Consider the following 57,671-nt stretch of genomic DNA (forward strand, 5'->3'; position numbering starts at 1 on the left):
TGATCCCCCTCCAACTGGCCGGGAGCCTGCCGTTCCTGGCCGTGGCGCTCTTTGTCGCGGGCCTCGCCATCGCACCGACGATGGTCACCACGATGGCCCTCGTCGAACAGCACGTACCGCGCACGCAGCTGACCGAGGGCATGACCTGGACCAGTACCGGACTCGCGGTCGGAGTGGCGCTCGGCTCCTCCGCCGCGGGCTGGGTGGTCGACGCCTCGGGGGCCGAGGCGGGGTACGCGGTGCCCGCCGTGGCGGGAGCGCTCGCGGCCGCGGTGGCGTTCCTGGGGTATCGCCGGCTCGCCGAGCCGGCTCCTAGGGGAGGGCGCGGGGAAGATGACCGACACCTACGCACGGACGACGAGCACGTGGCGTAACTGGGCCGGCAACGTCAGCGCCCGGCCCGCGCGCGTGGCGTCCCCGGCCTCCGTCGCCGAGCTCGCGGACGTGCTCCGCAGGGCGTCCGAGGACGGTCTGACCGTCAAGCCCGTCGGCACCGGCCACTCGTTCACGGCGACGGCCGCAACGTCCGGGGTCCTCGTGCGCCCGGACCTGCTCACCGGTATCCGGGACATCGACCGTACGGCGATGACCGTCACGGTCGAGGCGGGCACCCCGCTGCACCGGCTCAACGCCGCGCTCGCCCGCGAGGGACTCTCCCTCACCAACATGGGCGACATCATGGAGCAGACGGTGGCCGGGGCCACCTCCACGGGCACCCACGGCACCGGCCGGGACTCCGCGTCGATATCCGCCCAGATCCGTGCCATGGAGCTCGTCACGGCCGACGGCACGGTGCTGCACTGCTCGCCCACCGAGCACCCTGACGTCTTCGCCGCCGCCCGCACGGGGCTCGGGGCGCTCGGCGTGGTCACCGCGCTCACCTTCGCGGTGGAACCGGTCTTCCTCCTGACGGCCCGCGAGGAACCGATGACCTTCGACCGGGTCACCTCGGACTTCGATCAGCTGGTCGCCGAGAACGAGCACTTCGAGTTCTACTGGTTCCCGCACACCGGGAACTGCAACACCAAGCGCAACAACCGCAGCGCGGGTCCCGCGGCCCCTCCGGGACGGATCAGCGGCTGGATCGAGGACGAGCTGCTCTCCAACGGGATCTTCCAGGTCGCCTGTTCGGTGGGCCGGGCGGTCCCCGCGGCCATCCCCTCCATAGCCGCGCTCTCCAGCCGCGCGCTGTCGGCGCGCACCTACACCGACATCCCGTACAAGGTGTTCACCAGTCCCCGGCGGGTGCGCTTCGTCGAGATGGAGTACGCCGTGCCGCGCGAGGCCGCGGTCGAGGCGCTGCGCGAGCTCAAGGGCATGGTCGAGCGCTCGCCGCTGCGGATCAGCTTCCCCGTGGAGGTGCGCACGGCCCCGGCGGACGACATCACGCTCTCCACGGCCTCGGGCCGGGACAGCGCGTACATCGCGGTGCACATGTACCGGGGAACGCCCTACCAGGCGTACTTCACCGCCGTGGAGCGCATCATGACGGGCTACGACGGCCGGCCGCACTGGGGCAAGATCCACACCCGGGACGCCGCAGCGCTGGCCGGGAGCTACCCGCGCTTCGGCGAGTTCACCGCCCTGCGCGACCGGCTCGACCCGGGCCGGCTGTTCGCCAACGACTACCTGCGCCGGGTGCTCGGGGACTGACGGGCGGACGGCCGCGCCCGGCCCGGGCGGTCACCCCTCCGGTTCCGCCCCTGCCGCGCCGTCCTCCTGGGCCGGTGCCCCGTCGGTCGCCGTCGGGTCCGGCGCGCCCGAGGTGGCGCCGTCGCCCGGTGTCGTCGGGGCGGGCGGTTCCGGGGTCGTGCCGCCGGACACGGAGGGGGTGGGCGTGGGGTCCGCCGTCGAGCCGTCGTCACCGGTGGTGCCGGGCCGGGTGCTCCTGCCCTCCCCCGAGTCCGTACCGGGCGTGGTCGTCTCCTGCGCCGGCCGACTGTCCTCGCCGTCGCTCTTCTCGCCGGTGCCGCCCGTGCCCGCCGGGGGTTCGGGCGAGGTCGCCCCCGCGCCGCTGTCGCCGCGCACGACGGAGCCGACGGTCGTCCCGCCGTTGCCCCCGAGATCATGGCCCGAGGCCAGCTCGTACACGGTGATCCCCGCCATGGACAGGACGAACACACCGGTGGCGGCGAGCGCCGAGCGCTTCCAGCCCCGGACGCGGGTGCCGTGCGTACGGGCGTCGGAGTAGGCGTCCTGCGGCGGCTCGCCGCCGGGACCCCCACCCCCGGGGCGCGCGCCGGCGGGATCCGCGTCCTGGGGAAGCCTCCTCAGCATCGTCGTACGGTCCAGGTCGCCCGGCCGGGAGCGGCCCAGCACCGTGGTGGGGTGCTCGCCGGGCTCGACCCCGCGCAGGACGGTGGTCGGATGCTCGCCGGGCTCCAGGCCCCGCAGGACCGTGGTGGGGTCCACGCTGTGCAGGCCCGTCGTCGCGTCGTCCCCGGGCCGCCGCCTGCCGGACGTCGTCTCCCGCGTGCGCACCGTGACCTGACGGCCCGCCGGATGCTTCACCTGCACGGTGACTTCCCGGATCTGCTCCCCCGTACGACGGAAGAAGTGCTGGAAGACGGATCCCCCGCAGGTGGCCACCACGCTCATCACGCCCGCGCCGGCGATCGTCCCGTACACACCGAGCTGTGAGGCCATCACCGCGGCCGCGACCGCGGCGACGGCACTGCCCGCCACCTGCGGCAGGCTCAGATCTATGCGCCTTTCCTTGCGTTCCGCATCACTCTGCGGCTTCTGAACCATGATCAGCCCCTGCTCGACAACTACCCCACCTTGCACCAGAGAGGGACATTTGAGCGAATCAGATAGTTCCATTTCTGGAGATTTTGTGAAGCAGCCCACGCAGCACGGGCAACTCCCGGGTGCCTGGGTATCCAACTCCCGTACCCGGCGAGAACTTGGACGGCGCGCCGTCCACCCCGGTGGCCCGAATGGAGTACTGTGACGAGCCCTGGGGCCGGACTCCTACACGGGTATCCGGAAACTACGGGAGGGGGCCGAAAGGCACCCGAACCGGCGGCGCCGCGGCATCGCACGGGCGCCTGCTACATGGAGCGACCATCCGGTCGCTCCGCGTCGCGAACAGGTAACCGTGCCATCGCGGCGGTCCAGGGCCAAGGCCCGACACGCCGGGTAACTTGGCAAGGTTGTGGCAGGCTGAACCCGGGCAGGTCACACTCGACTAGCGGAAGCAGCGACGCAGGTGACGTCGGCAGGCACCACCCGGGAGGTTCCCATGCCCGAACTGCGTGTCGTGGCCGTCTCGAACGACGGCACACGACTGGTGCTCAAGGCTGCGGACAGCACGGAGTACACGCTTCCGATCGATGAGCGGCTGCGTGCCGCCGTGCGCAACGACCGCGCCCGGCTCGGCCAGATCGAGATCGAGGTGGAGAGCCATCTCCGCCCGCGCGACATCCAGGCGCGTATACGCGCCGGTGCCTCCGCCGAGGAGGTCGCCCAGTTCGCCGGTATCCCGGTCGACCGGGTGCGCCGCTTCGAGGGCCCCGTGCTCGCGGAGCGTGCCTTCATGGCCGAGCGAGCCCGCAAGACCCCGGTGCGGCGCCCGGGCGAGAACACCGGCCCCCAGCTCGGCGAGGCGGTGCAGGAGCGTCTCCTGCTGCGCGGGGCCGACCGGGAAACCGTCCAGTGGGACTCGTGGCGCCGTGACGACGGCACCTGGGAGGTCCTCCTGGTCTACCGCGTCGCGGGCGAGCCCCACTCCGCGAGCTGGACGTACGACCCGCCGCGGCGCCTGGTCCAGGCCGTGGACGAGGAGGCGCGTTCGCTGATCGGCGAGACCGACGACGTCGCCGCTCCGGAGCCGAGCTTCCCGTTCGTGCCCCGGATCGCCCGGCTGCCGCGCGACCGGCCGCTGGACCGCGCCCTGGACCGCCAGATCGAGCGCCCCTCCCCCTCCGCCGTGGAGCCGGAGGAGCGCGTCAGCGGTGTGTCGGCCGGCGAGCGTGACTCGCTGACCAGCCTGCTGGAGGCGGTACCGAGCTTCCGGGGGGACATGGTCGTGCCGGAACGGCCCTCGCAGCCGGAGCCGCCCGCGCTCGAGCCCGCCTCCCAGGAGGAGCCCGAGGCGGACGAGCCCCCGGCCGCGGCGGCCTCCGCCGGTGCCGGCTCCGCGTACGCCGACGTACTGATGCCGCGCGCCGTGGCCGGTCACCGCGACCGGCTGACCGGGACGACGGACCGGCAGGCCGAGGCGGACGGGGTGCGCCCGGGGCGCCGTGCGGCGGTGCCGAGCTGGGACGAGATCGTCTTCGGCACCCGCCGGAAGAAGCAGGACTGAGGGTCCGGTCAGGATCCGCGCGACCTGGGCGAGGGTCCGCACGCGTCGGCGTGCGGGCCCTCGCCTCTTTCTCAGGGGCTTGGCCCGGCAGCCCCCCGTGAGGCGCCGTCCTCCAGGCGCCCGGGGCGGGGCCTGGAGGACGGCGCCTCACACGGTCAGCTCGGGGCCGGGCCGGTGGCGACAGGGCGGGACTCGTCCGCGGACCACTCCGACCAGGACCCGGCGTACAGCGCGGCACGCTGTCCGGCGATCTCCAGGGCCAGGACTTCGTGGGCGCCCGAGACACCGGAGCCGCAGTAGACGCCGACCTCGGCCGTGCCGTCCGCGCCGAGAGCCGAGAAGCGGGAGGCCAGCCTTCCGGCCGGCAGGAAGCGGCCGTCGCTGTCGACGTTCTCGCTGGTCGGGGCGGACACCGCGCCCGGGATGTGCCCGCCGACGCGGTCGATCGGCTCCACGTCTCCCCGGTAGCGCTCCGCGGCACGCGCGTCGAGCAGCACGCCGGAGCGAGCCAGCGCCGCGGCGCCGTCCGCGTCCAGCAGCCCGAGCGCCCCCGGCTCGGGCCGGAAGTCCCCCTCGGCGGGGGCCGGAATCACCGTGGTGAGCTCGCCGGTCCACGCGGCGAGACCGCCGTCCAGCACGCGGACGTCGTCGTGGCCCGTCCACCGCAACAGCCACCACGCGCGGGCCGCGGCCCAGCCCTGGCCACCGTCGTAGACCACCACCGGACCGTCCCCGCGCACCCCCGCCCGCCGCATGACGGCCCCGAAGGCCTCAGGATCCGGCAGGGGGTGGCGGCCTCCGCTCCCGGGCGGCCCGGCGAGCTCCGCGTCGAGATCGACGAACACCGCCCCCGGGAGGTGTCCGGCTTCGTAGTCCGCACGGCCGTGCGGACCGCCGAGCTGCCAGCGGACGTCCAGGAGCACCGGCGGGCGCGGCCCGGCCGACTCGCTCAGGTATTCGGATGCGGTGATGATGGGGTTCATGGGTGCCATCTTCGCGCAGCGGCCCCTCGGTCCCCCGCCCCGTCGCCGAAATGCATGTACCGCATCAAAACGGACTTCGGGGCGATCGGAAGCTTCGAAACGCGGCGCGGCCGGGGTGCCTCGGGGCCCGAGGGGTGCGAGCATCTGCACGGAGCGTGTGCACCCGTATCCGTACCCCTGGACGCCGTGCAGAGCCCGTCCCCCGTACGGCCACCCCGATGGTACGAGGAGAGAGAAGAAGATGACCGAGGCTGCCACCCGGCGCCCGCCCGGAGCACCGTGCTGGGTGAGTCTGATCGTGCACGGCCTGACCGCGACGCAGGAGTTCTACAGCACGCTGTTCGGCTGGGAGTTCCGGCCCGGTCCCAAACAGCTGGGGCCCTACGTCCGGGCGCTGTTGAGCGGCAAGGAGGTCGCTGGCATCGGGCAGTTGCCGCCGGACCGGCACCTGCCCATCGCCTGGACGACGTACCTCGCCACGGACGACGCGGACGCCACGGCCGAGGCGATCCGTTCCTGCGGCGGCACGGTGGCCGTGGGTCCGCTCGACGCCGGTGACGCGGGCCGCCTGGCGATCGCCTCGGACCCGGGCGGAGCGGTGTTCGGCATCTGGCAGGCCGCCGAGCACCTCGGTACGGCCCTCGCGGGCACACCCGGCACCCCGGCGTGGAACGAACTGGTGACCCGGGAGACCTCGTCGGTCGCCAAGTTCTACCAGGCCGTCTTCGGGTTCGAGATCGAGGCGGTCGTCTCGGCCGACTTCGACTACCAGACACTGCATCTCCAGGGGCGCCCCGTGGCCGGCCTGCACGGCGTGGGGCACGCCCTGCCGCGCGACCGGGGCCCGCACTGGATGACGTACTTCCAGGTGGCCGACACCGACGCGACCGCGGCGCGCGTGGTGGAGCTCGGCGGGCGCGTCCTGCAGCCACCACGTGAGGGCGCGACCGGGAAGCTTGCCACGGTGGCGGACCCGGAGGGCGCCGTGTTCACGATCGTCCGGCCGCCGGGCCACTGAACCCGGCGGCCACCACGACCGCCTCCCGCGTCGACGGGCGGCAGCCGCGGGCCGGGACGCCCGCCGCGTCAGGGCACGGCCGGCCGCGGGGTTCCGGGAGGTGTCCGTGTCACCTCGGCCGAGCGGGCTGGAGTCCCGCGTACACACCGCCGGTACCCAGCAGTTCCTCGTGCGTCCCCACCTCGGCGATGCGGCCTCCCTCCATGGCTACGATGCGGTCCGCCCCCTGGATCGTGGAGAGCCGGTGGGCGACGACGAAGACGGTCCTGCCGTGCACGAGACGGCTCAGGGCCTCCTGGACGAGCGCCTCGGAACGGTTGTCGAGCGCTGAGGTGGCTTCGTCGAGCACCAGCACCCGCGGATCGCGGATCAGCGCCCGGGCGATGGCCAGACGCTGCTTCTGGCCACCCGACAACTGCGCGCCGCGCTCCCCGATGACGGTTTCCAGGCCCTGCGGCAGTCCTTGCACGAACTCCAGGGCGTTGGCGTCCCGCAGGGCACGCATCAGCGTCTCCTCGTCGGTGTCCCCCATGCCGTACGTGACGTTGTCGCGGATGCTGCCCTCGAACAGGATCGACTCCTGTGGCACCACCGACAGGAACCGCCGGTAGGTACGCAGGTCCAGACCGGCCATGTCGACACCGTCGAGCAGGATGCGGCCGGAGGTCGGGCGGATGAAGCCGATGAGCAGGTTGAGGACCGTCGACTTGCCCGCTCCGGAGGCTCCGACCAGCGCGATGGTCTCGCCGGGCCGCGCGGTCAGGGTGAATCCGTCGACGGCGGGCTCCCCGTCGTAGGCGAAACCGGCGTCCTCGAAGTCGATCCGGCCTGTGACGCTCTCCACCCGCGTCTTTCCGGCGTTGTTCTCCAGATCGGGCGCCTGGAGCACCTCCCCCGCCGAACGCACCGATTCCAGGCCCTTGGTGAGGATGGGGGCCAGGCCCAGGAGCGTCGTCACCGACCCCGTCAGCACGGTGAAGAAGGCGCTGAGCATCACGACGTCACCGGCGGTGATCGCCATCCAGCCGTGGTACGAGACCAGGGCGGAGCCGGTGAGGCACAGGACGCCGAGTGTGTTGAGGATGACCCAGGCCAGCGAGCCGAAGCGGCCGTTGATCATGTCCAGGCGCAGACCTGCGGCGAACACCTGGCGCAGGGAGCCGTCGACCCTGCCGAGCGCGGTCCGTTCGAGGCCGTGGGCGCGGGTGATGGGGATGAGCGTGGTCATCTCCCCGACCCGCGAGGAGAGTTGCTCCACCTCACGCCGGAAGGACTCGTTGTGGCTGCGCAGCCGCCCGCGCAGCTTCATCACCAGGAAGCCCGCGGCGGGCACCACGACGAGGAAGACGGGCAGGAATTCGGGCACCCGTACGCCGATGACGACGAGCCCGCCGATCAGCGTGACCACGGCGCCGAGGCCCATGTCTGAGCTCTGCTGCACCATCTGCTCGACGGCCTCGACGTCACGCACCACCTTGGCCTGGAGCACGCTCGAACTGACCCGCGCGTGGTAGCCGATGGAGAGCTGCTGCATCCGCCGGCACAGCGCGGAGCGCAGGGTGATGCCCATGCGGCGGATGCTTCCGCCGAGGAAGCGCACATACCACTGGTGGAGCGGATAGTTGATCACGAGGATGAACAGCAGGACGCCGGCCGCCTTCCAGATCCCCGACTCGGGACCGTGCTGGACGACCACGTCGAGGACGGTCGCGGTGATCAGCGGCAGCAGCCAGATGGGGCTGTGCTTCACGACGAAGAGGGCGACGGCGAGGGCGAGGCGGCCACGGTCGGGCCGGAGCAGATGACCGAGGGTGCGGACGGGGTTCTCGCCGCGGTAGCGGTGATCGAGGTGGTCGAAGGGTGCCAGGGGTTCGGCGGAGAGCGGTGAAAGCGCTTTCTTCATGGAGATCATCCCACCCGCTCGCCCCGCCGCCGACAACCCCCGTTCCACGCAAAGAGACAGCCGAGGGGTGAAACGGGCACCCGGCCGCGCCTCAGACACCACCGCGGCACGGCTGCGGCCCGTACACACCTCCGTGGGGTGTACGGGCCGCTGCCGTGCACGTGGGCGCGTCGCGCCGCGGGACGGGCCGGGGTCACAGCCCCCGGGGGCCGTCGCCCGCAGCCGTCGACTCGGCCAGCTTCTGGAACTCGCCCAGGTCGTAGTTGGCCAGGACCGAATCGAGGTTCGTCAGCGCTCCCAGGTGCTCCACGAAGCCGTTGGGGTCGTACTCGATCTGCAGCGCGACCCGGCTGGAGGTGTCGTCCAGCCGGTGGAACGTGACGACACCGGCGTGGTGCACACCCTCGATGGTCTTCCAGGCGATGCGGTCCTGCGGGACGACCTCGGTCAGCTCCGCGACGAACCCCTTGTCGGCGCCCGGCAGGGACAGCTGCCAGGAGAACCGGCGCTCGTCCATCGGGTCGACGCGACGGACGTGGCTCAGGAACTTCGGCCACTGCGTCACATCGCTCCACAGCGCGTAGGTGACGGCGACGGGCGCCTTGATGTCGACGGTCTCGACGAGGGAGGAGGACATGGAGATCATCCTTCTTTCTCTCGGTTACGGCTTGCGCTGCCGCCTACCCGGCCCTCGGCGATGCACGCATGGAGCCCCGCCGTGCTCGCGGGTCATCCCTGGTTGACCGGCAGGACGTCCGGGGACAGCACGCCCGCCTGAGCCGCGGCGCTCGTCATGCGGCGCCGGTGGTGACGGCGGCAGAGCACCTCGTAACCGACGTCCCCGGCCGGCCGGTCGACGTCTCCGACGACGACCTGCTCGCCCTCGACGACCATGACCCCGCCCACCGTACGGGCGTTGTGCGTGGCCCGGGCCCCGCACCAGCACATGGCCTCGACCTGCAGCGTCTCTATCCGGTCCGCGAGCTCGATCAAGCGCTGCGAGCCGGGGAAGAGCTTTGTGCGGAAGTCCGTGGTGATGCCGAAGGCGAACACGTCGAGCCCCAGGTCGTCGACGACCCTGGCCAGCTGGTCGATCTGCTCGGGCGCGAGGAACTGTGCCTCGTCCACGATCACGTAGTCGACCCGCTCACCCCTGGACATCTGGCCCACGAGATAGCCGTACACGTCCATGCCCGGCGTCGCCTCGATCGCCTCCGTCACCAGACCGAGCCGCGAGGAGAGCTTCCCCTCTCCCGCCCGGTCGTCCCGGGTGAAGATCACTCCCCGCAGCCCGCGAGCGGACCTGTTGTGGCCGATCTGGAGGGCCAGGGTGCTCTTTCCGCAGTCCATCGTTCCGGAGAAGAACACGAGCTCGGGCATGAGAAGGTGCGCGCCTTTCGGGTGCGAGTGCGGTGTGAGGAGGGCGAAGAAGGGTTACGAGCGTACTTCGAGGAGCGGAACGAGCTGTTCCACGGGGGTCAGCGAGCCGTGCATCCCCACCATCCGGGACTCGTGGGGTTCGTTGACCGACGCGGTGATCACCACGTCGTCGTGGGCCGCGGCCACCACGTCGCCGATCCTGCCGTACACCCGTTCGTCGATCCGCGGGCCGAACCAGCCCGCCGCGATCGCCTCGTCGCGGCTCGCCACCCAGAACTGCTCGCCCAGCACCTCTCGCCAGACGGTGAGGACGTCGGCCTCGGCGCCGGGGACCGCGTACACATGACGGGCCCGGCCCTCGCCGCCCAGCAGGGCCACGCCGGCGCCGAGCTCCCAGTCCTCGTCGAAGTCGATCCGGGACTGCTCGTCGAACGGGATGTCGATCATGCCGTGGTCGGCGGTGATGTACAGAGCCGAGCGGGGCGGGAGCTGCTCGGCGAGACGCCGGGCGAGCCCGTCGACGTACATCAGCTGGCCGCGCCAGGCGTCGGAGTCGGTGCCGAAGCGGTGCCCCTGCCCGTCGACCTCGCTGTAGTACGTGTAGACGAGGGACCGGTCACCGGCGGCCAGCCGCTCGGCGGCGACGTCCATCCGCTCCTCGCCGGAGAGCCGGCCGAGGAAGGAACCGCCGCTGAGTGCGACCTTGGTCAGGGGGGTCTGCTCGAAGTCCGGGGCGGAGACCTGCGCGGTGCGCACGCCGGCCGCGTCGGCGAGGGCGAAGACCGTGGGGTAGGGCTGCCAGACCTTGGGGGCGGTCCACGGCTTCCAGCGGAGCTGGTTCATCAGCGCGCCGGTCTCCGGGTTGCGCACGGTGTAGCCGGGAAGGCCGTGCTCGCCCGGGGCCAGACCCGTCCCCACCGACGCGAGCGAGGTGGCCGTGGTGGACGGGAAGCCCGAGGTGAGCGGCCGTCCCGTGCCGCCACGGGACGTGGGGAGCAGGGAGTGCAGGAAGGGCGCCTCGTCCGGGTGGGCCTTGATCTGTTCCCAGCCGAGCCCGTCGATCAGGAAGACGCAGTTGCGGTCGGCGGGGGTGAGTTCCGCGATCGTCGCCTCGAAGCCCGGGACGCCCTGGCCCGCGGCCAGCGTCGGCAGGAGATCGGCGAGGGAACCGGTGCCGTACTCGGGGACGGGCGCGGTCTCGGGAGCGAGGAGGACGGGGTCCTGCCAGGCCGGCGGCTGGGCCATCAGCGGGTGGCGGCCGCGGTGGCGGCCGTGGCCTCGGAGAGCGCCTGGGCGAAGGCGAGCGTCTGGCGCACGGTGTCCGGGCCGTCCCCCGCCTCGCTGACGCGCAGGCTGAGGTCGTCGGCGGTGGAACTGCCGGTGTAGCCGTGGTCGGCCTCGCAGTTGGGGTCGCCGCAGGCGGCGGGCTCCAGATCGATCCGGGAGACAGCGCCCCAGCCGATCGTCAGGACGACCTCGCGGGGCAGGGTGCCGGGCACGTACTTCTCGGGGTTGGCGACGACACGGCTGACCACCACGGACGAGATCCGGTCGAGCTTGACCGACTCGGTGGACGTCGTGGCGTACGGCGTCGGGGAGCTCGTGTCGGCGGCCTGCTCGTCGGTGTGGCTGACGATGAAACGGGTGTCCGTCAGGACGAGGACCGTGACGTGGCGGCGCACCTCGTTGGAGTCGAAGGTGGTCTCCTGGTGGACCAGGTACGAAGCGACCGGCTCCCCGCCGACGGCGGCCTCCACCGCCTCGGCCACGAGGGCCGGGTAGTAGCCGCTGCGCTCGATCGCCGCGCGCAGCCCCTGGGTCGTCGTACCGGTCTTTGCCATGGGGCCATCCTACGGGGGGCAGGTGGCTGCCGGGGACGCTGTGCGCGGGTCGGCGGGCGGTCAGTAGCTCGGGAGCCGGCGGGGCCCGAGGTCGTTGCGAGCGGGTGGCGGAGCGAGCCGGACGCTCGCCCCGAGGACCGTCAGGCCCTGGGTGGCGACGACGACGGGTTCCAGGGTGACCGAGACCACTTCGGGGTGGTCGTCGACGAGGCGGGACACCCTCAGCAGGAGCTCTTCGAGCGCCGCTGTGTCCGCCGGCGCGGATCCGCGCCAGCCGAACAGCACCGGAGCCGCCCTGATGGAGCGGATCAGCTCGGCGACGTCGCGGTCGGTGGCGGGCACCAGCCGGTGCGCGATGTCGCCCAGCAGCTCGGAGGGCGCGCCGGCCAGCCCGAAGGAGAGGACGGCGCCGGCGGCGGCGTCGATCGACGCCTTGACCACGGTGTCGACGCCCCTGGGTGCCATGGCCTGGACGACGGGGCGGAGTTCGGCCGGGCTGCCGAGCAGTTCGGTGAGTTCGCCGTAGGCCCGCCGCAGGGCGTTCTCGTTGGCGAGGTCGAGCCGGACGCCACCGAGGTCGGCACGGTGGCGGAGATGGGGGGCGGTGGTCTTCAGGGCCACCGGGTAGCCGAGCTTCCCGGCGGCTGCCACGGCTTCCCCGGAGTCCGGGGCGGGGAGGGCCGGCCGGACGGTCACGCCGTAACGGGCGAGCAGTTCGCGTGCCTCGTCCGGGGTGAGCGGGCGGCCTCGCGGGTCGGGGTCAGGACCCAGCAGCGTGTCGATCAGCCCGGCGGCCCCGGGTTCGTCGATGGTGTCGTCCAGGAATTCGGGCACCTTGCCGGGGGCCGCGGCCTGGCGCCGCCACTGGGCGTACTTCACGGCCTCGGCGAGCGCGCGGACGGCTCGCTCGGCCGCGGGATAGGCGGGGATGCGGCGGGCAGAGGAACCGGGCCCGGTGGCGGCGGCCGGCGCCGGAGTGCCGGTGGAGGTGCTTGCCGCAGTGCCGGGGGCTGCTGGGGCCGGGGTGACGGGGGCCGGGGCGCTGTGCGCCGGAGCGTGGTCCGGGGCTGCGGTGCGGGCCGGCGCCCCGGAGGGGGTGGCCGTTTCCCGAGCGGTGTCCTGGGCCGGCGTGGAGGGCTCCTGCCCGGACCGTGACTCCTGCGTCGCGCCGAGGGCCGTCGTCCGGGGCCGGGGGGCCGCCGTGCTCGTGGCGGCGGCGAGCGCCTCCGCCAGGCCGCCCATCTCCACGTGCACCACGGCCACCGGCTTGGCCGGGCCGGTGGCCGCCGCCTCGCGCAGCGCGGCGGCCAGGGTCTCCCCGTCACCGGTCTCCGCCTCGCCGTTCTCCCCCACCCAGGGGATCGCGGTCACGATCACCGCGTCGCAGGTCCGGTCGGCGAGCGCTTCCGCCAGCGCGTCCCGGAAGTCCTGCGGGCCCGCGGCCGTGGTGAGATCGCGCGGCGGGCGGGGACGCAGTCCCTCGGCGAGGCAGGCGTCGTAGGTGAGGAGGCCGAGGGACTCGGAGTTGCCGAGGATCGCCACCCGGGGCCCCTCCGGCAGGGGCTGGCCCGCGAGCAGCAGGCCCACGTCGACCAGCTCGGTCACGGTGTCCACCCGGATCACGCCCGCCTGCCGCATCAGCGCTGAGACCGTCGCGTCCGGGATCCGGCTGACGGGTACGGCATGGCCGGGCGGGGTGGAGCCGCTGTGCCGCGCTCCCTTGACCACGACCACGGGCTTCACCGCGGCTGTCCGGCGGGCGAGCCGGGTGAACTTGCGCGGGTTGCCGAGCGACTCCAGGTACATCAGGGCGACATCGGTCCCCTGGTCCTCGTACCAGTACTGCAGGAAGTCGTTTCCGGAGACGTCGGCCCGGTTGCCCGCGGAGATGAAGGCGGACAGCCCCGCCCCGCGCCGGTGGAGACCGGACAGGACGGCGATCCCGATGGCGCCGGACTGGGTGAAGAGCCCGATGCGCCCGGGGCGCGGGGACTCGGGGGCGAGCGAGGCGTTGAGGCGGACCGATTCGGAGGTGTTGATGATGCCGAAGGCGTTCGGGCCGATGATCCGCATGCCGTACGAGCGTGCCTGCCGGACCAGTTCGCGCTGCCGCTCCCGGCCTTCGGTGCCGCGCTCGGCGTAACCGGCGGAGAGGACGACCAGCCCCTGGACGCCGTGTTCACCGCAGTCCGCGACCACGTGCGGGACGCGGTCGGCGGGCACGGCGACGACCGCGAGATCGACCTGTGCGCCGATCTCGCCCACGGAGCGGTGGGCCGGAACCCCGTCGACGGTCTCCAGGCCGGCGTCGAAGGACGCGTTCACCGCGTACACGCATCCGGTGAAGCCCGAGCCCAGGAGGTTGCGCAGGACCGTGCGGCCCACTCCCCCGGGTGCTCGCCCGGCGCCGACGACCGCGACGGAGCCGGGGGCCAGCAGGCGCTGCACCGACCGGGCTTCGGCCCGCTGCTCACGGGCGCGCTGGACGGCGAGGGACTCCGCCGTGGGCTCGATGTCGAGGGTGAGGTGGACGGAGCCGTCCTCGAAGCTGCGGTGCTGGGTGAACCCGGCGTCCCGGAACACCTTGATCATCTTGTTGTTGGCGGGGAGCACCTCGGCGGCGAAGCGGCGGATGCCGCGCTCCCTGGCCACCGCCGCGATGTGTTCGAGGAGTGCCGAGGCGACGCCGCGGCCCTGGTGGGCGTCCTGGACGAGGAAGGCGACCTCGGCCTCGTCCGAGGGCGCGGACGCCGGCCGGCCCTGCGCGTCGATCCGGTCGTAGCGCACGGTCGCGATGAACTCGCCGCCGACCGTGACGGCCAGTCCCACCCGGTCGACGTAGTCGTGATGGGTGAAGCGGTGCACGTCGCGGGCGGAGAGGCGCGGGTAGGGGGCGAAGAAGCGGTAGTACTTCGACTCGTCGGACACCTGCTCGTAGAAGCTGACCAGCCGCTCGGCGTCGTCCGTGGTGATGGGCCTGATGCGCGCGGTGCCACCGTCGCGGAGCACCACGTCCGCCTCCCAGTGGTCGGGGTACGCGTGGTGCGGACTCTGCTCCTGCGAGGGCGAGGGCTCCATGGGCAAAGCCTACGGCTCGTCGCACCGGTCGCGTCGAGATGCGGGCAGGGGCACGCTGAGGGTGCCGGCGGGCGGTGCGCGGGCCGACGGTGAGCGCAGGCCCAGCAGTGCACACCGCATGAGACACTGGTCTAGACAACCATTGATACGTGAAGGGCAGAACCATGGCTGAGCGCCGCGTCAACGTCGGTTGGGCCGAGGGCCTGCACGCCCGCCCCGCTTCCATCTTCGTCCGTGCCGCCACGGCCTCCGGCGTTCCGGTGACGATCGCCAAGGCGGACGGCAACCCCGTGAACGCCGCGTCCATGCTCGCGGTGCTCGGCCTGGGCGCCCAGGGTGGCGAGGAGATCGTGCTCGCGTCCGAGGCGGACAACGCCGAGGTCGCGCTGGACCGTCTGGCGAAGCTGGTCGCCGAAGGGCTGGAGGAGCTCCCGGAGACCGTGTGAATCCGGCCGCTCCGGAATTTCCCGCGGACAGGCCGCGGCACCCTTCACCGGGAGCCGCGGCCTTTCTGTTGCACAAAGAGTTTTACACATGTCGCGCAGCCCGAATTAGGGCAGGCGAAATAGAGCCCTTCGGCAATTACCTTCTTTGTATACGGCGCAATTGTTAATGACGCGCTCCCGCGATGTTTACGGGGTGTTGCGAAGTCCTCACCCGCACCCCGCCCGCCGCCACGCCGGGCCGACGGCGGAGCCGGTGCGCCCCGGTGGCCCGCTCGGCGTGCTGGGTCGCGAGAGCCCTGGCCCGTTCCGCGTCACCGCGCGCCACGGCGTCCACGAGCGCCCCGTGCTCCGCCCAGGAATCCGCGGGGCGGGCCGGCTGCTCGACGGAGTACATCCAGGCGATCTTGTGCCGGAGCTGGGTGAGCAGCGCGATCAGCGCGGGGCTGCCCGAGGCCTGCGCCAGCGTCTCGTGGAACCAGCCGCCCAGCGAGCGCAGATCCTCCCCCTCGCCGCGGCGGACCCGCTCCTGCCCCAGTCTGACCAGTCCCCGGAGCACCTTGAGGTGCGCGTCGGTACGCCGCTGCGCCGCACGGGCGGCCCCCAGGGGCTCCAGGAGCATCCGGATCTCCAGGAGGTCCGCGGCCTCCTGCTCCGTGGGCTCGGCCACGCAGGCACCGGCGTGCCGGCGCGTGACGACGAACCCCTCGGACTCCAGGGTGCGCAACGCCTCACGCACCGGGACGCGTGAGACGCCGTAGCGCCGCGCGAGCACCTCTTCGGTGAGGCGGCTGCCGCGTTCGAAGACACCGGAGACGATGTCGTCACGGATCGCCGTGCATACCGAATGCGCGGGAATGCGCATGTCCGAACCTCCGCCTTAATCCCCGCGAAACGCGGCCGATCGACGCCTGTTCTGTGACTCTATTGCAATCGACGGGAATTTCCGATGGCGGGGTGGAATCCATGGATTGCTTTTGGCTGCCGGGCGCTTCCGCTCAGGCTCCGCACCCTCCGCGCCGGGACACACCGAAGGCCCCGGCGGGTGAGCCGGGGCCTTCGGCCGGAGCATGCGCCGTGCGGAGTCCGCCGCAGGAGCACCTTCGCGCTGGGGGCGTCGCCGTACGGAGCTCGGTCAGACCTGGACGCCGTGGGCGCGGAGGTAGGCGACGGGGTCCATGTCGGACCCGTACTCGGGGGTGGTCCGGGCCTCGAAGTGCAGGTGCGGGCCGGTGGAGTTGCCGGTCGAGCCGGAGAGGCCTATCTGCTGTCCCGAGGTGACGCTCTGGCCGACCGAGACACCGATCGACGAGAGGTGGCCGTACTGGGTGTAGGTGCCGTCGTTCATCCGGAGCACGATGTTGTTGCCGTAGGCGCCGCCCCAGCCCGCCTCGACGACCGTGCCGGCGCCGACCGCGACCACGGAGGTGCCCGAGGCCGCCTGGAAGTCCACGCCGGAGTGGCTGCCGGAGGACCAGAGCGCGCCACCCGACTTGTAGCCGGTGGTCACGTGGGAGCCCGCGACCGGGAGGTGGAAGGCGTTCAGCCGGGCACGCTCGGCGGCGCGGGCCGCCCGGGCCTCGGCCTCGCGGGCCTCCTTGGCGCGGGCCTCGGCCTTGCGCTTCGCCTCCGCCTTGGCCTCCGCCTTGCGCTTCGCCTCGGCCTTCGCCTCGGCGGCGACCTCGGCCTGGTGCTGCTGCGCCTTCGCCTGGGCGTCGATCTGGGCGGCGAGCGTGGAGTCGAGGGAGACGACGGTCTGGGTCAGACCGGTGCTGCTCGCGGTGACGGACTCGGAATCCGCGGCAAGGGCCGGGGAAGCGGTGGCGCCGATGATACCGGTGGTGGCCAGGGCCGCGATGCCGGCGGCCTTGGCGCTCTTGCGCGTCAGGCGGCTCGGGGCACGGTGCTTCCCGGTGGCACGGATGAACGCCATGGAGGGGCTGATCCTTTCCTTCCTTCTCGCCTACCGGGTTAGCTGACGGGTTCGGAGCAGGAAGGTCTCCTACGGGTCCTGCGCGTCACGTGCGAGGCGCGGAAGCCCGATTCACCCCAGGGACTTCATGGGTCCCCGGCTCCCCAGGCTCGCGCCTGACGGGGACTCGGCGATGGCTGTCCGGCGCCGCGGGCGCGGCATATGTCTGGCGAACAGCCGGGCTGACGGTAGGTCGGGGCGCTCCACGGCGCCAAACAGAAAGGGCCTTTTGTCGCACATCCCACAGAGCAAATGTGCATTTTTAATCTCAAAACGGACAGACGATGAGACCCCGACGAGCGCGCTCGCCGGGGTCCCTTCCGCCAGGTTCTGACGGTGGTGGTCCGTGTCAGCCGGTGACGACCGACACCTCACCGATGCCCAGCGCCCTGACGGGTTCGGCGATCTGCGCGGCGTCGCCCACCAGCACGGTGACCAGCCGGTCCACCGGGAACGCGTTGACCACGGCCGCGGTCGCCTCGACCGTGCCGGTCTCGGCCAGCCGTGCGTACAACTGGGCCTGGTAGTCGTCCGGGAGGTGCTGCTCCACCTGGTCGGCGAGCGTGCCCGCCACCGACGCGGCCGTCTCGTACTTCAGCGGGGCGACACCCACCAGGTTCTGTACGGCGGTCTCGCGCTCGGCGTCGGTGAGCCCTTCGGCCGCGAGCGTGCGCAGGACCTTCCACAGGTCCTCCAGGGCGGGGCCGGTGGACTCGGTGTCCACGGATCCGCTGATCGCGAGCATCGCGGCACCGGTAGCCCCCGAGGAGGAACCGGGGGCCGTGGAGCGCAGCACCTGCCCGAAGGCCCGGACGCCGTAGGTGTAGCCCTTCTCCTCACGCAGCACCCGGTCCAGCCGGGAGGTGAGCGTGCCTCCCAGGCAGTACGTGCCGAGGACCTGCGCGGGCCACACGCTGTCGTGCCGGTCCGCACCGATACGGCCGATCAGGAGCTGCGTCTGGACGGCGCCCGGACGGTCCACGATGACCACGCGGCCGGTGTCGTCCGCCGTGATCGGGGGGACCGGACGGGCCTGGGCGGTGTTGCCCGACCAGTCACCGACGGTCTCGGCGAGCAGGGCGTCGAGGTCCACCCCCGTGAGGTCACCGACGACGACCGCGGTCGCGGTGGACGGACGGACATGGGCGTCGTAGAAGGCGCGCACGGCCGCGGCGTCGATCCGCCGGACCGTCTCCTCGGTGCCCTGGCGCGGACGCGACATCCGCGCCGTCGCGGGGAAGAGCTCCTTGGAGAGCTGCTTGGCGGCCCGGCGGGCCGGGTTGGCCTGCTCGTGCGGGATCTCGTCGAGCCGGTTGCCCACCAGGCGCTCGATCTCGCTCTCCGCGAAGGCGGGGGCCCGCAGCGCCTCGGCGACCAGGCCGAGGGCCTTGGCCAGCCGGGAGACCGGGACCTCCAGGGAGACACGGAGACCCGGGTGGTCCGCGTGGGCGTCCAGGGTGGCGCCGCAGCGCTCCAGCTCGGCCGCGAACTCCTCCGCGGAGCGCTTGTCCGTCCCCTCGGACAGGGCGCGCGCCATGATCGTGGCCACGCCGTCCAGGCCTTCCGGCTCGGCGTCCAGCGGCGCGTCGAGGAAGATCTCCACGGCGACGACCTGCTGGCCGGGGCGGTGGCAGCGCAGCACGGTCAGGCCGTTGGGCAGGGCGCCACGCTCGGGCGCGGGGAAGGCCCACGGCCTTGCCTCGCCTGCGGTCGGCTGCGGGTGGAACTGCATCGCTACTCCAGTCACGGCGGCGTCGGTCACTTGTCGGCCCCCTCGTGCGCGTCGGTGGCGTCCGTCTCGTCGGCCGGCTCGACCGGCTCGTAGACCAGGACCGCGCGGTTGTCGGGACGCAGGTGCGCCCGGGCGGCCTCCTTGACCTCGTCGGCCGTCACGTCGAGCACCCGGCCCACCGCGGTCAGGGCGAGCTGCGGATCACCGAACAGGACGGCGTAGCGGCACAGTTCGTCGGCGCGGCCGGCGACCGTACCGAGGCGGTCCAGCCACTCGCGCTCCAACTGCGCCTGCGCCCGTTCCATTTCCTCGGGCGTGGGGCCCTCCTCGGCGAAGCGCGCCAGCTCCTCGTCGACTGCGGCCTCGATCTGCGGCACCTCGACGCCGCCGGACGTCTTGACGTCCAGCCAGCCCAGCGAGGGCGCGCCGGAGAGCCTGAGCAGGCCGAATCCCGCGGCGACCGCCGTACGGTCACGGCGGACCAGCCGGTTGTGCAGCCTGGAGGACTCGCCGCCGCCGAGCACGGTCAGCGCCAGGTCCGCGGCGTCGCACGCGCGCGTGCCGTCGTGCGGCAGCCGGTAGGCGGCCATCAGCGCCCGCGCGGGGACCTCCTCGTGCACCACTTCGCGCAGCTGTTCACCGATGATGCCGGGCAGCGTGCCGTCCCGCGGCGGCTGCTTGCCGTCGTGGGAGGGGATGGAACCGAAGTACTTCTCGATCCAGGCGAGCGTCTGCTCCGGGTCGATGTCCCCGACGACGGAGAGCACCGCGTTGTTCGGGGCGTAGTACGTGCGGAAGAACGCCTGCGCGTCCTCCAGCGTCGCCGCGTCCAGGTCGGCCATCGAGCCGATCGGCGTGTGGTGGTAGGGGTGGCCCTCCGGGTAGGCGAGCGCGGTGAGCTTCTCGAACGCGGTGCCGTACGGGACGTTGTCGTAGCGCTGGCGGCGCTCGTTCTTGACGACGTCGCGCTGGTTCTCCATGGACTCCTCGTCGAGCGCGGCGAGCAGGGAGCCCATCCGGTCGGCCTCGAGCCACAGGGCGAGCTCCAGCTGGTGCGTGGGCATCGTCTCGAAGTAGTTGGTGCGCTCGAAGCTGGTGGTGCCGTTGAGGGAGCCGCCCGCTCCCTGCACCAGCTCGAAGTGCCCGTTCCCCTTGACCTGGCCCGAGCCCTGGAACATCAGGTGCTCGAAGAGGTGAGCCAGGCCGGTGCGTCCCGCGACCTCGTGGCGGGACCCGACGTCGTACCAGAGGCAGACCGCGGCGACCGGGGTCAGATGGTCCTCGGAGAGCACCACGCGCAGGCCGTTGGCCAGACGGTGCTCGGTCGCCGTCAAGCCGCCGGAACCGGCCTGGGCTGTGGCCGTGTGACCCATGGGCATGTACGTCCCTTCGATCGGTACAGGATTTCCTGCCGGACCTGCCACTCTAAGCAAGCGCACGGGCACCTGGCGAAGTTCCCGTTGGGTGAATGTTGTCGTAGATGCTGCCGTAAACACGGGCCCGGCACAGGCCCTCGGGACCGCTTCGGACGGGTCGAGGTCGGGGTTGTCAGTACGGCGGTCCACAATGGTCGGCGTCAGAACCTGAGGTTGCCCGACAGAATCTGTGAAGGAGTCGCAGCCGCGATGGCCCGCCGCAGCACGAAAACCCCGCCGCCGGACGACTTCGAGGAGAAGATCCTCGACATCGACGTCGTCGACGAAATGCAGGGCTCCTTCCTCGAGTACGCGTACTCGGTGATCTACTCCCGGGCTCTCCCCGACGCCCGCGACGGCATGAAGCCCGTGCACCGCCGCATCGTGTCCCAGATGAACGAGATGGGGCTGCGTCCCGACCGCGGGTACGTGAAGTGTGCCCGTGTCGTGGGCGAGGTGATGGGCAAACTGCACCCGCACGGTGACGCGTCGATCTATGACGCACTGGTGCGCATGGCACAGCCGTTCTCGATGCGTCTGCCTCTCGTCGACGGACACGGAAACTTCGGCTCGCTCGGTAACGACGACCCGCCGGCCGCCATGCGGTACACCGAGTGCCGGATGGCCGACGCCACATCCCTGATGACGGAGTCGATCGACGAGGACACCGTCGATTTCCAGTCGAACTACGACGGACAGGAGCAGGAACCGGTCGTCCTCCCGGCCGCGTATCCGAACCTCCTGGTCAACGGCGCCTCCGGGATCGCGGTCGGCATGGCGACCAACATGCCCCCGCACAACCTCGGCGAGGTCATCGCCGCGGCCCGCCACCTGATCCGGCACCCGGGCGCCGACCTCGAAACCCTGATGCGCTACGTCCCGGGCCCCGACCTGCCGACCGGCGGCAGGATCGTCGGCCTCGGCGGCATCAAGGACGCGTACGCGGCCGGGCGCGGCACGTTCAAGATCCGCGCCACGGTCGCCATAGAGAACGTCACGGCGCGCCGCAAGGGCCTCGTGGTCACCGAACTTCCCTTCACGGTCGGCCCGGAGAAGGTGATCGCGAAGATCAAGGACCTGGTCGGCTCGAAGAAGCTCCAGGGCATCGCGGACGTCAAGGACCTCACCGACAGGGCGCACGGTCTGCGTCTCGTGATCGAGGTCAAGAACGGCTTCGTCCCCGAGGCGGTGCTGGAGCAGCTCTACAAGCTGACGCCGATGGAGGAGTCCTTCGGCATCAACAACGTGGCGCTCGTCGACGGGCAGCCGCTCACCCTGGGGCTCAAGGAGCTCCTGGAGGTCTATCTCGACCACCGCTTCGACGTGGTGCGACGTCGCAGCGAGTTCCGCAGGACCAAGCGCCGCAACCGGCTGCACCTGGTCGAGGGCCTCCTCGTCGCGCTCCTCGACATCGACGAGGTCATCCGCCTCATCCGGGACAGCGACAACTCCGCGCAGGCGAAGGAACGCCTGATGGAGCGCTTCTCGCTCAGCGAGATCCAGACCCAGTACATCCTGGACACCCCGCTGCGCAGGCTGACCCGCTTCGACCGGATCGAGCTGGAGAGCGAGCGCGACACGCTCAACGAGGAGATCGCCCAGCTGACCGCGATCCTGGAGTCGGACGCCGAGCTGCGCAAGCTCGTCTCGTCCGAACTCGCCGCCGTGGCGAAGAAGTTCGGCACCGACCGACGCACCGTGCTGCTGGAGTCGGCGGGTTCGCAGGTCGCGTCCGTCCCTCTGGAGGTCGCGGACGACCCGTGCCAGGTGCTCCTTTCCTCGACCGGTCTGCTGGCCCGCACGGCCAGTGCCGAGCCGGTCGTCCAGTCCGAGGACGCCAAGCGCACCAAGCACGATGTGATCATCTCGGCGGTCGCCGCGACAGCCCGCGGGGACGTGGGCGCGGTGACGTCCACGGGACGGCTGCTGCGCCTGTCGGTGATCGACCTTCCCCAGCTGCCGGACACCCACGCGGCCCCCAGCCTGTCGGGCGGTGCGCAGATCTCGGAGTTCCTCACGCTGGGGGCGGACGAGGAGCTGGTCTGCCTCACCACCCTGGACGAGGACGCGCCGGGCCTGGCCATCGGCACCCTTCAGGGGGTGGTGAAGCGCGTGGTGCCCGACTACCCGGCCAACAAGGACGAGTTGGAGGTCATCTCGCTGAAGGACGGTGACCGTATCGTCGGGGCCACTCAGCTGCGTACGGGCGAGGAGGACCTGGTCTTCATCACGTCCGACGCCCAACTGCTGCGCTACCCCGCCGCGTCGGTGCGTCCGCAGGGCCGCCCGGCGGGCGGCATGGCGGGAGTCAAGCTCACCGCCGGAGCCACGGTGCTGTCGTTCACCGCGGTGGATCCGGCGTCGGACGCCGTGGTCTTCACGGTCGCCGGGTCGCACGGCACGCTGGACGACTCGGAGCAGACCTGGAAGCTCACCCCGTTCGACCAGTATCCCCGCAAGGGCAGGGCCACCGGAGGGGTGCGCTGCCAGCGCTTCCTCAAGGGGGAGGACGTGCTGGTCTTCGCCTGGGCAGGCGGGACCCCGGCACGTGCAGCGCAGAAGAACGGCTCGCCGGCCGAGCTGCCGGCTCCGGATCCGCGCCGCGACGGCTCGGGCACATCGGTGACGAGCCCGGTCGCGGTGGTCGCCGGATCGCTGTAGAAAGCTCCGCCCGGACGGCGACGGGGCCATCGGGCCTTGTCGGCGTCCGGGGGCCCCGTCGGCCTCCGGGGCCTCCTCGGCGTCCGAGGGCCTTGTCACCCTCAGGGGGTCCTGGTGCTCGTCGTGCCGGCGGGGCCTCGGGGACTCGGCGCGCCGGGGGCCTCGGGCCTCGTGGGTGTCCGGGGCCGTCGGGCGCGTCCAGGGCTTCGCCTCGTCAGCGTCCGGAAGGCTCAGGGCCTCCGAGGGGCCCGCCGAAGGCTCAGGCCTCGTCGGCGTCCGGCTCCCGCACGTACCTCAGGACGCCCCACATGCTGCGTTCCAGCTCCTCCGTGACCCCCGGGTGGTGGCTCCGGCAGTTCTCGAGCTCCTTGTGCAACGCCTCGGCGTCGATGCCGGAGCCGATCAGCACGAGCTGGGTCCGCCGCTCCTCGTCGCGGCCCCACGGCTGCGGGACGAATCGCAGGAACCTGCCGACGGCATGCAGGGCGTAACGGTTGTCCCGGTCGCCGGGCCCGAAGTCGGCGAACCCCTTGATCCGGTAGAGGCCCTCGGGCCGTGAGTCGAGGAACGCCATGAAGCGGCGGGGGTCGAGCGGCACTTCCGTGCTGAAGGAGACACTCTCGTACGCCGCGTGCAGGTGGGTGTCGTGCGCACGGTCCGCCTCCGGGAGCAGGTCCTCGAAGCTCAGCTGGCGGTCGAGGTCGCCCTCGTCCGGCCGGAGAACCGGATCGAGGAGCATCTCCGGGTCGATCCGCCCGTAGGCGGCGCTGATGACGGCCCCCCTGCCACCGGCCGTCACGACGGCCTCCCGAACGGCCGCCTGCTCCGCGTCGGACACCCGGTCCGTCTTGTTCAGGACGATCAGGTCGGCGACCGCGAGATGGCGGTCGATCTCGGGGTGCCGCTCCCGGGTGGCCGGGAATTCCGCAGCGTCGACGACCTCGACCAGACCCCCGTATCTGACGTGCGGGTTGTCGCTCGCCAGCAGCATCCGTACGAGCTCCTGGGGTTCGGCCAGTCCGCTCGCCTCGATCACGATCACGTCGAGCCGTGCGGAGGGCCTGGTCAGCGTCTCCAGATACGTGTCGAGTTCGCTCGCGTCCACGGCGCAGCACAGACAGCCATTGCCCAGCGACACCGTGGAGCCGACCTGGCCGGCGACGGTCAGGGCGTCGATCTCGATGGAACCGAAGTCGTTGACGATCACGCCGATGCGGTTCCCCGCCCTGTTCCGGAGCAGATGGTTGAGGAGGGTCGTCTTGCCGGATCCGAGGAATCCCGCCAGGACGACAACCGGGATCTGTGGGGCGTGGGGCGGAGTCAACGGGGCCTTCCTCGGGGTGGTTCAGGGTGCCGGCACGGGCTGCGGGGGCGGCGTACCGACGTAGCGGGCCGCCGGGCGGATGATCTTCGAGTCCTCCGCCTGCTCCAGGATATTGGCGCTCCAGCCGACCGTCCGGGCGGCACAGAAGGTCGGGGTGAACATCTCGCGCGGCAGTCCGCAGAGCTCCATGACGACTCCCGCGTAGAACTCCACGTTGGTGTGCAGCTCACGCCCGGGCTTGAGCTCGGCGAGGATCGCCTCGACCTGCCGTTCCACCTCGACGGCGAAGTCGACGAGGGGGCCTCCGAAACCCTGCGCGATCGAGCGCAGCATGCGTGAGCGGGGGTCCTCGGTCCGGTAGACGGGATGACCGAATCCCATGATCCGGTCCCCCGCGAGCACTCGCTCACGGATCCAGCCGTCGATGCGGTCCGGGCTGCCGATGGCGTCCAGGGTGTCCAGCGCCCGGCTGGGCGCGCCCCCGTGCAGCGGTCCCGAGAGGGCACCCACGGCTCCGCCGAGGCAGGCGGCGACATCCGCACCGGTGGAGGCGATCACCCGCGCGGTGAACGTGGAGGCGTTGAACCCGTGGTCGATCGTGGAGATGAGGTACTGCTCGACGGCGGCCGTCCGCCTGGCGTCCGGCTCCTCGCCGGTGAGCATGTGGAGGTAGTTCGCCGCGAACGGGAGGTCGTCACGGGGCTCGACCGGTTCGAGGCCCTGGCCGAGGCGGTACAGGGAGGTCAGAACGGTGGGGACCGCGGCACAGACGGCGAGTGCGTCCTGGCGGCGGCGGTCGGCGCCGATGTCGTAGACCGGCCGGAATCCGGCCGAGGCCCCGAGCAGCGACAGCGCGGTACGCAGCCCGGCGAGCGGGCCGGACACCACCCCGGCCCGGGCGATGGCGGGGAGGGCCTCCCGCAACTCGTCGGGCAGCCTGCGCAGTCCGGCGGTCCGCGCGGCGAAGGCGGAGCCCGCCTCCGCGCCGGGCAGCTCACCGTGGAACATCAGGTACCAGACGTCCTCGAAGCTGCGGCTGTGTGCCAGGTCGATCGCCGAGTACTGCCGGTAGTGGTAGAAGCCCTCGCGTCCGCGCACGTCGCCCAGGGCGGTCTCGGTGACGATCACTCCGGCAAGGCCCCTGGGCACGTCGAGCGGCGCGGTTTCCGTACGTGAGGCGGGCATGGCAGGTCCCTCTTCCATGAACGAGCTGAACATTGATTCGACTGTCCATGATTGATGAGACAGCTGTCAATATTGATTGAATCAATGTATTTCCGCGATGAGCGTGGTCTCGCATGGACGGAGCATGGATACGGTGGGGGCATGACGCATGAGGCGGTGCACGCAGCCGGCACGGGAGACGAGGACGCGGCGGAGGGGCGACTCCTGCCGGCCACGCGGGATGAGGCGGCCGGGGAACGCCGGATCACCACACGGGAGGCGGCCGAGCTGCTGGGCGTGAAGCCCGAGACGGTGTACGCCTATGTGAGCCGCGGCCAGCTGGCGAGCAGGCGTACCCCGGGCGGACGGGGAAGTACGTTCGACGCGGGCGAGGTGGAGGCGCTGGCCCGCCGCACCGGGCGCAGGGAGCCGTCGTCCCTCACACCGGCGAACGGGCTCGTCTTCCGTACGGGCCTCACGCTCATCGAACCGGACCGCTACTTCTTCCGCGGCGTGGACGCGACAGAACTGGCTCGCCGCCACAGCTTCGAGGAGGTCGCCGAGTGGCTCTGGACCGGCCGGCTCCGGCCGGGCATCCGGTTCGACGCGGCGCCGGAATTCCTCAATGCGGCACGGCGGGCAGCTGCCTCACTGCCGCGCCACAGCAGCTCGACGGACCGTCTCCGGGTCGCCGTCGCCGCCGCCGCGGTCGCCGACCCCTTGCGCTTCGACCTCTCCCCCGAAGGCGTCCTCAACAGCGCGCGCAGCCTGATCCCCACCCTGGTGGGCGCTCTGCCGACGGCCGGGGAGCAGGAGGCGGACGCCGGTTCGCTCGCCGGGCGGCTGTGGCCGGGGCTGTCCCCGCGCCCCTCGGACGCGGCGTCATCGGCCGTGCTGGACACCGCGCTCGCCCTGCTGACCGATCACGACCTGGCCGCTTCGACCCTGGCCGCCCGGGTCGCCGCCTCGACCCATGCCCACCCGTACGCGGTGGTCTCGGCAGGGCTCGGCGTGCTGGAGGGGCCGCTGCACGGCGCCGCCAGCGGGCTGGCACACCGGATGCTGGCCGAGGTCGTCGAGCGGGGCAGCGCCGCCCCGGTCGTCGCCGACCACCTCCGGGCCGGGCGCCGGGTACCAGGGCTCGGGCACCGCCTGTACGCAGGCGAGGACCCACGGGCGACCGTGCTGTTCGGGCTGCTGGAGGAGGTGCCGCAGGCCGCCGAGGCACTGGCGGCTGCTCGCGACGTCATCGCGACCACCGCCCGCCACGCGCCGCTGCACGCCAACGTCGACCTGGCACTGGCCACGCTCTCGGTCTCCGCCGACATGCCGGCGGAGGCGGGCGAGACGATTTTCGCCGTCTCCCGCACGGCGGGCTGGATGGCCCACGCGATGGAGGAGTACGCGGAACGCCCCCTGCGGATGCGGCCCAGCGGACAGTACGAGGGCCCCCGCCCGCCACAGCCGCTGCCCACACCGGAGCCGGCGTAGCCGCCGGCCGGCGTGGACACTGCGGCGCGGGCGTCGGCGCCCAGGCGGTGCGGGGGCGGGCGTCGTCGGGGCGGGTGACTTCCAAGTAGCGCGACGGCGCGGCGCCGAGGGGTGCTCTCAGGCTGCACAGGGGCTACAGCCTGCGGATACCGCACATTGGCTACATCCTGCGGAAAATCTCAGGGCCCCCGCCCCGGCACACGTACAGCGGCCCCGGGGCCGGTGGGGGCAGCGGGTCAGCGGGGAGGGCGTGCGGTCGAACCGCGTACGACCAGTTCGGGTTCGAACAGCAGCTCGTCGGACGGCACCTTGCGCCCGCTGATCTGGACCGAGAGCAGTTCGACCGCGGCCCTGCCCATGGCTTCGATGGGCTGGCGCACCGTGGTGAGCGGCGGCTCGGTGCAGTTCATGAACGCCGAGTCGTCGTAGCCCACGACGGAGACGTCCGCGGGCACCGACAGCCCTCGGCGCCGCGCCGCACGCACCGCGCCCAGGGCCAGCGGGTCGCTGGCGCAGATGATGCCGGTGACTCCTTGGTCGAGCAGACGCGTGGCGGCGGCCTGCCCGCCCTCGAGCGAGAACATCGCCCGGGCCACCCACTCGTCCGGAACCGTGATCGCCGACTGTGCGGCCAGCGCACGCGCGGCGGTGAGCTTGCGCTGCGAGGGCATGTGGTCGGCCGGGCCGAGGACGAACCCGATCTTCTCGTGGCCGAGGGAGACGAGATGGCGCCAGGCCTGCTCGACGGCCACCGAGTCGTCGCACGAGACGCCGGGGAAGCCGAGGTGTGCGATGGCCGCGTTGATCAGGACGACGGGGATCTTGCGGTCGGCGAGCACCTTGTAGTGGTCGTGGGGGGCGTCGGCCTGGGCGTACAGCCCACCCGCGAACACGACCCCGGACACCTGCTGCTGCAGGAGGAGCTCGACGTAGTCGGCCTCGGAGACGCCGCCCTTGGTCTGGGTGCAGAGCACGGGCGTCAGCCCTTGCTGGGCGAGCGCACCCCCGACCACTTCGGCGAAGGCCGGGAAGATCGGGTTCTGCAGCTCCGGCAGAACGAGGCCGACCAGCCGTGCGCGCTCGCCTCGGAGCTGCGTCGGACGCTCGTAACCCAGGACGTCGAGGGCGGAGAGGACGGCTTGCCGTGTGGCGTCGGAGACGCCTGGCTTCCCGTTCAGCACGCGGCTGACCGTGGCCTCGCTGACTCCAACTTTCTGGGCAACCTGAGCAAGTCGTCGCGTCATACACGCAAGATTAGCGCAAGAAACGCAAGTAGATTGCGTGGCTGCGGATACCGACAGAACGCTCACAGACGAAGGTCCGGGAGGCAAGAGCCGGTGCACAGGGCATTCGGGGCCGTGCACCTCGAACCCGGCTGCGACGTGACGGTGCCGCGGCGCGGACCCACACCCGACCGATCTCCTGGTGGATCGGGGGGCGGCGTGATCAGCCCGTCTGCGGATCGAGGAGCCGCTGGATCGGACTCCCGGCGGATCGAGGTGCCGAGGGCCAGGGATCTTCGAATCGGAGTGCGGACCGAGCCGGACGGAGGCCGAGCGAGTCCGACCGGGGCGACCGCGCGCGGACCGAAGCGGCCGGCAGAGGAATCGAGCTGCCGTCCGGGGACTCGCGCCCGGGCCCGACCGCGGACCGGGATGCGGACGGAGATTTCGGTAAGCACCATTCGCCCCTTACCGTTCATACGATGAGCGTCCCACCGACCACCCCCCGGGGACCGCGCAGGTTCGGCTGGCCGAAGCGGGTCTTCTCGCAGGTCCTGCTGATGCAGCTGGCCATCGTCACCGGTGTCACGGTGCTTGTCACCGGTCTGTTTCTCGCACCGCTCAGTGCCCAGCTCGACGATCAGGCGATGCGCCGTGCTCTGGCCATCGCGCAGAGCACGGCGGCGCAACCGCAGATCGCCGCCTCGCTGCTCAGCACCGAACCACGCCCGGACGGCGCGGTTCAGATCGCGGCGGAACGTATCAGGAGGTCGACCGGCGCCGAGTACGTCGTGATCATGGACCGGCGCGGGGTGCGCTGGTCGCACACGGACGTCTCCCGCATCGGTGACGTCGTCTCGACGGACCCCAGCACCGCCCTCTCCGGCAGGTCGGTGATGGAGATCGACAGCGGGACGCTCGGGCGTTCGGCCCGTGGCAAGGTGCCCCTCCTCGACACGAGGGACCGGGTCGTCGGTGCCGTGTCCGTCGGCATCGCCTACGACAGCGTCCGCGCCCGGCTGCTCGCCGCGATCCCCGGGCTGCTCGCGTACGCCGGCGGGGCACTGGCCGTGGGAGCTCTGGCCGCCTACCTGATCTCTCGGCGCCTTCAGCGCCAGACCCACGACCTGGCGTTCTCCGACATCTCGGCGCTTCTGACCGAGCGCGAGGCGATGCTGCACAGCATCCGCGAAGGCGTCGTCGCGCTCGACGGCGCCGGGCGCATCAGGCTCCTGAACGATGAGGCCCAGCGTCTGCTCGGCCTCGGTCCCGACGCCTCGGGCAAGCAGCTCGACGAGGCCCTGGGCGAGGGCAGGACCGCCGACGTACTGGCCGGGCGGGTGAGCGGAGACGACCTGGTGACCGTCCGGGGCAGCCGGCTGCTGCTCGCCAACCGGATGCCGACCGACGACGGCGGGGCGGTGGCCACCCTGCGCGACCGTACGGAGCTGGAGCACCTCGGGCGCGAACTCGACTCCACCCGAGGTCTGATCGACGCCCTCCGCGCCCAGGACCACGAGCACGCGAACCGGCTGCACACCCTGCTGGGCCTGCTGGAGCTGGAGATGTACGAGGACGCCATGGAGTTCGTCACGGAAGTGGTCGGAGTGCACCGCGCAACGGCCGAGCAGGTCACCGAGAAGGTCCACGACCCTCTGCTCGCCTCCCTCCTGGTCGGCAAGGCGACTGTGGCAGCGGAGCGGGGGGTCGCCCTGCGCATGGCCCCGGAGACACTGCTGCCGGATCGCCTGGTGGACCCTCGCGGCCTGGTGACGGTCCTCGGCAATCTGGTCGACAACGCGATGGACGCGGCAGCGGGATCGGACGAGGCCCGGATCGAGGTCGGTCTGCGAGCAGCAGGCCGCACGGTGGTGCTGCGCGTGCGCGACAGCGGTCCCGGCGTACCGGTCGGCGACCACGAGTCCATCTTCACCGAGGGCTGGACCACGAAGGAACTCCCGGCGCACGGCAAGCGCGGACTGGGACTGCCGCTGGTGCGGCGGTTCGCGGAGCGACAGGGTGGCACCGTCTCCGTAGGGGGCACCCCGGAGGGCGGAGCCGTGTTCACCGTCGTCCTCCCCGAGGCCCTGGGCGAACCGCAGGCACCCCTGGGACCCCCGGGGCCGCCCGGACCGGTCTCCCCGCCCCCGCCGCACGCCCTGCCAGGACCTGAGTCCCGCAGCGAGGCGGAATCCGCAGGCGGCCCGAAGCCTCCGCGCGAGCCGAAGTCTCCGCACGCCGGCGGGAAAGCCCCAGGACGGCCCGAAGGCGCGGCCGAACCGCAGATTCCGCCCGGGCCGGGAGCGGCCGTCGTGCCCGCTCCCGGGGGGACTGCGGCCCCCGTTCACCCGTCTACGACAGGAGATACCCCGTGATCGAGGTTCTCGTCGTGGACGACGACGTCCGAGTGGCGCGGATCAACGCGGCCTACGCCGCCAAGGTGCCCGGATTCCGGGTGGCCGCCATGGCGCACTCCGCCGCCGAAGCTCTCAGCGTGGTCGGAGAGCTGCCCATCGACTTGATCCTGCTCGACCACTACCTGCCGGACCGCAACGGACTGGCCGTGGTGCGTGAACTGCGCGGGCTCGGCCACCACGCCGACGTGATCATGGTGACGGCCGCCCGTGACGTCGCCACCGTGCAGGCGGCGATGCGTCACGGCGCGCTCCAGTACCTCGTGAAGCCGTTCGCCTACGCCGGGCTTCGCACCAAGCTGGAGGCGTACGCCGCGCTGCGCCGTACCTTCGAGGGCGGCGGTGAGGCCGAGCAGACCGAGGTGGACCGGCTGTTCGCCGGCCTGTGGGCCACCGGCGGGTCCGACCTCCCCAAGGGGCATTCGCCGACCACCGCGGAACTGGTCCGCCAGGCCCTTCGCGCGGCCGACGGACCGCTCTCCGCGCAGGAGGTCGCGGAGAGCGCCGGAATGAGCCGGCAGACAGCGCAGCGCTATCTGAAGCTGCTGGAGCGCACGGGGCGGGTGCGGCTGTCCCTGAGGTACGGCGACACGGGCCGCCCGGAGCACCGGTACACCTGGACCACGGGCGCCTGACCTACGGCTGCCCCGCCGGGCCCTTGGCAGCCGTGGGCAGATCATGCCGCCCCCGCTCCGGTGAGGGACCGGACCTCCGTCTCCGCGTGCTTCGCCGCATCCGGCGGCACCGGCGAGGTGATGGTGCCGATCCAGCCGGCGACGAAGCCGGCCGGGATCGACACCAGGCCCGGGTTCTCCAACGGGAAGACGGCGAAGTCCACTCCCGGGAAGAGCGACGCAGGGCTTCCCGAGACGACCGGCGAGAGCACGACGAGCAGCACCGCCGGGATCAGTCCGCCGTAGACCGCCCAGACCGCTCCCCGGGTGGTGAAACGGCGCCAGAACAGCGAATAGAGCAACGCCGGGAGATTGGCCGAAGCGGCGACCGCGAAGGCCAGGCCCACGAGGAACGCGACGTTCAGATTCTGGGCGAGCAGGCCGAGGGCGATGGCCACCACACCGACAGCGGCTGCGGCCACCCTGGCCACTCCGACCTCGCTGCGCTGCTTGGCACCCGGCCGCCGGAACGAGGCGTAGAGGTCATGGGCGACCGAAGCGGAGGAGGCGAGGGTGATCCCGGCGACGACCGCGAGGATGGTGGCGAAGGCGATGGCGGCCACCACGGCGAATAGCAGGGTGCCGCCCGTGGAGCCTTCCCCTCCGCCGAGAACCAGCGCCAGGAGCGGCACAGCCGTGTTCCCCGAGGCATTCGAGGCCCGGACCTCCGCCGAGCCGACCAGGGCCGCCGCTCCGAACCCCAGCACGATGGTCATCAGGTAGAAACAGCCGATCAGCCCGATGGACCAGACGACGGAGCGGCGGGCCGCCCGGGCGGTGGGCACCGTGTAGAAGCGCGACAGGATGTGCGGCAGTCCCGCCGTGCCGAGGACGAGTGCAAGGCCGAGGCTGATGAAGTCGAGGCGCGCCGTCCAGCTCCCGCCGTAGCGGAGCCCGGGCGAGAGGAAGTCACGGCCGTGACCGCTGCGTTCGGCCGCGGAGGTGAGCAAGGCGTTGAAGTCGCCGTGGAAACGTACGAGGACGAGCGCGGTGAGCGCGACCGCGCCGGCCATCAGCAACACTGCCTTGACGATCTGGATCCAGGTGGTGGCCCGCATGCCGCCCAGCGACACATAGATCACCATGAGCGCTCCGACCCCGACCACGGTCCAGGAGCGGGCGGTGTCGCTTGTGCCGCCCAGCAGCAGGGCGACGAGGCTTCCCGCACCGACCATCTGGGCCACGAGGTACAGCACCGAGACCGTGACGGACGACGTTCCCACCGCCGTACGCACGGGGCGCTCCGCCATGCGGGCGGCCACCACGTCGGCGAGGGTGAACCGTCCGCAGTTGCGCACGAGTTCGGCGACGAGAAGCAGGACCACCAGCCAGGCCACGAGGAAGCCGACTGAGTAGAGCATGCCGTCGTAGCCGAAGAGGGCGATCAGGCCCGAGATGCCGAGGAAGGACGCCGCCGACATGTAGTCACCGGCGATGGCGAATCCGTTCTCCATGGGCGAGAACAGCCGCCCACCCGCGTAGAACTCCTCCGCGGACCCCTGCCTGTTCCGGCTCACCCACGTGGTGATTCCGAGCGTCACTGCGATGAACACGCTGAACAGCAACAGCGCCAGCGTCTGATGGTCCCCTCTCACCGGTCGGCCCCTCTGGTCATCTCCTGCGTCTCCCAGCGCAGTTCCAGCGCGGCGCGGTCCCGGTGCAGTCGCGCATGACGCACATAGGCCCAGGTGAGCAGGAACGTGGTAAGGAACTGTCCGAGTCCGGCGACCATGGCCACGTTCACCGCTCCGGCCACGGGACGCGCCATCAGGTCGGGCGCGGTGGTGGCCGCGATGACGTAGGCCAGATACCAGAGCAGGAACGCGGTCGTCGCGGGCGCCACGAACCGCCTGTACCGGCGGCGCACTTCCCGGAAGACCGGGCTGCTCTGCACCTCGAGATAGATCTCGGCCGCGCTCTGCCGGGACCGGTCGGCCGACCGGGGTCGCCCGTCGGCCGCGATGCCTCCCGCACCCTCCGGATCGCCCCATCCGGTGACCGTCGTCTCGTCCCACGGGTCGTCGAGCCGCATCACTGCGGCGTCCGGCCCTGCTTCCTTCTCCACCGACAACTCCCTTGTCCACGAGCCTTTTCGGCCGCGTAGTCAAGAATGGGCAGATCGGGAAGATCCCGGGCACATCATTGGCCTGGCTTCACCATTTCAGGTGACGGGACTGCCTGGCGGCTGCGCGAGCCCACGCCCGTACGCGTAGCGCACGGCCCCTGTGCGGTCCCGCGCCCCCGTCTTGGCGAAGAGGTTGTTGATGTGTGTCTTCACCGTGGCCCGGGAGATGTGCAGCGTGCGCGCGATCTCCGTGTTGGACAGTCCTTCCGCGATGAGGACCAGCACCTCGGCCTCCCTGGGTGTGAGCCCGTCAGGCAACTCGGTGGGGGCGGGCGCTCCCCTCTGCGCCGCCTGCGCGGTGACTCGCTCCAGCAGGCGGCGCTGCACCTTCGGCGAGAGCCCCGCCTCTCCCGACACCACGGCTTGAACGGCCTGGGCGATCTCCTCACCTCGGGCGTCCTTGGTGAGATAGCCCCGCGCTCCTGCCTGCAGGGCGGTGAAGAGCGAATCGTCGTCCGCGAAGGTGGTGAGGATCACCACCTGGGTACCGGGGTGGTCCTTCCGGATCCGGCGTGTGGCCTCTACTCCGTCGCAGCGGGGCATCCGCAGGTCCATCAGCACGACATCAGGTGCCATGTCGGCGACAAGTGCGACCGCTTCATCCCCGTCCCTGGCGGCTCCCACCACCTCGATACCGGGCAGGAGGCCCAGCAGCATCACGATGCCCTCACGCACCACCGCCTGGTCGTCCGCGACGACCACTCGCGCGGTCACGCGGGAACCCTCAGATTCACCACGAACCCTTCCTTCTCCGGCCCTGCTTCCAGGGTCCCGCCGAGCAGTTCGGCACGTTCCCGCATCCCCAGAAGACCGTAACCGGAGCCACTGACAGCGAGTTCGCCGCCCGGGAGGCGGCCACCGGAATCCCGCACCTCCAGAGCCACCATGTCCGTCTCGTACCGCAGGCGGACGAAAACCGACGCACCCGGGGCATGCTTCCGCGCATTGGTGAGCGCCTCCTGTGCCACCCTGCGCACCGTCTGCGACGCCTCCGCGCTCAGCGGCCTCCGCTCCCCGGCGACGGACACCTCGGCAGGCTCGTCCGCCACCAACTGCCGCAGGAAGTCCTCCACCGGGGTCATCTCCCCTCGGAGCGCGGACAGTGCCTGCCGCGTCTCGGCGAGGCCTTCCCGGGCCATCGAGCGCGCCGCAACCACTCTCTCCAGCACCTGGTCCCGGAACTCGGTGGAGGGCTCCCGCTCGATCAGCAGCCGGGCGGCCTCCAGATGAACCAGCTGCGCCGAAAGGCTGTGCGCGAGGACGTCGTGGATCTCTCGGGCGATCCTCGACCTCTCGGCCAGGGCGGCGGTCCCGGCCTCCGCCTTCCGTGCGGCCCGCTCCTGGGCGAGGAGCCGCTGGGAGCTACCGCGCGCCTCGGCGTCCAGCCGCAGCACATACCCGCCCAGGCACAGGCTCCCTGTGGTGATCACGGTGGTCAGCCAGCCGTCGCCCTTGACGACGGCGTAGGCGATGAGCGCCACCGCGGTGAGCGGGACCGCCGCGGAGAGCGGGAGCCGCTCCAGTGCCACGACGGCGCACCCGCACCACAGCGTGATCCCGAGTGCCGCCGCGCCGGCCTCCCTGGTCACGAACGCCACGGTCATCAGCAGGACGAGGATCCCCAGGGACGGCCACAGCCTGTGCTCGCGGGTCGCACGGAAGAACGCTCCGCCCCCGAAGCCGCACCCCACCGCCACCGCCAGGCCGATCGCGATCTGCCAGAGAGCGAATCGCCCGTCCGCGAAGGCGTCCCAGAGGAGGCCGACGAGGACAGCGGTCCAGACGAACCGTGCAATCGTGGCCCGGACCCGGTTCTGGGGCGCTCTGGTCAGAGCCTCTCTGGACGGCCAGCTCGTCCACGTACTCCCGTTCACGCGCGGCCCTTCGGCATGGTCTCTTCGGCGCCCCACGGTATGTCGGCCGGAGCTGCGCCGGCAGGCCCTTCGTGCAGCTCGCGTATGTCGCGGGCTCGCATCGCCAGCACACCGCTGCGGGCCAGCAGCATCGCCGCCAGCGACAGAAGCAGGGCCGCAGACCCTTGGTGCACCCCGAGCAGCAGGGCTCCGCCGGCCAGCAGGACCCGCCCGCCGACCCCGCCCGCCCAGACGAAGGCGGTGGCCTTCGTGGCCCGGCTCCACACGGAGCGATCGGGCTGCAACCACAGCCGGGAGGTCCAGCCCCAGCCCGCACCGGTGACCAGTCCCACGACGATCCCGGCCCCGAGCAGCACGACGGACAGTGCCTCATGGCGCGGATCTATGGTTCCGTCGTCACACAGAGCAACGAGGAGCAGGACGGCCGGGAGGACCCACCACCGCTCGTCGTCGCCGACCCGACGTGCCGAGAGCTGACGCGTGACGACGAGCGCGACCACAGCGACGATCACCAGAACGTTGAAAAGCCCTGACACGGCAGCCTCCGGTTGCGTGAAGATTCGATGTCTTCGACGCTACGGAGGCGGGGAGATCCAGGGATCAGCTCATGGGTTGACCGTGGGTGGAGAAAGGCTCTCCACCCACGGGTGGAGAGTGTCAGACGTCGATGCGCGAGCGGTCCAGCGTGGCGGCCGAGCTGGTGATGAACTCCTTGCGCGGGGCGACCTCGTTGCCCATCAGCAGGTCGAAGACCTGCTCGGAGGACTCCAGGTCGCCGATGTTGATGCGCCGCAGGGTGCGGTGGCGCGGGTCCATCGTCGTCTCCGCGAGCTGGTCGGCATCCATCTCACCGAGGCCCTTGTAGCGCTGGATCGAGTCCTTGATCCGGACGTTCTTACGCTGCAGCTCCAGCAGGGTCTGACGGAGCTCGTTGTCGGAGTAGGTGTAGACGTACTTGTCCTGGCCCTTCTTGGGCTGGACGAGCTCGATCCGGTGCAGCGGGGGCACGGCGGCGAAGACCCGCCCCGCCTCGACCATCGGCCGCATGTACCGCTGGAAGAGGGTGAGCAGAAGCGTACGGATGTGTGAACCGTCGACATCGGCGTCCGTCATCATGATGACCTTGCCGTAGCGCGCGGCGTCGATGTCGAAGGTGCGCCCCGAGCCCGCTCCTATGACCTGGATGATGGCGCCGCACTCGGCGTTCTTGAGCATGTCCGAGACGGACGACTTCTGGACGTTGAGGATCTTCCCCCGGATCGGCAGCAACGCCTGGAACTCGCTGTTGCGGGCCAGCTTCGCGGTGCCTAGGGCGGAGTCGCCCTCGACGATGAAGAGCTCACTGCGCTCCACGTCGTCGCTGCGGCAGTCCGCGAGCTTCGCGGGCAGCGACGAGGACTCGAGCGCGGTCTTGCGCCGCTGCGCGTCCTTGTGCTGACGGGCGGCGATACGGGTGCGGGCAGCGGCCACCGCCTTGTCCAGCACCGCCCTGGCCTGAGCCTTGGCATCACGCTTCGTGGAGGTCAGGAACGCCTTCAGTTCCTTGGCGACCACGTTGGCCACGATCCGGTTGGCCGCCGAGGTGCCCAGCACCTCCTTGGTCTGCCCCTCGAACTGCGGCTCCGCGAGCCGCACCGTGACGACCGCGGTCAGGCCCTCCAGTGCGTCGTCCTTGACGATGTCGTCCTCGGCGACGCGCAGCAGTTTGGCGGAGCGCAGGACCTCGTTCACCGTCCTCGTGAGGGAGCGCTCGAAGCCGGTCACGTGGGTGCCGCCCTTGGGGGTGGCGATGATGTTGACGAAGGACTTGACGTTGGTGTCGTAGCCGGTGCCCCAGCGCAGGGCGATGTCGACGCCCAGCTCCCGGGTGACCTCGGTCGCCGTCATGTGGCCACGGTCGTCGAGGACCGGCACGGTCTCCTTGAACGTGCCCGTCCCGGTCAGGCGCTGGACGTCGCAGACCGCCTTGTCCTGAGCGAGGTACTCACAAAATTCGCTGATCCCGCCGTCGAAGCGGAACGTCTCCTCCGTCTTGCCCTCTCCGTCGATGCCTCGCTCGTCCCGTACGACGATGGTGAGACCGGGGACGAGGAAGGCGGTCTGGCGCGCCCGCTGGTACAGCGTCTCCAGGCTGAGTTTGGCGTCCTTGAGGAAGATCTGGCGATCCGCCCAGTACCTCACCCGGGTACCCGTACGCGTCTTCGGGACGCGCTTTCCCTTGCGGAGGCCGTTGGCGGGGTCGAAGGGGCTGTCCGGGCCCTGCTCGGTGAACATGCCCGGGACACCGCGCCGGAAACTGATGGAGTGGGTCGCGCTGTTGCGGTCGACCTCGACGTCCAGCCGGGCCGAGAGGGCGTTCACCACCGAGGCGCCGACGCCGTGCAGACCGCCGGAGGCGGCGTAGGAGCCACCCCCGAACTTTCCGCCGGCGTGCAGCTTGGTCATGACGACCTCGATGCCGGAGAGCCCCGTCTTGGGCTCCACGTCGACGGGGATGCCTCGGCCGTTGTCACGGACCTCCACGGAACCGTCGTCGTGGAGGATGACCTCGATGTTGTCGCAGTAACCGCCGAGGGCCTCGTCGACCGAGTTGTCGATGATCTCCCAGAGGCAGTGCATGAGTCCGCGGCTGTCGGTGGACCCGATGTACATCCCGGGGCGCTTGCGCACCGCTTCGAGCCCTTCGAGGACGAGAAGGTGCCGCGCGGTGTAGTTGGAGCTGTCCCTGTCTGCGCCGCCTGCTCCGGTCAGCAGCGCAGTGGACGGCACGGAATCGGCGGTCACGCGGTTCGCTCCTCGCTGAATTTCATTTGGGGCCCAGTGGGTAACGGGCTCGGCCTCGGTAGCCGCTGAGAGCCTACCGAGGCCTGGTAGAGCGGTTGTAACGCCACCCAGGGGGAATCCTCATGCTAGTGCAGCCTCGCATACGCGTTCGATCATTCGTTGGAGTGACGTGCACATCACGTTCCCTTCGAGGCATGAACCATTTAGGCTCCGGGCACGTCCTCATGAACAACCGGCAAGCCAGCCGGCGGACCGGCCCACACAAGCAACGCGAAACCGTAGCGCTACGCAATACGGCACATTCGCCGCCAACCGGCAACAGACAGCCATCCCGAGAAGAAGTTTCGAAGAAATGCCACGAGCGGGAACGTTTTCGGCCTGGTTGGATGTTGACCCTGGTACGACAGCTCGTCGAGCTAGAGAAGAGGCGACGTGACTACTGTTCTGACCCCCGCGAGCCCGCTGACCGCAGCAGACCGCTGTGACCGTTGCGGCGCCCAGGCCTATCTGCGCGTCGTCCTGATCAGTGGCGGTGAACTGCTCTTCTGTGCCCACCACGGGCGCAAGTTCGAGCCGGAACTCAAGAAGATCGCCGCGGAAATACAGGATGAGACGGATCGGCTCACTGCCGCGCAGGCCAGTGTTGCCGACGAGGAACACTGACACCTCGCATCCACGACGAGCCATGGGTACGGTCCCGGACCGGCCGACGGGCGGCCTCCCCGCAGGGAAGCCGCCCGTTCTCATACCCTCCGGCTCGTACGCGGCTCAGTTCCGGTCGGCCATCCACCGGATCGCCGCGGAGACGCGCGTGTAGACCCCCGGGCTGCCCGGGCTTCCGCATCCGCTGCCCCACGAAACGAGCCCGACAAGGCGCCCACGGGCCACCAGCGGGCCTCCACTGTCCCCCTGGCACGCATCCCGCCCTCCGGCGGGGTCACCGGCGCAGAGCATGGACGACGCGTCGTACGCGCCCTGTGAGCCGCCGGGGTAGGCGTGCGCGCACTCGGTGTCCGGGAGCACGCGCACCGTGGTGGCGCGCAGCCCGGACGCGTAGGCACCGTAGCCCGTCGTGTCGCCCCATCCGTACACCGTGGCAGCCGTCCCCGGCTCGTATGCCGTGCTGCCGGCCCCCGCCATGGGGATGACGCTGTTCGCGGGCAGCGCCCGTGACAGGGTGAGCACCGCGAGGTCGGCGGCGTTCGTGTGCGGGTCGTAGCCCGGATTGACCCATGCCGAGCGCACGGGAATCTCCTGACCGCCCGGGCCACTCAGTTCGTCCCGTCCGGCGATGACGCGCAGATCGCGGACCTCCGAGACGTCGGTCCCCAGTACGTCCTCCCTGAGGCAGTGCGCGGCCGTCAGCACCTTGGTGGGCCCGACGGCCACTCCCCCGCAGAACTGTCCGCCACGGGTTCCTCCGAACCGGTCACGGCTCGACAGCGCCACGGCCCATGGGCTGTCCGCGACGGACACCGGCTTCCCACCGACGATGATGCTGTCCGCGGCAGCGAGCGACGGGGGGCCGACGGGTATCACGGCTGCCGCACCAGCCAGGACGAAGGCTGCGGGAAGGGCGCGGACGGGAAGACGGGGCATGGAGACTCCTGACGCCGAGGTGAACGGTGCCCACTCAGCGTCATCCGGCCCGGTGCGGGCCGCACGCGGACATGGGCGGGGCCCGGAACCTCTTCGGGTTCCGGGCCCCGCCCATGTCGTCCTCGATCTAGTCGAGGTAGTCGCGCAGCACCTGCGAACGCGACGGGTGGCGCAGCTTCGACATCGTCTTCGACTCGATCTGGCGGATGCGCTCGCGCGTCACCCCGTAGACCTTGCCGATCTCGTCGAGCGTCTTCGGCTGTCCGTCGGTGAGGCCGAAGCGCATCGAGACCACACCCGCCTCACGCTCGGAGAGCGTGTCGAGCACGGAGTGCAGCTGCTCCTGGAGCAGCGTGAAACTCACCGCGTCGGCCGGTACGACCGCCTCGGAGTCCTCGATCAGGTCACCGAACTCGCTGTCCCCGTCCTCACCCAGCGGGGTGTGGAGGGAGATCGGCTCGCGACCGTACTTCTGGACCTCGATGACCTTCTCAGGGGTCATGTCGAGCTCCTTGGCCAGCTCCTCCGGGGTGGGCTCACGGCCCAGGTCCTGGAGCATCTGGCGCTGCACGCGCGCGAGCTTGTTGATGACCTCGACCATGTGCACCGGGATACGGATGGTGCGCGCCTGGTCGGCCATGGCGCGGGTGATGGCCTGACGGATCCACCAGGTGGCGTACGTGGAGAACTTGTAGCCCTTGGTGTAGTCGAACTTCTCCACCGCGCGGATCAGACCGAGGTTGCCCTCCTGGATGAGGTCCAGGAAGAGCATGCCGCGGCCGGTGTAGCGCTTGGCCAGCGAGACCACGAGACGGAGGTTGGCCTCCAGCAGGTGGTTCTTGGCCCGGCGGCCGTCCTCGGCGATGATCTCCAGCTCGCGCTTGAGCTTCGGCGCGAGCTTGTCGGCGTTGGCGAGCTTGTCCTCGGCGAAGAGACCGGCCTCGATGCGCTTGGCGAGCTCGACCTCCTGCTCGGCGTTGAGGAGGGGAACCTTGCCGATCTGCTTCAGGTAGTCCTTGACCGGGTCGGCGGTGGCGCCGGCGACGGCGACCTGCTGCGCAGGCGCGTCGTCCTCGTCGTCGTCGGAGAGGACGAAGCCCTTGTTCTCGCCCTCACCCTCCTCTTCCTCGCCCTTGCCGGCCTTGACTTCCTCGACAGCCTCGTCACCGTCGAGCAGCTCGTCGTCCTGCTTGCCGGACTTCTTGGCGGCCGTCTTCTTGGCCGCCGTCTTCTTCACGGCGGCCTTCTTGGCAACCGTCTTCTTGGCTGCCGTCTTCTTCGCAGGAGCGGCGACGGCAGCGTCGTCGGCCGCCACATCCGCGCTCTCTGCCGTCGGGGCGGCCGGGGCCGCGACCGTACGGGTCACGGTCGTCTTGGCCGCGACGGTCTTGGTGGCGGTGCGCTTGACCGGGCTCTTCGCTGCGACGCTCTTGCGGGCGCGCTTAGGCGACTCCGCGGCACTGACCATCAGCGTCACACCCTCTTCCTCGAGGATCTGGTTGAGGCTGCGCAGAACATTCTTCCACTGGGTTGGCGGAATCTGGTCAGCCTCGAAGGCCCGACGCACGTCATCGCCGGCGATCTGCCCATCAGCCTTTCCCCGCTCGATGAGCGCCATCACAGACTCGGACTCGGCGATCTCCGGCGGGAGCGTACGGGATGTGCTGGCCGACACGAACAACCTCTCGGAACGATGGAAACGGCTTCCGGCCCGGCCCTGGAGGGGCTGGAACCGACGACCGGCGGCTGGGGATGTCGCCGACGGCGCGGGCTAGGCCTCAGAACTGCACAGCGCACTGCGTGGCTGCTGTATTCCTTCCGCGGCGGTCACCTCTTAGGTCATCGCACTGTTTCGAGGAGTGTTACGCCCAATTCGCGTGGCCCCAGTCACACCCCATTCGCGACAAACCGAACCAGAGGTCACATATCCGTATAACCATGCCGCCGAACCGGGAGGCCCGGCGGCATACGGTCCGCATACCCGGTTGATGGCGCTTCAGTGCTCGCGGGGTGCGGGAACCACCCGTTCCCCGTCCAGGTGACCGAGGAGCAGCTGCCGCATGGCGGCCTCGGCGCCCGCCGCGTCGCCCGACGCCACGGCCTCGACGATCCGCGCGTGATGGCCGAGCGACGCCTCCGCCGGCCGGTCGCAGGCCGTGACGGGCCCACCGGAGACATGGAGGGCCGCGGAGACGATCCCGGAAAGATGCTCGAGCATGCGGTTACCCGCCGCCTGGATCAGCAACGAGTGGAACTCCGCGTCGGCCCGGGAGAACGTGATGGCGTCCCCCTGCCCCATCGCGTGCCCCATGATCTCGATCATGTCGCCGAGACGCTGCTGAATGTCCTCCCGGCCATGTCCCGCTGCCAGCCGGGCGGCCAGCGGCTCGATGGTCCATCGCAGCTCGTCCAGCTCACGGCGCTGGCCCTCGCGCTGCGGCCCGAATGCCCGCCATTCGATGATGTCGGGGTCCAGAAGGTTCCAGTCGCTCACCGGCCGGACACGCGTGCCCACATTGGGCCGGGCACTGACCAGCCCCTTGGCCTCGAGAACGCGCAAGGACTCCCTCACGACGGTGCGGGAAACCTCGAAACGCTGCCCGATCTCCTCAGGAACGAGCGGCCGGTCTGCGCCGAGGTCACCGGAAACGATCATCTGGCCGAGCTGCTGGACCAGTTGGCCATGCAGTCCACGGCCTCGACTGGCGCCGCGCCGGCTCGCCCGCCCCAAGTCGGATTCGGAGCCGCCCCAGGAGCGCAGAGCGGCTCGCTCGCCGGCCGGCGCCTCCGTGTAGGGGTAGCGGTCGAGTTCGCCCGGCCCGGCGAGGCCGGAGTCGGCGGAGCGGGCGGCGGTCATCATGGTGTGCGCAAGGGTACTCACGCAGTCTTTTTCGGCGCGGCTCAGCCACCCCTTGAGGTCTTTGCTGAAAAGCACACGAAAGGGTGATCGGCACCCGCCCTGCAATTGACGCCCTATGGGCGGAAATCATGCATTTTCTGGGGAGTTACTCATCGGGGTTCACCGGCCCCGTTCACCTGGGTCACCAACGCGCCCTGCCACGCAGGCTGGTGAAGACATACGCGCAGATCAGAGCCCCCAGAGACAGGGACAACGCCAACCCCACGGGCTGGGTCAGGACCCGTACGGCGGCCATCGCCCACCGGTCGGCTTCGTTCGGCCACTGCAGCCAGGCGAGTTCACGCAGCCGCTCCGGCAGTCCGGCGATCGAACGGGCGGACGGAACAGCGAGGAGCTTCTGCACCAGCGGTACGACGAGTACGGGCACCGCGAGCACTGCGGCGACCCCGGCCGTGGCGAGCCGGAAGACGCCGGCCGCCAGGAGCCCCGCCCAGGCGCACCCGACGGACAGGCCCGCCCAACTCACAGCCAGCTGCGGGGCATTCGGAGGAATGGCCACCAAGTCCGCCCCGTACACGAGCCGGAGCACTTCGGCATCCGTCAGTACGCAGAACAGAGCGAGCAGCGACGCGACACCCGCGGACACCGCCAGCTTGGCAAGGAGGAGCCCCAGCCGCCGCGGCACCGTTCCCCGCCCGGCCGCGAGGGCCGGGTAGCGGAACTCGTCACCGAACGAGAGGGCACCCAGCAGTCCGGCGGCGAAGGCGGCGGGCGGGAGGGGCAGCAGATCCGGCCAGGCGACCAGAAGATCGGGAAGCGGCGTCCCGCCCGTGCGGGCAAGCACCACGCAGAGACCTGCCGAGACCAGCACAACGGCCGCCATGATCAGGGCGGTTGTCCGCACCCCGAAGAGACGGCGCAGCTCGTACCGCAGGGGACGCAGCGGCCCGCGGGCCGGACGGACGGGGATGGGAGGGGGCAGCTCGGAGATCGCGACGGCCGACGCGGGCCCGGGCGGCACAATCCTGACGGGACCGCTCGGCCTCACTCCGCCCGGAGGGGCGACCGGGCCCGCGTCGCCGATCTCGTCGGCGAGTTGATGCACCGGGACACCGTGGCGGTAGGCCATGTCCCCGACCTCGGCGCAGCTGCTCCCGTACACCGACAGCCTGCTGCCGTCCTCCGCGACCACTTCGACGGAGCGCCGGGCGGCGCGCGCCTCCCGGTTCATCACGGCGGCCAGGCGCGCGGCGTGCGGCGTACGCACCGCGACCCGGGGCCTCAGACGCGTACGGGAGAAGTCGGCGACGCCCTGATCGGCGACGAGGCGCCCTTCGTCGATGGTGACCACACGGTCGGCCGCGCGGGAGGCCTCCTTCGGGTCGCTGGTCGTGTGCAGCACGGTGCCGCCCTCGGCGGCGTGGGCCCGGAGCAGCCCGTGGAGCCAGCTCCGCTCGCGCGGCGAGAGGCCTTCGGCGGGTTCGTCGAGAATGAGCGTGTGGGGATCACCCAGCAGCGCCGAGGCCAGGCCGAGCCGCCGGTCCATGCCCGCCGAGAGGGTACCGATGCGCTGGTCACCGAGCCCTGCGAGGCCCACGACCTCGAGCAGTTCGTCGGCCCTCGACGCGGGGACCCCCGCCGCGGCGCAGAGCATGCGGAGCTGCCCCCGGGCTGTGCGCGCGGGGTGGCCGGGCACGTCCCCGAGCAGCACGCCGACTTCTCGGGCGGGGTGTCCGATGCGGTGCAGTGGGCGGCCCCTGAAATAGGTGACGCCCCTGCCGGCCTCGAGCTCGAGCATCAGGCGGAGAGCCGTGGTCTTGCCGGAGCCAGGAGCGCCGAGCAGCGCGGTGACGCTGCCGGGCGGAGCCTCGAAAGTCAGGTCGTCCACGGCGGGCGGGCCGTCGCGACGGGGGGCGCTGGTGAGTCCGATGGCCTGGAGCATCGCTTCTCTCGCAGAGGGTGTGACCGCTCGGCGGCAGGGTGGAGTACCCCAGCAAGATAACGCGACATTTCAGACTTTTGGTGTACCGATGCCTCTGAGGCGTTCCGCGGGGTCGGCTTCAGGCGCCTCTAGGCGTGTTCGCTCGGCCGACGCATCGTGTCGGCATTCCGGATGCGGGCGGCCCTCAACCCGGGCCGCCCTCTCGGGGCGGTCCTCGTGCCGGGCTGAACCGTCCCGGCGGGCCCGCCCCCGCCGGGCGTTCCACCTCAGGGGCGGGCCTGCCGCGCCGCTGGGACCCGCGAGGTGCGGGCCGTCACACTTCCGGCCGGAGCATCGGAGGGTTGAGCACGGTGGCGGCACCGGCCCGGAAGAGCTGGGCGGGGCGGCCCCCCTGCCGCGTGGTCGTGCCGCCGGACGGGACGAGGAAGCCTGGAGTACCCGTGACCTTGCGGTGGAAGTTCCTCGGGTCCAGGACCACACCCCATACCGCTTCGTACACCCTCCGCAGCTCACCGACCGTGAACTCCGGCGGACAGAAGGCCGTGGCCAGCGAGGAGTACTCGATCTTCGAGCGGGCTCTCTCCACCCCGTCGTCGAGGATCCGCGCGTGGTCGAAAGCCAGAGGTGCGGACTGCTCGCCGTCGCGCCCGAAGTCGCCTCCAGGGCCGAGCAGGTCCCCTACCGGAGCCCAGCGCGCGCTGTTGGCGTCACCCCCCGCTCGCGGGGCCGGAAGGTCGGGCGCCAGCGCGAGGTGCGCGACACTGACGACCCTCATCCGGGGGTCTCGGCCCGGGTCGCCGTAGGTCGCCAGTTGTTCGAGGTGAGCGCCGTTCCCCACAGCGGGGGCAGCGGGATCGTGGGCGCAGAGCCCGGTCTCCTCGACCAGTTCGCGCGCCGCCGCCGCAGCGAGGTCCTCATCTGTGCGGACGAATCCGCCAGGTAGTGCCCACCTGCCCTGGAACGGTGGTTCACCGCGGCGCACCACCAGCGCACACAGTGCGTGACGGCGGACCGTGAGGACAACCAGGTCGACGGTGACGGCGAAGGGCGGAAAGGTCGACGGGTCGTAGGGCGGCATGCCGAAATCATAGTCGTCTCCCTGACGATAAACAGTCCCTTCGCGATGTTGGTTCGCGGCGCGCGGCACCTTTTCCCGTCGGGCCGGGTGGTGTCCGGGGCGCCGCCCGCCGGGCGCCCGGCGGCCCGACCCCGAGCCCGGTTCACCCGGCGCCCTGGTTCAGTTCACGCATCGACGACGCGCACGTTCACTCGAGGACGGCCGGCCCGTTCACCCACGACGCCCGTTCACGCGGCTGCGACGAGCCCCGGCTTCCACACGGCAGACCTTCCCTCAACTGCGGCTCTCGGCGCTTCGGTCCCCGCTGCGCCGGGTCTCCCGTGCCCGGCGCCTGGCTGCGCCTGCGCCCGGGCGAGATGCCTCGCCGCGGACGGGACGCACCGGCGCCCGCCGTGGCCGCCTCGCGGCCCGAAGGCGCGCCGGCGGCTTGTTGCTCGCAGCCTCCGGACGCCCGGCGGCAGGCTCCTGACGTCCGGCAGCGTGCTCCGGGATACCGGTCCCGTACCCCTCGCCGGCTTCGCGCACGTCCCGCTCCCCGCGCAGGCAGCGGCGCAGCGTCTCCGGGTCGAGGCCCTGGTTGCACGCCTGGTGCAGCAACTGCGCGAAGGTGTAGTGCGGGTCGGCGCGCAGGGCGAGACCAAGCGCCACCCTGGCGGCGGACTCGTCGCCGGTGGACCACGAGACCCACCCCGCCAGCGTGAGTGGCGCCGCGGAGTGTTCCACGTAAGGACCGACGCACCGGCGGGCGAGCACCCGCCACAGCCGCAACGCCGTTTTGGCCTCAGGGCCTTCCATCCATTCGGCGGCCCTGTCCCGGGTCTGCCGGTCCTGGAGGCCGAGGATCACGGCTGCGGCCTCGTCCGGGTTGATCAGGGCGTCGTCGGCCGCGTCCGCGTCGGCCGCACGGACGGCCGGGGCGCTCCCGAGCCGTTCCATGAGGACGCGGGCGAGCGACAGCGTCTCGCTCGACACCTCCCCGCGCCCGTCGACGTCGAGGATGCGGGACACCAGGGCGGCCCCCGCCGAGTCGAGAGCCCGCTCCTGCTCGTTCGCCGCCGCGGGCTCCTCCGGTGCGAGCCGTGCCTCCATGTCCCGGAGCGTCCCGCGGACCTGGATCCCGGCGTACGCGGCCGCCGCAGCCATCACTGTGGTGCCCGGCAGGGCCAGCGGGTTCCCCTCGACCGGGCAGCACCGCGCGTCGGGACAGCAGTAGGACCAGTAGCGGCCGTCGGAGATGCAGAGCGCCTCGAGCACAGGGACGTCGAGCGCGCCGCAGGCGGTGCGCAGGAGCTGCGCGAACGGCCTGAGCCGCTCCATGGTCTGCGAGGCGCTCTCCCCTTCCGCCGGATCCTGGCACAGGAACACGACGACGGCGTCGGGCCGCGACTCACGCTGCTCGCTGCCGGCGATGAGGCACTGCGCGAGTTGGTCGGACACCGGCGCCCACTCCTCCGGCGCACCCGGGATGCCCAGCCTGAGGCGGCCGCCGAAACGGCCTCGCCCGCCGTGCAGGGCCACCATGACCACACTGTCGTTCGGATGGAACCCCATCAGGTACGGAAGGGCGTCGGCGAGCTCGGCGGGACCGCGCAGGGTGATCTGCTGTGTGTCGGGCGAGCCGATGGATTCGTGGTGGTTGTTCATGGCATGACCGTCCCGCGAGACGCCGATTTCCGCGACCCCTGTGGATAACTTTGTCCACAGGCGAAGCGGCGCCGTTCGCAGTTGTCACAGGCATCAGGTTGCATGGGGGCATGACCAACGCAGACCGTGCAGCGCTCAGGGCCTCGGCCGACTCCGTACTCGCCCGCCTGGTGGGGGACGCCACGGGCGCCGCCCGGCTGCGCGAGGACCAGTGGCGGGCCATCGAGGCCCTGGTCGCGGACAAGCGCAGAGCACTGGTCGTCCAGCGGACGGGCTGGGGCAAGTCGGCCGTGTACTTCGTCGCCACCTCCCTTCTGCGTGCGCGGGGAAGCGGTCCTACGGTGATCGTCTCGCCCCTCCTCGCCCTGATGCGCAACCAGGTGGCAGCCGCGGCCAGGGCCGGGATCAGCGCACGCACCATCAACTCCTCCAACACCGAGGAGTGGGAAACCGTCCAGGCGGAAGTGGCGGCGGGGGAGGTGGACGTGCTCCTCGTCAGTCCGGAGCGGCTCAACAACCCGGACTTCCGAGACCAGGTGCTGCCTCAGCTGGCCGCGGCGACCGGCCTGCTCGTGGTCGACGAGGCTCACTGCATCTCCGACTGGGGGCATGATTTCCGGCCGGATTACCGACGGCTGCGGACCATGCTCGCCGATCTGCCCGCCGGCGTGCCGGTGCTCGCCACGACAGCCACCGCCAACGCGCGCGTGACGGCGGACGTTGCCGAGCAGCTCGGCACAGGTGCGGGCACGGACGCGCTGGTGCTGCGAGGCGCGCTGGACCGGGAGAGCCTCAGCCTCAGCGTGCTCCAACTGCCCAATGCGGCGCACCGTCTGGCCTGGCTGGGGGATCATCTCGGGGAGCTGCCCGGCTCCGGCATCATCTACACGCTCACGGTCGCGGCCGCCGAGGAGATCACCGCGTATCTCCGCCAGTGCGGATATCCGGTCGCGTCGTACACGGGCAGGACGGAGAACGCTGACAGACAGCAGGCCGAGGACGATCTGCTGGCCAACAGGGTCAAGGCTCTCGTCGCGACATCGGCGCTCGGCATGGGGTTCGACAAGCCCGATCTCGGCTTCGTCGTCCATCTCGGCTCGCCCTCCTCACCCATCGCCTACTACCAGCAGGTCGGCCGTGCGGGCCGTGGCGTGGACCATGCTGAGGTCCTGCTGCTTCCGGGCAAGGAGGACGAGGCCATCTGGCAGTACTTCGCCTCGGTCGCCTTCCCTCCGGAGGAGCAGGTGCGGCGCACCCTCGACGTCCTGGCGCACGCAGGCAGGCCCCTCTCACTGCCCGCCATGGAACCGCTGGTCGACCTCCGGCGCACCCGCCTCGAGACGATGCTCAAGGTGCTGGACGTGGACGGTGCGGTGAAGCGGGTCAAGGGCGGCTGGATCTCCACGGGTGAGCCATGGGTCTACGACTCCGATCGCTACGCATGGGTCGCCCGGCAGCGCGCCGCCGAACAGCAGGCCATGCGTGACTACGCGTCGGGGACCGGATGCCGCATGGAATTCCTCCGGCGCCAACTGGACGACGAGGAGGCCGCCCCCTGCGGACGCTGTGACAACTGCGCCGGCCCGAGATTCGACGACAAGGTCTCCACCGCTGCCCTCGACGGGGCCCGTGGAGAGCTGGGCAGGCCCGGTGTCGAGGTGGAGCCACGCAAGATGTGGCCCACGGGCCTGTCCGCCGTGGGCGTCGATCTCAAGGGCCGCATCCCGGCAGGCGAGACCGCCCGGCCCGGCCGGGCGCTCGGCCGGCTCTCGGACATCGGCTGGGGCAACAGACTCCGTCCTCTCCTCGCGGCGCAGGCCCCGGACGCCCCCGTTCCCGACGACGTGACGAACGCCGTGGTCACGGTGATAAGCGACTGGGCGAAGGGGCCCGGCGGCTGGGCGTCGGGATCCCCGGAGGCCGCCCCGAGGCCGGTGGGGGTCGTCACGGTCGCCTCGCGCCGCAGGCCGCAGCTGGTGCATTCGCTGGGCAGCCGTATCGCGGAGATCGGCCGGATGCCCTTGCTGGGGACGGTCACCTACGCACCCGGCACCAAGGACCTGCGGATCTCGCAGACCAACAGCGCGCAGAGGGTGAAGGCACTGCACGAGGCGCTGGTCGTCGAGCCCGCGCTGGCTGACGCACTCGCCTCCGCGGGAGGGCCCGTCCTGCTCGTCGACGATCTCTCCGACACCGGGTGGACACTCGCCGTCGCGGCACGTCTGCTGCGCCGTGCCGGAGCTGAGGGGGTGTTTCCGCTGGTCCTTGCCGTCCAGGCATGAAAGGTGGCTTCGTCCGGCGCCGAACGGGCAGGGATATACGTACCATTCCGTCCGATTCCCGTCAGCCGCATCAATTGCTCGTTGCCGCCCGCCGGTACGGCAGGAAGAATTGGAGTCGCTCCCCGCACGGTCTTTTCGCGGGCCCGAAAGGGCTGTGCCGCGGCGCGCCCTCACTCGACCCTGCCCGCACCGTGGGCGCGTAGCGAAGGGAGGACCGTGACCTTCGGATTCGCTCCGTCCGCAGCCACATCTCTGTCGGCAACCGCGGGCTCCGTCAACCACGTAGCCAGGATGCTCGAACCGGCCGAGTGGGCCGCGGCCGGGATACCGCTGCTCCGCAGCCCACGTGAAGTCGTCAGCGGTCTCCACGCCCGGCACCGCCCGACCCCTGCCACCGTGGTCGTGGCCGTCCTCGACCACGAGGAACGCCTGACGGCCAGCGCCTCGTTCGCCCGGCGAACCACCGCGGCCACGGACGGATGGGAGTTCCGCAACGCCCTCCTGGCGCACCTGCGCAGGGTGATCCCCCACGACCTGCGCCGCCGTACCCCGGTGCGTACCGCGGTCCTTCTCTACTGCCGGGAGGGCGACGAGCGCTGGACGGAGGAGGACGGCGCCTGGATGTGGGGACTGCGGGACGCGTGCACGCTTCACGGTCTGCGATGCGGGGCCTACATCACCCTGACGCACGGCGGCTGGCAGGTTCTGGGCGAGGGCCGGGGCGGGCGCAGTCCCACGCTGTCGTCCAGGCCTTCGGCACTGGCCGACACCTCGGCCGACCTTGATCCGGTTCCTCTGCGCACCGGTGGCGGAGCGGCCGACGCCCTGCGGCGGACCGCCGCACGCTGAGGAAAACGGACGTGGGCCCCGAGCGTCCCCATGGACGGCCGGGACCCACGCGAGGTACAGCTCAGACGCCGGCGCCGAGCGCCGAGTTGACCTTCTGCGGGTCGCCGCAGACGATCAGCAGCACGCCGGCGCGCTCGCGGGCGTCGGACAGCGCGCGGGCGGACGCCTCGTCGAGGTCGCCGTTGACCGCGACGATGATCACGGAACGCGAGGCGCAGCGGTCGGCGTTCGCCGCGCGGGCGAAGAAGACGTCGTCACCCGCGTCGTGCTGGGCCCAGTACGCGGCCTCCCCGAAGGAGAGTTCGTGCGCGGCCCAAGGGTGCTGCTCACCGGTGGTGAGGACCAGGATGTCGCCGGGCGCCCGTCCGGAGTCGAGCAGCAGGTCGACGGCCTCGTCGGCAGCGTCGACCGCTCCGCTCGCAGGTGCGGGGATCAGCTGGAACTGCGCCGCGGAGCCGGCGTCCGGCAGCTTCCGTGCGGCAGGCGCCGGGGCAACGGCCGGCGCCGGAGCGGCGGGCATCGGGGGTGCGGGATGCGGGCGCTGCGCCGGGGGCGCGGGCCGCGCGGGGCCTCGGCCCGGGTTTCCGGGACGCGGCGTGGCCGCGGAACGCGGGCCAGGTACGGGACGGGGGGTCGGCGCGGTGCGGCCGGCGGCCGGAGTAACGCGGGGACCCTGGGCGCTCTCGGGAATCTGAGGCTCCTCGGGGATGAGAGGCATGAATGGGTTGTCTGTCACGGCCGGCGCGGAAGGCCGGCGGGTGGATGCGCCTGTGCGATCAGAAGTCGAAGCCGAGTTGGCCCCCGCTTTCCAGTGCGGCCGCCTCGGCGGAGAATCGGACCTTCTTCAGGTGCTGCCACCTGGGCAGCGCGTCGAGGTAGGACCAGCTGAGGCGATGGTGGGGCGTAGGCCCCTGTGCCTCCAGCGCGGCCCGGTGGACCGGTGACGGATAGCCCGCGTTCGCGCCGAAGGCGAAGTCTTCGTACTGCCCCGTGTCGGCGCCCAGTTCGGCCATCATCGTGTCCCTGTGGACCTTGGCTATGACCGAGGCCGCGGCGACAGCGATACAGGACTGGTCGCCCTTGATCACCGTACGGACATTCCAGGGCGCTCCCAGGTAGTCGTGCTTCCCGTCGAGGATCACGGCGTCGGGACGCACCGGCAGTGCCTCCAGCGCCCTGACCGCCGCCAGACGGAGCGCTGCCGTCATGCCGAGGTCGTCGATCTCCAGCGGTGAGGCGTGCCCCAACCCGTAGGCCGTGACCCACTTCTCGAGCAACGGGGCGAGTTCCGCCCGGCGCTTGGGGCTGATCAGTTTGGAGTCGGTGAGGCCCTCGGGGGGTCTGCGGAGACCGGTGACGGCCGCGCACACGGTGACGGGGCCGGCCCACGCTCCGCGTCCGACCTCGTCGACACCGGCGACGGTCCTGGCACCGGAGGTAGCGCGCAGTGAGCGCTCGACGGTGTGCGTGGGTGGTTCGTACGGCATGGCGCCTGCCAGGTTACGCCGATGGGCACGGCAAGAACACCCCGGGGCACCGTCCGGCACTCCGGCCCTCGTCCCGCCGTCCGCCGGGACGCTGCGGGCCCCCGCCCGGGGAGATGGGCCGCCGGCTCAGGAGACCGGGGCAGCGCACCGGGAAGCGGGCCGCCACGGCCGGCCACGCCGCTCTCCCGGCGTTCACTGCCGCACATTTCGAGGCCGCCCCCGTTCCGGCGTGGGCCGGGCCGCGCACCGTCGCACCCGACCGGTCGCCGTCACCACGCCGAGCCCGCCGACGTGGTCTCCACACGTACAGCACCCTGGCCGGCGCCCTCAGGCGCCGACCGGCGGCGGAGCTGGGCAGCCCTCTCACGACCATGCCCGGCGGGCCTCCTGACGCACACGCGTCGCATACGCGAACCCGCGCGCTCATGATCGATCCGCCCCTTCCGGACGTGCCCCGGGTGCCCGGGAGTTACCAGGCCCCCGGCACCAGCCGTCAGCACAGCGGCTCCCGAAACGCGGCATGCGAGCAGGCGTTCGGAGGGTCGGACCACGCACGAGCGGAAGGCAAGTCCTGCAACGGCTACGGAGCCGGGGCCGCCCGTCAGGCGGAACCTGGACAGAGAAAGGTCGGATCAGCGGAGAAGCACGGGGGATCAGTACGGGTCGTAGGAGTCCTCCTCCTCGTAACCGTCGCGCTCGTCGGCCTCCCGGCCGACGCCGTAGCAGTCAGCCCCGACCTCCCGCAGGGGGTGCTTCTCCAGGACGTCCCTGGCTTCCCTCTCACCCCAGCTGGAGGCGTACCAGGGGGTGTCCTCGACGGCGAAATCCCGCTGGAAGTTCCTCAGCGCGCAGGACCGCAGTGGCTCCGGCAGCTCGTCCAGGGCGGGCACGGCATCGGCCGAGAGCCCCTTGAGGTACTGGATGTCGATGGTCCTGTCGCTCTGGTACCGCTGGACGTTCTGCTCGGCGATCAGCCCGTCGGGCGACAGCAGCCCGAAGGCGAGCACACCTGCTGCCGCGCTCACCGCGACGGCGCGCGGCAGCATCCTGGCTCCGAACACACCCGCAGCGAGGATGAGCACCAGGACCACACCGAGCCAGAGCTCCACGGCCGCCACCGAGATCCGCAGCCGGGTCAGCCCGAAGGCGTCCACGTACAGGTCCATCCGGCGCAGCGCGGAGGCCACGACCACCAGGGTGAGTACGCACAGGACGCCGAGCACGCCCCGGACCAGCGTGCGGTCACGAGGACCGCCGCGCGGTGCCCAGCGCAGGGCGAGGGCGATGACGAGCAGGGTCAGCACAGTGGCCCAGAGGAGCTGCCAGAAGCCCTGGCGGGCGTACTCGGAGGGCGTCAGTCCGGTCTCCTCCAGCACCTTGTCGTACCCGCCGAGGAGCACGGCCAGCTGGAGGGCGATGAAGGCCGCGAAGAGCAGGTTGAGCACGATCAGCGGCAGGGCCCATTCCGCCCGGCTCCTGGCTTTGCCCGGCCGTACGGTGATGCGGTCCCACCGCACCGGTGCGGCGGCGCTGTGGGCGGCGGCGAGCGCTCCGGCCAGACCGAGCACGAAGAGGAAGACACGCCACGGGCTGTCGCCGACCGACACGTCGGGGGTCAGGCTGCCCAGCAGATCGGCGAAGGCGGCGTCGGCACTGGCGAAGAGCGTGCCGAAGACCACGAGCAGGACGACGGCGACCACCGAGGTGCGCACCGCGGTGCGCACCCGGCCCCTGGAGTCGTCGGCACGGGCGCGCACCCCGTGCCACCCCCAGCGCACCCCGGCCGCGATCGACGGGACCAGCCCCACCGATCCCAGCAGTACCCCTGGCCAGCTGCGGCTGCCGTGCAGCGCGAGCGAGCCGAGGGCCAGAGCGGAGACGACGGCGAGGAAGACCGGCCAGCCCGCGTCGCGCAGTGCGGGGACCGCCAGGAGGGCGAGGCCGCCCACCGCCCACACCGCGGTCCAGGGCCGCAGCCTGCGCCGCGCCCCGCGTGCGGCGAAGTACGCCGCCAGAGCGGCCGGCACGGCCACGACGAGGATGTTGATCCCCAGGCCGTCGCCGAGCAGGAGGGCGCTGAGGAGTGCCGTGGCGAGCACCGACCAGAGGGTCGCCGCATCGATCGCGGGCGGGGCCGGGGGCCGCAGCCGGGAGAGCAGGCCGGACGGTTGGTGCTGCGCCCGTCGCTGCCAGACGTCCGGCGGGGGCGGCGCCTGGAGGTAGGCGGGCACCTTCGGAACCTCCGGCCCGGCGCTCTGCGGCGGCACGGTGGGAGCGGGCGTCCGTGCGGACGCGCTTCCCGCCTTCGCGCGGCCGGGGGCCGCCTCTCCCGCCGAGACGGGAGCCCGAGGGGCCACCTCGGGCCCGGCAACCCCGGTTTCGGAGACCTCGTCGCCGGAAACCTCGGCACCGGACACCTCGGGCTTCGACACGGCGGGCTTCGGCACGTCAGGCGTCGGCCCCTCGGGCTTCGGCCCCCCGGGCTTCGGCGGCTCTGGCTGCTGGCCGGACTGCTGGTCGGACATGGGACCCCTCCCCCACCGGGCTCCGCTCGCACGGCCACATCGCGGCGCAACGGCCCCGGAGTCACTAGGCGCACGCCCACCAAGATCACTGAGAGCTGCGTGGCCGAAAGCGTAAGTCCCGTCCAGGCTCTCCGGCCGGTCGGGCAGCCCCCTGTGGCAGGACCGTGACAGTAGGCATGACAAGGCCGGGCACAGGTCACCCTCGGTGAGGGAGCGACGGCGAACGGCGAGACGGCGGATGGTGAAGGAGCAACCTCGTCAAAGCTCCGGCCGGCCACCTCCGGGTTTCAGGGGCTGCACCGCTTCGGCGGCGGCGTGCTCGCGCCGAGGCCCCGAGGCCCTGACCACACCGACAGCGCCGCCCCTGCGAGGTCGACACACTCGACTCCACGCCCGCCGAACAGCGCCCCCGGCGCACGAACGGAACAGCCTCCATCGGGCCGGCGGACGTCACCCGCGAGCAGCCGGCACCCGGTCAACGGCCGTCCCCGACGAACGGCCGGACCCGTCGTGCGTCAGCGGCTCACCCGAGCGAGCGGGACCCAGCCGGGCAGTGCCTCGGTACGGTCCAGCCAGTGCGCGGGAGGGGCGCCCTCCGCAGCGGAGGCGACGACTCCGCCGACGATGGCGCAGGTGGTGTCCACATCGCCGCCCGCCTGGGCCGTCACCCAGAAGGCCTCCTCGAAGTCACCGAGACTCCGGGCGGCCGACCAGAGGGCGAACGGCACGGTGTCGTGCGCACTCGTGCGACGGCCGTTTCCGAGCACCGCCGCGACCGTCCCCGCGTCCCGGTAGTCCAGCATGTCGCGCGCACGGCGCAGACCGGCCCCGACCGCGCTGCGCGGGATGAGCGCGACGACCCCGTCGAGCAGGGCCTCCGGCGTGGGCGGCCCATCCGGCGCGGCGACGAGGGCGGCGGCTGCCGCGACGGCCATGGCCCCCACGACGGCTTCGCGGTGCTGATGGGTGGTGTACGAGGAGATCTCGGCCTGGTGTGTGGCCTGTTCCGGATCGTGGGCGTACCAGGCGCCCAGCGGGGCGATGCGCATCGCCGAGCCGTTCCCCCAGGAACCCTGTCCCTGGAAGAGCGCGGACGCCAGCTCGCGCCAGTCGCCGCCTTCCCTCACCAGCCTGAGCAGTCGGTTCACCGCGGGCCCGTAGCCCCGGTCGAAGTCGTGGTGCACGGCGAAGGACTCGGCGAGGGCATCCTGGTCGACGCGTTCGTGCGTGGCCAGCACGGCGAGCACGGAGCAGGCCATCTCGGTGTCGTCGGTCCACTGCCAGTCGCCGGGCGGCAGGGCCCGGTCCTGGAGCAGGGGGTAATTCGCCGGTACGAAGAACTGGGAGCCCAGGGCATCGCCCACGGACAGGCCACGCAGGCTGGCCAGAGCGCGTTCGAAGCGCCGGTCGGAAGCGGAGTCAGCGGTCATCGCCCTGCCACTCTAGCCGGTGATGCCGTACGGCTCGGGGGTCCGCCACCGCTCGAAGGGCCGGTCGAGCGTGTAGCGGCCGTTCTCGCCGAGCAGCAGGGTCCGCGATTCGCCGTTCCCGGGGTTGGACAGCGACTCGAATTCCGCCACCGACCAGTGGAACCACCGCATGCAGAAGAGCCTCATCGTGAGGCCATGGGTGACCAGCAGGACGTTCTCCGGGTGGTCGGCCTCCTCGAAGCTGCGGTGCAGACTCTCCAGGAACGCGTCGACCCTGTCGTACACGTCCGCTCCGGACTCGCCCTGGGCGAAGCGGTAGAAGAAGTGGCCGTAGGCGTCCCGGTACGCCTTCTGCAGCCTGACGTCGTCCCGGTCCTGCCAGTTGCCCCAGTCCTGCTCCCGCAGCCGGGGCTCCTCCCTGACCCGCACGCGCGCGAGATCGAGGCCGAAGGCCCGGAAGGTCTCGTGGGTGCGCCGGTAGGGCGAGATGTACACGCTGACCCGCTCGTCCCCGAACTGCTCGCGCAGCAGGGCGCCGGTCTCCGACGCCTGGCTCAGGCCCTTCGCCGTGAGCCTCAGCGCGTGGTCGGGCTCGCGTTCGTAGACCGTGTCGTCGACATTGCCCTCGGACTCACCGTGCCGGACGAGAACGATGCGTTGCGGTCGTGCCATGTACCGACCCTAGATGCCGTACGGCCCGATCGAGCAACGGTGCGGACTCCATCGGGTGTATGTGACCAAGGAGACGTGCCCCGCGCGGCGGCGGGCACGCACGGGGCGGTGGCAGGCAGGCGCGTCAGACCGTCCAGGACGGTTCCAGCTGGACCACGTCTCCCGTGAGCGCCTCGACGTCCCTCTCGGTCTCCGCGCGCGCCGAGAGCCGGGCGATGCTCTCGGGCCGGTACTTGCCGCGTTCCGCGCTCGACTGCCACATCGACAGGACCAGGAACTCGTGCCCCGGCGCCTCCCCGAAGACGCCGCGCAGCATTCCCGGGGAACCCGCCATGGCCGGGTTCCACACCCTCTGCTGCATGAGGGCGAAGTGGTCCACCCGGTCCTCGCGCACGCGGCTGTGCGCCACCCTCACCACGTCCGCGTCGGTGAAGTGGGGCTCGAACCCGGTCTTCACGTCGAAGCGGTACTCGAAGAGCTTGACCTGCATGTCCTTGTGCATGCCGGACTGCGCGGCGGCCAGCCGGTCGTGTCCGCTGGCCATGAAGGAGTCGTAGAACACCCGGTTCTCCCAGAAGGCGAACACGTGGGCGACTTCGGGCTGCCCTCGGCTCCACCCGCCGCTCTGCCCCCGGAATCCCGGCTCATCGAGCAGCCCCGCCCACTTCCGCTGCCCCCGCTCGAAACCGCGGCGGTCCACCACGGTGCAGCGAATCCACTTGACCAGCACTGCGCCATCGTACGGCGCCCGGCGTGGCGCGGGTCACGCCCGGGGCGCCCCGGCGTAGTACAAGCGCTCAACCCGGCCATGCCGTGGCCCGAATGAGACGCCCGGGACCAACGCGGTTGGATCCACGGACAGTTACGGACATGATCTGAGGGTGGAAGCGGCCAGTCGGCCCGGCAGCGAGGAGGCACGTGCGGTGAGCACTCCCAACAAGGACATCGAGAAGGTGGAAGTGCGGGTCAAATGGGACCCGAGCTCCTTCGGCGAGCCCGCCAACGACCTCGACATCATCGCGGCCACCTACCGGGCGGACGCACCGTACGGAAGCCCGGCCTACCTCGTCCACTTCGACAGCAGGTCCCCGGACGGAACGATCACGCTGAACCGGGACAGCCGGACGGGGCAGGGTTTCGGCTTCGACGAGGTCATGACGCTCGAACTGGACCGGCTGTCGGATGCCTACGCCAGGGTCGTGGTCGGCGTCGCCATCCAGCAGCGCGACGGTCACAAGACCTTCGGCGAGATAGAACACACGGTCGTACAGATCCGGGAGGGCTACACCAGCCTGGCGGAGGACGACTTCTCGGCAGTGGCCACCGCGACAGCCGCGGTGGTCGCCGAGTTCGTACGGGACGTCTCGGGGTCCTGGGGCTTTCGCCCCGCCGTGCGGGGTTTCGACGGCGACCCCGGCTCGTTCGCCGCGACGATGGGGAGCCGCTCCAGCTGACGGGACGGCCGAGGGGAACACGGCGGCCGCCAGGGGAATGG

46 protein-coding genes and 1 riboswitch (1 of these 47 only partly in view) are annotated in these 57,671 nt (G+C 71.3%); of the genes, 13 read left to right on the forward strand and 33 right to left on the reverse strand.

Annotation, left to right across the window (positions count from 1 at the left end; genetic code table 11):
* Both ACFY8O_RS29400 and ACFY8O_RS29405 read left to right on the forward strand, forming a co-directional pair.
* Nucleotides 1–374: the 3' portion of an MFS transporter gene (locus ACFY8O_RS29400; protein WP_387907632.1), read on the forward strand. The gene continues 871 nt to the left of window position 1, outside the view; only the last 374 of its 1,245 coding nucleotides appear in the window; the start codon falls outside the window, past its left edge; it ends in the stop codon at nt 372–374.
* Nucleotides 334–1,653, forward strand: coding sequence for a D-arabinono-1,4-lactone oxidase (locus ACFY8O_RS29405; RefSeq protein WP_387907635.1), 1,320 nt, complete (start codon nt 334–336; stop codon nt 1,651–1,653). The genes ACFY8O_RS29400 and ACFY8O_RS29405 overlap by 41 nt, the downstream gene beginning before the upstream one ends.
* A 30-nt stretch (nt 1,654–1,683) precedes the next feature.
* Here ACFY8O_RS29405 and ACFY8O_RS29410 read toward each other — a convergent pair whose 3' ends face one another.
* The gene (locus ACFY8O_RS29410) at nt 1,684–2,751 is read right to left on the reverse strand and encodes a hypothetical protein (protein WP_387907636.1); all 1,068 of its coding nucleotides are present in this window, start codon (nt 2,749–2,751) and stop codon (nt 1,684–1,686) included.
* 493 nt (nt 2,752–3,244) lie between these two features.
* Between ACFY8O_RS29410 and sepH the strand changes: the two genes are divergently transcribed.
* Nucleotides 3,245–4,309, forward strand: a complete 1,065-nt coding sequence (sepH, locus tag ACFY8O_RS29415; protein WP_145808658.1) for a septation protein SepH — start codon at nt 3,245–3,247, stop codon at nt 4,307–4,309.
* Nucleotides 4,310–4,464: 155 nt separating this feature from the next.
* On the opposite strand, the gene ACFY8O_RS29420 is transcribed toward sepH, so the two are convergent.
* Nucleotides 4,465–5,292 (reverse strand): sulfurtransferase, encoded by an 828-nt coding sequence (locus ACFY8O_RS29420; protein ID WP_145808659.1) that lies wholly within the window; start codon nt 5,290–5,292, stop codon nt 4,465–4,467.
* Nucleotides 5,293–5,533: 241 nt separating this feature from the next.
* Between ACFY8O_RS29420 and ACFY8O_RS29425 the strand changes: the two genes are divergently transcribed.
* Nucleotides 5,534–6,310: a VOC family protein gene (locus tag ACFY8O_RS29425; RefSeq protein WP_145808660.1), complete on the forward strand. Its 777-nt coding sequence runs from the start codon at nt 5,534–5,536 to the stop codon at nt 6,308–6,310.
* Between the two features lie 109 nt (nt 6,311–6,419).
* Here ACFY8O_RS29425 and ACFY8O_RS29430 read toward each other — a convergent pair whose 3' ends face one another.
* From ACFY8O_RS29430 to ACFY8O_RS29455, 6 genes are all read right to left on the reverse strand, one after another.
* Entirely contained in the window at nt 6,420–8,213 is a 1,794-nt protein-coding gene (locus ACFY8O_RS29430; RefSeq protein ID WP_145808661.1) for an ABC transporter ATP-binding protein, read from the reverse strand.
* A gap of 193 nt (nt 8,214–8,406) precedes the next feature.
* Entirely contained in the window at nt 8,407–8,850 is a 444-nt protein-coding gene (locus ACFY8O_RS29435) for an SRPBCC family protein (protein ID WP_387907641.1), read from the reverse strand.
* A 92-nt stretch (nt 8,851–8,942) separates the two neighbouring features.
* A complete protein-coding gene (locus ACFY8O_RS29440; protein WP_145808663.1) occupies nt 8,943–9,593 on the reverse strand; it encodes a thymidine kinase in 651 nt (216 codons plus the stop codon).
* Between the two features lie 54 nt (nt 9,594–9,647).
* Nucleotides 9,648–10,838, reverse strand: coding sequence for an alkaline phosphatase family protein (locus ACFY8O_RS29445; protein WP_387907644.1), 1,191 nt, complete (start codon nt 10,836–10,838; stop codon nt 9,648–9,650).
* On the reverse strand, nt 10,838–11,434 hold the full coding sequence (locus ACFY8O_RS29450; protein ID WP_145808667.1) for a DUF5998 family protein: 597 nt from the start codon (nt 11,432–11,434) through the stop codon (nt 10,838–10,840). The genes ACFY8O_RS29445 and ACFY8O_RS29450 overlap by 1 nt, the downstream gene beginning before the upstream one ends.
* A gap of 60 nt (nt 11,435–11,494) precedes the next feature.
* The gene (locus tag ACFY8O_RS29455) at nt 11,495–14,512 is read right to left on the reverse strand and encodes a GNAT family N-acetyltransferase (protein ID WP_387907648.1); all 3,018 of its coding nucleotides are present in this window, start codon (nt 14,510–14,512) and stop codon (nt 11,495–11,497) included.
* 164 nt (nt 14,513–14,676) lie between these two features.
* On the opposite strand from ACFY8O_RS29455, the gene ACFY8O_RS29460 reads away from it, so the two are divergent.
* On the forward strand, nt 14,677–14,958 hold the full coding sequence (locus ACFY8O_RS29460) for an HPr family phosphocarrier protein (protein WP_014153627.1): 282 nt from the start codon (nt 14,677–14,679) through the stop codon (nt 14,956–14,958).
* 163 nt (nt 14,959–15,121) lie between these two features.
* Here the strand turns inward: ACFY8O_RS29460 and ACFY8O_RS29465 are convergent, their stop codons facing one another.
* From ACFY8O_RS29465 to ACFY8O_RS29480, 4 genes are all read right to left on the reverse strand, one after another.
* Nucleotides 15,122–15,820, reverse strand: coding sequence for a GntR family transcriptional regulator (locus tag ACFY8O_RS29465; RefSeq protein WP_145808671.1), 699 nt, complete (start codon nt 15,818–15,820; stop codon nt 15,122–15,124).
* A gap of 270 nt (nt 15,821–16,090) precedes the next feature.
* Nucleotides 16,091–16,888, reverse strand: a complete 798-nt coding sequence (locus ACFY8O_RS29470) for a M23 family metallopeptidase (protein WP_387907650.1) — start codon at nt 16,886–16,888, stop codon at nt 16,091–16,093.
* Nucleotides 16,889–16,901: 13 nt separating this feature from the next.
* Nucleotides 16,902–17,070: riboswitch (cyclic di-AMP (ydaO/yuaA leader) on the reverse strand.
* Nucleotides 17,071–17,276: 206 nt separating this feature from the next.
* Nucleotides 17,277–18,659 carry a M16 family metallopeptidase gene (locus ACFY8O_RS29475; protein WP_145808675.1) on the reverse strand — a complete coding sequence of 461 codons (1,383 nt, stop codon included), beginning with the start codon at nt 18,657–18,659 and terminating at the stop codon, nt 17,277–17,279.
* Between the two features lie 26 nt (nt 18,660–18,685).
* Nucleotides 18,686–20,038, reverse strand: coding sequence for a M16 family metallopeptidase (locus tag ACFY8O_RS29480; protein ID WP_145808677.1), 1,353 nt, complete (start codon nt 20,036–20,038; stop codon nt 18,686–18,688).
* A gap of 246 nt (nt 20,039–20,284) precedes the next feature.
* On the opposite strand from ACFY8O_RS29480, the gene ACFY8O_RS29485 reads away from it, so the two are divergent.
* Nucleotides 20,285–22,735, forward strand: a complete 2,451-nt coding sequence (locus tag ACFY8O_RS29485; RefSeq protein ID WP_387907653.1) for a DNA gyrase/topoisomerase IV subunit A — start codon at nt 20,285–20,287, stop codon at nt 22,733–22,735.
* Between the two features lie 259 nt (nt 22,736–22,994).
* Here ACFY8O_RS29485 and ACFY8O_RS29490 read toward each other — a convergent pair whose 3' ends face one another.
* Both ACFY8O_RS29490 and ACFY8O_RS29495 read right to left on the reverse strand, forming a co-directional pair.
* Complete coding sequence (locus ACFY8O_RS29490) at nt 22,995–24,059, reverse strand: CobW family GTP-binding protein (RefSeq protein ID WP_387907656.1); 1,065 nt, start codon at nt 24,057–24,059, stop codon at nt 22,995–22,997.
* Nucleotides 24,060–24,080: 21 nt separating this feature from the next.
* Nucleotides 24,081–25,244 (reverse strand): citrate synthase/methylcitrate synthase, encoded by a 1,164-nt coding sequence (locus ACFY8O_RS29495; RefSeq protein ID WP_387907659.1) that lies wholly within the window; start codon nt 25,242–25,244, stop codon nt 24,081–24,083.
* A gap of 141 nt (nt 25,245–25,385) precedes the next feature.
* Here ACFY8O_RS29495 and ACFY8O_RS29500 point away from each other — a divergent pair, with 141 nt between their 5' ends.
* Entirely contained in the window at nt 25,386–26,714 is a 1,329-nt protein-coding gene (locus ACFY8O_RS29500; RefSeq protein WP_387907661.1) for a citrate/2-methylcitrate synthase, read from the forward strand.
* Between the two features lie 236 nt (nt 26,715–26,950).
* Here the strand turns inward: ACFY8O_RS29500 and ACFY8O_RS29505 are convergent, their stop codons facing one another.
* Nucleotides 26,951–27,958: a LacI family DNA-binding transcriptional regulator gene (locus tag ACFY8O_RS29505; protein WP_145808687.1), complete on the reverse strand. Its 1,008-nt coding sequence runs from the start codon at nt 27,956–27,958 to the stop codon at nt 26,951–26,953.
* 461 nt (nt 27,959–28,419) lie between these two features.
* On the opposite strand from ACFY8O_RS29505, the gene ACFY8O_RS29510 reads away from it, so the two are divergent.
* The gene (locus tag ACFY8O_RS29510) at nt 28,420–30,312 is read left to right on the forward strand and encodes a sensor histidine kinase (protein ID WP_449341832.1); all 1,893 of its coding nucleotides are present in this window, start codon (nt 28,420–28,422) and stop codon (nt 30,310–30,312) included.
* Entirely contained in the window at nt 30,309–30,986 is a 678-nt protein-coding gene (locus ACFY8O_RS29515) for a DUF7342 family protein (protein ID WP_387907665.1), read from the forward strand. The genes ACFY8O_RS29510 and ACFY8O_RS29515 overlap by 4 nt, the downstream gene beginning before the upstream one ends.
* A gap of 41 nt (nt 30,987–31,027) precedes the next feature.
* Here the strand turns inward: ACFY8O_RS29515 and ACFY8O_RS29520 are convergent, their stop codons facing one another.
* The 6 genes from ACFY8O_RS29520 to ACFY8O_RS29545 all read right to left on the reverse strand — a co-directional run bounded on the left by ACFY8O_RS29520 (nt 31,028) and on the right by ACFY8O_RS29545 (nt 37,808).
* Nucleotides 31,028–32,620 (reverse strand): solute symporter family protein, encoded by a 1,593-nt coding sequence (locus ACFY8O_RS29520; RefSeq protein ID WP_387907668.1) that lies wholly within the window; start codon nt 32,618–32,620, stop codon nt 31,028–31,030.
* Entirely contained in the window at nt 32,617–33,057 is a 441-nt protein-coding gene (locus ACFY8O_RS29525) for a DUF485 domain-containing protein (RefSeq protein WP_387907814.1), read from the reverse strand. Before ACFY8O_RS29525 ends, ACFY8O_RS29520 begins: the two co-directional genes overlap by 4 nt.
* Before the next feature lie 129 nt (nt 33,058–33,186).
* Entirely contained in the window at nt 33,187–33,864 is a 678-nt protein-coding gene (locus ACFY8O_RS29530; RefSeq protein ID WP_387907670.1) for a response regulator, read from the reverse strand.
* Nucleotides 33,861–35,024: a sensor histidine kinase gene (locus tag ACFY8O_RS29535; RefSeq protein WP_387907671.1), complete on the reverse strand. Its 1,164-nt coding sequence runs from the start codon at nt 35,022–35,024 to the stop codon at nt 33,861–33,863. The genes ACFY8O_RS29530 and ACFY8O_RS29535 overlap by 4 nt, the downstream gene beginning before the upstream one ends.
* Nucleotides 35,021–35,560 (reverse strand): DUF1453 domain-containing protein, encoded by a 540-nt coding sequence (locus ACFY8O_RS29540; RefSeq protein WP_387907674.1) that lies wholly within the window; start codon nt 35,558–35,560, stop codon nt 35,021–35,023. The genes ACFY8O_RS29535 and ACFY8O_RS29540 overlap by 4 nt, the downstream gene beginning before the upstream one ends.
* Nucleotides 35,561–35,681: 121 nt before the next feature.
* Nucleotides 35,682–37,808: a DNA gyrase/topoisomerase IV subunit B gene (locus ACFY8O_RS29545; protein WP_145808702.1), complete on the reverse strand. Its 2,127-nt coding sequence runs from the start codon at nt 37,806–37,808 to the stop codon at nt 35,682–35,684.
* Nucleotides 37,809–38,240: 432 nt separating this feature from the next.
* Here ACFY8O_RS29545 and ACFY8O_RS29550 point away from each other — a divergent pair, with 432 nt between their 5' ends.
* The gene (locus ACFY8O_RS29550) at nt 38,241–38,471 is read left to right on the forward strand and encodes a DUF7455 domain-containing protein (protein ID WP_387907676.1); all 231 of its coding nucleotides are present in this window, start codon (nt 38,241–38,243) and stop codon (nt 38,469–38,471) included.
* 105 nt (nt 38,472–38,576) lie between these two features.
* On the opposite strand, the gene ACFY8O_RS29555 is transcribed toward ACFY8O_RS29550, so the two are convergent.
* From ACFY8O_RS29555 to ACFY8O_RS29580, 6 genes are all read right to left on the reverse strand, one after another.
* Nucleotides 38,577–39,407 (reverse strand): S1 family peptidase, encoded by an 831-nt coding sequence (locus ACFY8O_RS29555; RefSeq protein ID WP_387907678.1) that lies wholly within the window; start codon nt 39,405–39,407, stop codon nt 38,577–38,579.
* A gap of 127 nt (nt 39,408–39,534) precedes the next feature.
* Nucleotides 39,535–41,082, reverse strand: coding sequence for an RNA polymerase sigma factor (locus ACFY8O_RS29560; protein ID WP_387907680.1), 1,548 nt, complete (start codon nt 41,080–41,082; stop codon nt 39,535–39,537).
* Nucleotides 41,083–41,403: 321 nt separating this feature from the next.
* Nucleotides 41,404–42,267, reverse strand: coding sequence for a FadR/GntR family transcriptional regulator (locus tag ACFY8O_RS29565; protein ID WP_387907816.1), 864 nt, complete (start codon nt 42,265–42,267; stop codon nt 41,404–41,406).
* Between the two features lie 181 nt (nt 42,268–42,448).
* The gene (locus ACFY8O_RS29570; RefSeq protein WP_387907682.1) at nt 42,449–44,209 is read right to left on the reverse strand and encodes an ABC transporter ATP-binding protein; all 1,761 of its coding nucleotides are present in this window, start codon (nt 44,207–44,209) and stop codon (nt 42,449–42,451) included.
* Between the two features lie 313 nt (nt 44,210–44,522).
* Complete coding sequence (locus ACFY8O_RS29575) at nt 44,523–45,287, reverse strand: NUDIX hydrolase (protein WP_387907685.1); 765 nt, start codon at nt 45,285–45,287, stop codon at nt 44,523–44,525.
* 273 nt (nt 45,288–45,560) lie between these two features.
* Nucleotides 45,561–46,931 (reverse strand): DUF4192 domain-containing protein, encoded by a 1,371-nt coding sequence (locus tag ACFY8O_RS29580; protein WP_387907686.1) that lies wholly within the window; start codon nt 46,929–46,931, stop codon nt 45,561–45,563.
* A gap of 110 nt (nt 46,932–47,041) precedes the next feature.
* On the opposite strand from ACFY8O_RS29580, the gene ACFY8O_RS29585 reads away from it, so the two are divergent.
* A complete protein-coding gene (locus tag ACFY8O_RS29585; protein WP_387907689.1) occupies nt 47,042–49,213 on the forward strand; it encodes a RecQ family ATP-dependent DNA helicase in 2,172 nt (723 codons plus the stop codon).
* Nucleotides 49,214–49,429: 216 nt separating this feature from the next.
* On the forward strand, nt 49,430–50,062 hold the full coding sequence (locus tag ACFY8O_RS29590) for a hypothetical protein (protein WP_387907692.1): 633 nt from the start codon (nt 49,430–49,432) through the stop codon (nt 50,060–50,062).
* A gap of 61 nt (nt 50,063–50,123) precedes the next feature.
* Here the strand turns inward: ACFY8O_RS29590 and ACFY8O_RS29595 are convergent, their stop codons facing one another.
* From ACFY8O_RS29595 to ACFY8O_RS29620, 6 genes are all read right to left on the reverse strand, one after another.
* Nucleotides 50,124–50,780: a hypothetical protein gene (locus tag ACFY8O_RS29595; protein ID WP_387907694.1), complete on the reverse strand. Its 657-nt coding sequence runs from the start codon at nt 50,778–50,780 to the stop codon at nt 50,124–50,126.
* A 58-nt stretch (nt 50,781–50,838) separates the two neighbouring features.
* Nucleotides 50,839–51,549 carry a ribonuclease HII gene (locus ACFY8O_RS29600; protein ID WP_387907696.1) on the reverse strand — a complete coding sequence of 237 codons (711 nt, stop codon included), beginning with the start codon at nt 51,547–51,549 and terminating at the stop codon, nt 50,839–50,841.
* 653 nt (nt 51,550–52,202) lie between these two features.
* A complete protein-coding gene (locus ACFY8O_RS29605) occupies nt 52,203–54,074 on the reverse strand; it encodes a DUF4153 domain-containing protein (RefSeq protein ID WP_387907699.1) in 1,872 nt (623 codons plus the stop codon).
* A gap of 515 nt (nt 54,075–54,589) precedes the next feature.
* Entirely contained in the window at nt 54,590–55,504 is a 915-nt protein-coding gene (locus ACFY8O_RS29610; RefSeq protein WP_387907701.1) for an ADP-ribosylglycohydrolase family protein, read from the reverse strand.
* A 12-nt stretch (nt 55,505–55,516) separates the two neighbouring features.
* Complete coding sequence (locus ACFY8O_RS29615) at nt 55,517–56,176, reverse strand: histidine phosphatase family protein (protein ID WP_145808727.1); 660 nt, start codon at nt 56,174–56,176, stop codon at nt 55,517–55,519.
* Between the two features lie 124 nt (nt 56,177–56,300).
* A complete protein-coding gene (locus tag ACFY8O_RS29620) occupies nt 56,301–56,906 on the reverse strand; it encodes a YdbC family protein (RefSeq protein ID WP_145808729.1) in 606 nt (201 codons plus the stop codon).
* 193 nt (nt 56,907–57,099) lie between these two features.
* Here ACFY8O_RS29620 and ACFY8O_RS29625 point away from each other — a divergent pair, with 193 nt between their 5' ends.
* Complete coding sequence (locus tag ACFY8O_RS29625) at nt 57,100–57,630, forward strand: TerD family protein (protein WP_387907705.1); 531 nt, start codon at nt 57,100–57,102, stop codon at nt 57,628–57,630.
* The last annotated feature ends 41 nt before the right edge of the window (nt 57,631–57,671 follow it).

The organism is Streptomyces argenteolus (genome assembly GCF_042902585.1).
Lineage (GTDB): Bacteria > Actinomycetota > Actinomycetes > Streptomycetales > Streptomycetaceae > Streptomyces > Streptomyces argenteolus.

Bases quoted from the DNA above. Each gene is read 5' to 3' on its own strand.
- ACFY8O_RS29405 (WP_387907635.1), top strand. From the start codon at position 334: ATGACCGACACCTACGCACGGACGACGAGCACGTGGCGTAACTGGGCC.
- ACFY8O_RS29510 (WP_449341832.1), top strand. From the start codon at position 28,420: ATGAGCGTCCCACCGACCACCCCCCGGGGACCGCGCAGGTTCGGCTGG.
- ACFY8O_RS29525 (WP_387907814.1), bottom strand. From the start codon at position 33,057: ATGCGGCTCGACGACCCGTGGGACGAGACGACGGTCACCGGATGGGGC.
- ACFY8O_RS29580 (WP_387907686.1), bottom strand. From the start codon at position 46,931: ATGAACAACCACCACGAATCCATCGGCTCGCCCGACACACAGCAGATC.
- ACFY8O_RS29460 (WP_014153627.1), top strand. From the start codon at position 14,677: ATGGCTGAGCGCCGCGTCAACGTCGGTTGGGCCGAGGGCCTGCACGCC.
- ACFY8O_RS29475 (WP_145808675.1), bottom strand. From the start codon at position 18,659: ATGCAGTTCCACCCGCAGCCGACCGCAGGCGAGGCAAGGCCGTGGGCC.
- ACFY8O_RS29410 (WP_387907636.1), bottom strand. From the start codon at position 2,751: ATGGTTCAGAAGCCGCAGAGTGATGCGGAACGCAAGGAAAGGCGCATA.
- ACFY8O_RS29445 (WP_387907644.1), bottom strand. From the start codon at position 10,838: ATGGCCCAGCCGCCGGCCTGGCAGGACCCCGTCCTCCTCGCTCCCGAG.
- ACFY8O_RS29555 (WP_387907678.1), bottom strand. From the start codon at position 39,407: ATGCCCCGTCTTCCCGTCCGCGCCCTTCCCGCAGCCTTCGTCCTGGCT.
- ACFY8O_RS29440 (WP_145808663.1), bottom strand. From the start codon at position 9,593: ATGCCCGAGCTCGTGTTCTTCTCCGGAACGATGGACTGCGGAAAGAGC.
- ACFY8O_RS29435 (WP_387907641.1), bottom strand. From the start codon at position 8,850: ATGTCCTCCTCCCTCGTCGAGACCGTCGACATCAAGGCGCCCGTCGCC.
- ACFY8O_RS29480 (WP_145808677.1), bottom strand. From the start codon at position 20,038: ATGCCCATGGGTCACACGGCCACAGCCCAGGCCGGTTCCGGCGGCTTG.
- ACFY8O_RS29565 (WP_387907816.1), bottom strand. From the start codon at position 42,267: ATGATGACCGCCGCCCGCTCCGCCGACTCCGGCCTCGCCGGGCCGGGC.
- ACFY8O_RS29570 (WP_387907682.1), bottom strand. From the start codon at position 44,209: ATGCTCCAGGCCATCGGACTCACCAGCGCCCCCCGTCGCGACGGCCCG.
- ACFY8O_RS29500 (WP_387907661.1), top strand. From the start codon at position 25,386: ATGACGCATGAGGCGGTGCACGCAGCCGGCACGGGAGACGAGGACGCG.
- ACFY8O_RS29465 (WP_145808671.1), bottom strand. From the start codon at position 15,820: ATGCGCATTCCCGCGCATTCGGTATGCACGGCGATCCGTGACGACATC.
- ACFY8O_RS29595 (WP_387907694.1), bottom strand. From the start codon at position 50,780: ATGCCTCTCATCCCCGAGGAGCCTCAGATTCCCGAGAGCGCCCAGGGT.
- ACFY8O_RS29455 (WP_387907648.1), bottom strand. From the start codon at position 14,512: ATGGAGCCCTCGCCCTCGCAGGAGCAGAGTCCGCACCACGCGTACCCC.
- ACFY8O_RS29430 (WP_145808661.1), bottom strand. From the start codon at position 8,213: ATGAAGAAAGCGCTTTCACCGCTCTCCGCCGAACCCCTGGCACCCTTC.
- ACFY8O_RS29495 (WP_387907659.1), bottom strand. From the start codon at position 25,244: ATGCCCGCCTCACGTACGGAAACCGCGCCGCTCGACGTGCCCAGGGGC.
- ACFY8O_RS29420 (WP_145808659.1), bottom strand. From the start codon at position 5,292: ATGAACCCCATCATCACCGCATCCGAATACCTGAGCGAGTCGGCCGGG.
- ACFY8O_RS29605 (WP_387907699.1), bottom strand. From the start codon at position 54,074: ATGTCCGACCAGCAGTCCGGCCAGCAGCCAGAGCCGCCGAAGCCCGGG.
- ACFY8O_RS29585 (WP_387907689.1), top strand. From the start codon at position 47,042: ATGACCAACGCAGACCGTGCAGCGCTCAGGGCCTCGGCCGACTCCGTA.
- ACFY8O_RS29615 (WP_145808727.1), bottom strand. From the start codon at position 56,176: ATGGCACGACCGCAACGCATCGTTCTCGTCCGGCACGGTGAGTCCGAG.
- ACFY8O_RS29485 (WP_387907653.1), top strand. From the start codon at position 20,285: ATGGCCCGCCGCAGCACGAAAACCCCGCCGCCGGACGACTTCGAGGAG.
- ACFY8O_RS29425 (WP_145808660.1), top strand. From the start codon at position 5,534: ATGACCGAGGCTGCCACCCGGCGCCCGCCCGGAGCACCGTGCTGGGTG.
- ACFY8O_RS29575 (WP_387907685.1), bottom strand. From the start codon at position 45,287: ATGCCGCCCTACGACCCGTCGACCTTTCCGCCCTTCGCCGTCACCGTC.
- ACFY8O_RS29600 (WP_387907696.1), bottom strand. From the start codon at position 51,549: ATGCCGTACGAACCACCCACGCACACCGTCGAGCGCTCACTGCGCGCT.
- sepH (WP_145808658.1), top strand. From the start codon at position 3,245: ATGCCCGAACTGCGTGTCGTGGCCGTCTCGAACGACGGCACACGACTG.
- ACFY8O_RS29470 (WP_387907650.1), bottom strand. From the start codon at position 16,888: ATGGCGTTCATCCGTGCCACCGGGAAGCACCGTGCCCCGAGCCGCCTG.
- ACFY8O_RS29450 (WP_145808667.1), bottom strand. From the start codon at position 11,434: ATGGCAAAGACCGGTACGACGACCCAGGGGCTGCGCGCGGCGATCGAG.
- ACFY8O_RS29610 (WP_387907701.1), bottom strand. From the start codon at position 55,504: ATGACCGCTGACTCCGCTTCCGACCGGCGCTTCGAACGCGCTCTGGCC.
- ACFY8O_RS29505 (WP_145808687.1), bottom strand. From the start codon at position 27,958: ATGACGCGACGACTTGCTCAGGTTGCCCAGAAAGTTGGAGTCAGCGAG.